51 protein-coding genes (1 of these 51 cut by a window edge) are annotated in these 57,671 nt (G+C 47.5%); 50 read left to right on the forward strand and 1 reads right to left on the reverse strand.

Features of this window, described 5'->3' with window-relative positions; all coding sequences use genetic code 11:
- The first annotated feature begins 30 nt into the window (after positions 1–30).
- From lepA to ABIE27_RS02435, 18 genes are all read left to right on the forward strand, one after another.
- Complete coding sequence (lepA, locus tag ABIE27_RS02350; protein ID WP_123062596.1) at positions 31–1,845, forward strand: translation elongation factor 4; 1,815 nt, start codon at positions 31–33, stop codon at positions 1,843–1,845.
- A gap of 162 nt (positions 1,846–2,007) precedes the next feature.
- The gene (gene hemW / locus ABIE27_RS02355) at positions 2,008–3,192 is read left to right on the forward strand and encodes a radical SAM family heme chaperone HemW (protein ID WP_123062595.1); all 1,185 of its coding nucleotides are present in this window, start codon (positions 2,008–2,010) and stop codon (positions 3,190–3,192) included.
- Between the two features lie 117 nt (positions 3,193–3,309).
- Positions 3,310–3,780 carry an N-acetyltransferase gene (locus ABIE27_RS02360; RefSeq protein ID WP_090914803.1) on the forward strand — a complete coding sequence of 157 codons (471 nt, stop codon included), beginning with the start codon at positions 3,310–3,312 and terminating at the stop codon, positions 3,778–3,780.
- A gap of 278 nt (positions 3,781–4,058) precedes the next feature.
- Complete coding sequence (locus tag ABIE27_RS02365; RefSeq protein WP_429349852.1) at positions 4,059–4,892, forward strand: hypothetical protein; 834 nt, start codon at positions 4,059–4,061, stop codon at positions 4,890–4,892.
- A gap of 265 nt (positions 4,893–5,157) precedes the next feature.
- Positions 5,158–5,886, forward strand: a complete 729-nt coding sequence (locus ABIE27_RS02370; protein ID WP_123062594.1) for a response regulator transcription factor — start codon at positions 5,158–5,160, stop codon at positions 5,884–5,886.
- On the forward strand, positions 5,883–7,235 hold the full coding sequence (locus tag ABIE27_RS02375) for a sensor histidine kinase (RefSeq protein ID WP_123062593.1): 1,353 nt from the start codon (positions 5,883–5,885) through the stop codon (positions 7,233–7,235). Before ABIE27_RS02370 ends, ABIE27_RS02375 begins: the two co-directional genes overlap by 4 nt.
- Positions 7,236–7,410: 175 nt before the next feature.
- On the forward strand, positions 7,411–8,442 hold the full coding sequence (gene hrcA, locus ABIE27_RS02380; RefSeq protein ID WP_123062592.1) for a heat-inducible transcriptional repressor HrcA: 1,032 nt from the start codon (positions 7,411–7,413) through the stop codon (positions 8,440–8,442).
- Positions 8,443–8,483: 41 nt separating this feature from the next.
- Positions 8,484–9,044, forward strand: coding sequence for a nucleotide exchange factor GrpE (gene grpE / locus ABIE27_RS02385; RefSeq protein WP_123062591.1), 561 nt, complete (start codon positions 8,484–8,486; stop codon positions 9,042–9,044).
- Positions 9,045–9,170: 126 nt separating this feature from the next.
- Complete coding sequence (dnaK, locus tag ABIE27_RS02390) at positions 9,171–11,009, forward strand: molecular chaperone DnaK (protein WP_090914791.1); 1,839 nt, start codon at positions 9,171–9,173, stop codon at positions 11,007–11,009.
- A gap of 133 nt (positions 11,010–11,142) precedes the next feature.
- Complete coding sequence (gene dnaJ / locus ABIE27_RS02395) at positions 11,143–12,261, forward strand: molecular chaperone DnaJ (RefSeq protein ID WP_123062590.1); 1,119 nt, start codon at positions 11,143–11,145, stop codon at positions 12,259–12,261.
- Between the two features lie 214 nt (positions 12,262–12,475).
- Positions 12,476–12,844, forward strand: coding sequence for a hypothetical protein (locus tag ABIE27_RS02400; RefSeq protein WP_123062589.1), 369 nt, complete (start codon positions 12,476–12,478; stop codon positions 12,842–12,844).
- Positions 12,845–13,071: 227 nt separating this feature from the next.
- Complete coding sequence (locus tag ABIE27_RS02405) at positions 13,072–13,251, forward strand: YfhD family protein (protein WP_123062588.1); 180 nt, start codon at positions 13,072–13,074, stop codon at positions 13,249–13,251.
- Entirely contained in the window at positions 13,244–13,636 is a 393-nt protein-coding gene (locus ABIE27_RS02410; RefSeq protein ID WP_123062587.1) for a hypothetical protein, read from the forward strand. The genes ABIE27_RS02405 and ABIE27_RS02410 overlap by 8 nt, the downstream gene beginning before the upstream one ends.
- Before the next feature lie 197 nt (positions 13,637–13,833).
- Complete coding sequence (prmA, locus tag ABIE27_RS02415) at positions 13,834–14,799, forward strand: 50S ribosomal protein L11 methyltransferase (protein ID WP_429349853.1); 966 nt, start codon at positions 13,834–13,836, stop codon at positions 14,797–14,799.
- 3 nt (positions 14,800–14,802) lie between these two features.
- Positions 14,803–15,483: a site-2 protease family protein gene (locus ABIE27_RS02420; RefSeq protein ID WP_090914779.1), complete on the forward strand. Its 681-nt coding sequence runs from the start codon at positions 14,803–14,805 to the stop codon at positions 15,481–15,483.
- Between the two features lie 147 nt (positions 15,484–15,630).
- Entirely contained in the window at positions 15,631–16,395 is a 765-nt protein-coding gene (locus ABIE27_RS02425) for an RsmE family RNA methyltransferase (RefSeq protein WP_123062585.1), read from the forward strand.
- Positions 16,396–16,397: 2 nt separating this feature from the next.
- Positions 16,398–17,744: a tRNA (N(6)-L-threonylcarbamoyladenosine(37)-C(2))-methylthiotransferase MtaB gene (gene mtaB / locus ABIE27_RS02430; protein WP_123062584.1), complete on the forward strand. Its 1,347-nt coding sequence runs from the start codon at positions 16,398–16,400 to the stop codon at positions 17,742–17,744.
- 103 nt (positions 17,745–17,847) lie between these two features.
- Positions 17,848–18,285, forward strand: a complete 438-nt coding sequence (locus tag ABIE27_RS02435) for an NUDIX hydrolase (RefSeq protein ID WP_123062866.1) — start codon at positions 17,848–17,850, stop codon at positions 18,283–18,285.
- Positions 18,286–18,365: 80 nt separating this feature from the next.
- Here the strand turns inward: ABIE27_RS02435 and ABIE27_RS02440 are convergent, their stop codons facing one another.
- Entirely contained in the window at positions 18,366–19,367 is a 1,002-nt protein-coding gene (locus tag ABIE27_RS02440) for a Na/Pi cotransporter family protein (protein ID WP_429349854.1), read from the reverse strand.
- Positions 19,368–19,721: 354 nt separating this feature from the next.
- Between ABIE27_RS02440 and ABIE27_RS02445 the strand changes: the two genes are divergently transcribed.
- From ABIE27_RS02445 to ABIE27_RS02600, 32 genes are all read left to right on the forward strand, one after another.
- The gene (locus tag ABIE27_RS02445) at positions 19,722–21,098 is read left to right on the forward strand and encodes a class I SAM-dependent rRNA methyltransferase (RefSeq protein WP_429349855.1); all 1,377 of its coding nucleotides are present in this window, start codon (positions 19,722–19,724) and stop codon (positions 21,096–21,098) included.
- A gap of 162 nt (positions 21,099–21,260) precedes the next feature.
- Entirely contained in the window at positions 21,261–21,389 is a 129-nt protein-coding gene (locus ABIE27_RS02450; protein ID WP_429349856.1) for a hypothetical protein, read from the forward strand.
- A complete protein-coding gene (locus tag ABIE27_RS02455) occupies positions 21,377–21,661 on the forward strand; it encodes a hypothetical protein (protein WP_429349857.1) in 285 nt (94 codons plus the stop codon). The genes ABIE27_RS02450 and ABIE27_RS02455 overlap by 13 nt, the downstream gene beginning before the upstream one ends.
- Positions 21,662–21,904: 243 nt before the next feature.
- Positions 21,905–25,408 carry a helicase-exonuclease AddAB subunit AddB gene (gene addB / locus ABIE27_RS02460; protein ID WP_123062579.1) on the forward strand — a complete coding sequence of 1,168 codons (3,504 nt, stop codon included), beginning with the start codon at positions 21,905–21,907 and terminating at the stop codon, positions 25,406–25,408.
- Complete coding sequence (addA, locus tag ABIE27_RS02465; RefSeq protein ID WP_123062578.1) at positions 25,405–29,769, forward strand: helicase-exonuclease AddAB subunit AddA; 4,365 nt, start codon at positions 25,405–25,407, stop codon at positions 29,767–29,769. Before addB ends, addA begins: the two co-directional genes overlap by 4 nt.
- 101 nt (positions 29,770–29,870) lie before the next feature.
- On the forward strand, positions 29,871–31,055 hold the full coding sequence (locus ABIE27_RS02470) for an exonuclease SbcCD subunit D (protein WP_123062577.1): 1,185 nt from the start codon (positions 29,871–29,873) through the stop codon (positions 31,053–31,055).
- Positions 31,052–34,471 carry an SbcC/MukB-like Walker B domain-containing protein gene (locus tag ABIE27_RS02475; protein ID WP_429349858.1) on the forward strand — a complete coding sequence of 1,140 codons (3,420 nt, stop codon included), beginning with the start codon at positions 31,052–31,054 and terminating at the stop codon, positions 34,469–34,471. Before ABIE27_RS02470 ends, ABIE27_RS02475 begins: the two co-directional genes overlap by 4 nt.
- 323 nt (positions 34,472–34,794) lie before the next feature.
- Complete coding sequence (locus tag ABIE27_RS02480; RefSeq protein WP_123062575.1) at positions 34,795–35,139, forward strand: hypothetical protein; 345 nt, start codon at positions 34,795–34,797, stop codon at positions 35,137–35,139.
- Positions 35,140–35,371: 232 nt separating this feature from the next.
- A complete protein-coding gene (locus ABIE27_RS02485; protein WP_123062574.1) occupies positions 35,372–35,731 on the forward strand; it encodes a histidine triad nucleotide-binding protein in 360 nt (119 codons plus the stop codon).
- A gap of 180 nt (positions 35,732–35,911) precedes the next feature.
- Positions 35,912–36,085, forward strand: coding sequence for a 30S ribosomal protein S21 (gene rpsU / locus ABIE27_RS02490; protein WP_005547957.1), 174 nt, complete (start codon positions 35,912–35,914; stop codon positions 36,083–36,085).
- 15 nt (positions 36,086–36,100) lie between these two features.
- Complete coding sequence (locus tag ABIE27_RS02495; protein ID WP_090914751.1) at positions 36,101–36,544, forward strand: GatB/YqeY domain-containing protein; 444 nt, start codon at positions 36,101–36,103, stop codon at positions 36,542–36,544.
- A 417-nt stretch (positions 36,545–36,961) separates the two neighbouring features.
- On the forward strand, positions 36,962–38,287 hold the full coding sequence (locus tag ABIE27_RS02500; RefSeq protein ID WP_429349983.1) for an NfeD family protein: 1,326 nt from the start codon (positions 36,962–36,964) through the stop codon (positions 38,285–38,287).
- A gap of 163 nt (positions 38,288–38,450) precedes the next feature.
- A complete protein-coding gene (floA, locus tag ABIE27_RS02505; RefSeq protein WP_123062573.1) occupies positions 38,451–39,458 on the forward strand; it encodes a flotillin-like protein FloA in 1,008 nt (335 codons plus the stop codon).
- A gap of 13 nt (positions 39,459–39,471) precedes the next feature.
- A complete protein-coding gene (locus tag ABIE27_RS02510) occupies positions 39,472–40,077 on the forward strand; it encodes a hypothetical protein (RefSeq protein WP_429349859.1) in 606 nt (201 codons plus the stop codon).
- Between the two features lie 196 nt (positions 40,078–40,273).
- Entirely contained in the window at positions 40,274–40,567 is a 294-nt protein-coding gene (gene yqfC, locus ABIE27_RS02515; protein WP_123062571.1) for a sporulation protein YqfC, read from the forward strand.
- Positions 40,564–41,757: a sporulation protein YqfD gene (yqfD, locus tag ABIE27_RS02520; RefSeq protein ID WP_123062570.1), complete on the forward strand. Its 1,194-nt coding sequence runs from the start codon at positions 40,564–40,566 to the stop codon at positions 41,755–41,757. The genes yqfC and yqfD overlap by 4 nt, the downstream gene beginning before the upstream one ends.
- Before the next feature lie 6 nt (positions 41,758–41,763).
- Positions 41,764–42,735, forward strand: a complete 972-nt coding sequence (locus tag ABIE27_RS02525; RefSeq protein ID WP_090914740.1) for a PhoH family protein — start codon at positions 41,764–41,766, stop codon at positions 42,733–42,735.
- A gap of 16 nt (positions 42,736–42,751) precedes the next feature.
- Entirely contained in the window at positions 42,752–45,001 is a 2,250-nt protein-coding gene (locus ABIE27_RS02530) for an HD family phosphohydrolase (protein ID WP_123062568.1), read from the forward strand.
- Positions 45,002–45,034: 33 nt separating this feature from the next.
- Positions 45,035–45,532, forward strand: a complete 498-nt coding sequence (ybeY, locus tag ABIE27_RS02535) for an rRNA maturation RNase YbeY (protein WP_123062567.1) — start codon at positions 45,035–45,037, stop codon at positions 45,530–45,532.
- The gene (locus tag ABIE27_RS02540) at positions 45,532–45,909 is read left to right on the forward strand and encodes a diacylglycerol kinase family protein (RefSeq protein ID WP_429349860.1); all 378 of its coding nucleotides are present in this window, start codon (positions 45,532–45,534) and stop codon (positions 45,907–45,909) included. The genes ybeY and ABIE27_RS02540 overlap by 1 nt, the downstream gene beginning before the upstream one ends.
- A gap of 343 nt (positions 45,910–46,252) precedes the next feature.
- Positions 46,253–46,666, forward strand: coding sequence for a cytidine deaminase (locus ABIE27_RS02545; protein WP_123062565.1), 414 nt, complete (start codon positions 46,253–46,255; stop codon positions 46,664–46,666).
- 32 nt (positions 46,667–46,698) lie between these two features.
- Positions 46,699–47,598, forward strand: coding sequence for a GTPase Era (gene era / locus ABIE27_RS02550; protein ID WP_123062564.1), 900 nt, complete (start codon positions 46,699–46,701; stop codon positions 47,596–47,598).
- 122 nt (positions 47,599–47,720) lie between these two features.
- Positions 47,721–47,861: a YqzL family protein gene (locus ABIE27_RS02555; protein WP_123062563.1), complete on the forward strand. Its 141-nt coding sequence runs from the start codon at positions 47,721–47,723 to the stop codon at positions 47,859–47,861.
- A gap of 33 nt (positions 47,862–47,894) precedes the next feature.
- Complete coding sequence (gene recO / locus ABIE27_RS02560; RefSeq protein ID WP_123062562.1) at positions 47,895–48,647, forward strand: DNA repair protein RecO; 753 nt, start codon at positions 47,895–47,897, stop codon at positions 48,645–48,647.
- 233 nt (positions 48,648–48,880) lie between these two features.
- On the forward strand, positions 48,881–49,117 hold the full coding sequence (locus ABIE27_RS02565; RefSeq protein WP_205127904.1) for a hypothetical protein: 237 nt from the start codon (positions 48,881–48,883) through the stop codon (positions 49,115–49,117).
- Entirely contained in the window at positions 49,065–49,952 is an 888-nt protein-coding gene (glyQ, locus tag ABIE27_RS02570; protein ID WP_123062561.1) for a glycine--tRNA ligase subunit alpha, read from the forward strand. The genes ABIE27_RS02565 and glyQ overlap by 53 nt, the downstream gene beginning before the upstream one ends.
- A complete protein-coding gene (glyS, locus tag ABIE27_RS02575; protein ID WP_429349861.1) occupies positions 49,945–52,020 on the forward strand; it encodes a glycine--tRNA ligase subunit beta in 2,076 nt (691 codons plus the stop codon). Before glyQ ends, glyS begins: the two co-directional genes overlap by 8 nt.
- Before the next feature lie 205 nt (positions 52,021–52,225).
- Positions 52,226–52,714, forward strand: coding sequence for a YaiI/YqxD family protein (locus tag ABIE27_RS02580; RefSeq protein WP_192895042.1), 489 nt, complete (start codon positions 52,226–52,228; stop codon positions 52,712–52,714).
- Between the two features lie 47 nt (positions 52,715–52,761).
- Positions 52,762–54,582: a DNA primase gene (dnaG, locus tag ABIE27_RS02585; RefSeq protein ID WP_123062863.1), complete on the forward strand. Its 1,821-nt coding sequence runs from the start codon at positions 52,762–52,764 to the stop codon at positions 54,580–54,582.
- A gap of 45 nt (positions 54,583–54,627) precedes the next feature.
- Positions 54,628–55,767: an RNA polymerase sigma factor RpoD gene (gene rpoD, locus ABIE27_RS02590; RefSeq protein ID WP_110897979.1), complete on the forward strand. Its 1,140-nt coding sequence runs from the start codon at positions 54,628–54,630 to the stop codon at positions 55,765–55,767.
- 184 nt (positions 55,768–55,951) lie between these two features.
- Positions 55,952–56,710 (forward strand): tRNA (adenine(22)-N(1))-methyltransferase, encoded by a 759-nt coding sequence (locus tag ABIE27_RS02595; RefSeq protein ID WP_429349862.1) that lies wholly within the window; start codon positions 55,952–55,954, stop codon positions 56,708–56,710.
- Positions 56,686–57,671, forward strand: partial view of a Nif3-like dinuclear metal center hexameric protein gene (locus ABIE27_RS02600; RefSeq protein ID WP_429349863.1) — the 5' portion only. It continues 130 nt past the right edge of the window; the window shows 986 of its 1,116 coding nt (coding positions 1–986); it begins with the start codon at positions 56,686–56,688; its stop codon lies off the right edge, out of view. Before ABIE27_RS02595 ends, ABIE27_RS02600 begins: the two co-directional genes overlap by 25 nt.

Here is a 57,671-nt window from a genome sequence, read left to right on the forward strand (position 1 = left end):
TTGACACTAGGCTGTTTCTGGGGGTAAGGAATGACTGACATTCGGGAAAGACAACGTAAAATTCGTAACTTTTCAATTATTGCACATATAGATCACGGTAAATCAACACTTGCGGACCGGATCTTGGAGTACACAGGTGCGCTGACATCACGTGAAATGCAGGAACAAGTACTGGATCAGATGGATCTGGAACGCGAACGCGGAATCACGATTAAACTGCAAGCGGTTGCCCTGAATTACAAGGCAGATGACGGTGAAGAGTATCTACTGAACCTCATTGATACACCAGGACACGTAGACTTTACGTACGAGGTATCACGTAGTCTTGCTGCATGTGAAGGGGCGTTGCTTGTCGTTGACGCGGCTCAAGGGATCGAAGCGCAAACACTGGCTAACGTATATCTTGCGCTGGACAACAATTTGGAGATTTTGCCGGTTATCAACAAAATCGACTTGCCAAGTGCCGATCCGGAACGGGTGAAGCAGGAAGTTGAAGATGTTATCGGACTGGATACCAGCAATGCTGTATTGGCTTCGGCCAAAGCGGGCATCGGGATCAAAGAGATTTTGGAGCAAGTGGTACAGAGTGTGCCCGCACCTGTGGGTGATCCGGATCAACCGCTTAAAGCGCTGATTTTTGACTCGCATTACGACCCTTACAAAGGGGTTATCGTGTATGTGCGTGTTATTGACGGTAAAATCAAGGCGGGTTCCAAAATCAAAATGATGGCCACAAACAAATCGTTTGAAGTGATCGAAGTGGGAGCGTTCAAGCCGCGCATGACCATTGTGGACGAGCTGAACGTCGGGGATGTAGGATTCATCGTTGCGGGTATCCGTCACGTCGGCGATACACAAGTCGGGGATACGGTTACTGACGCGAAAAATCCGACGCTTGAACCACTACCTGGATATCGTAAAATCAATCCAATGGTATATTGCGGTCTGTATCCGATCGAAACATCGGACTATGTGGATCTGCGTGAAGCATTGGAAAAGCTGCAGCTGAACGATGCATCACTCAGCTTTGAGCCGGAGACTTCCAGTGCACTGGGCTTTGGATTCCGTTGCGGATTCCTGGGACTGTTGCATATGGACGTTATTCAGGAGCGGATTGAGCGTGAGTTCAACATTCCGCTGATCACAACGGCTCCAAGCGTAATTTACCATGTAACGCTAACTAACGGCGAGCAGATTCAAATCGATAACCCATCCAACTATCCAGAGGTAGGACGGATTGATTACGTTGAAGAGCCTTATGTGAAGGCTTCAATCATCGTGCCTAATGATTACGTGGGAACCGTTATGGAACTGTGCCAAAATAAACGCGGCGAATTTATCAATATGGAATATATGGACACAACACGGGTTACGATTACATATCAGATCCCGTTGTCTGAGATCGTATATGACTTCTTCGACCAGTTGAAATCAAGCACTAAAGGTTATGCTTCGTTTGACTATGAGTTGTCCGGTTACCGCCAGTCGAATCTGGTGAAAATGGATATCCTGCTTAACGGCGAACAAGTCGATGCCTTGTCCTTCATCGTTCACAGAGATCGTGCATACAATCGCGGCCGTATCATCTGTGAGAAACTGCGCGAACTGATTCCGCGGCAAATGTTTGAAGTACCGATTCAAGCATCCGTTGGAACCAAGGTTGTGGCTCGTGAAACGGTCAAAGCGATGCGCAAAAACGTACTTGCCAAGTGTTACGGCGGTGACATCTCGCGGAAACGGAAACTGCTTGAGAAGCAGAAGGAAGGTAAGAAGCGGATGAAACAGGTGGGTAACGTTGAGGTGCCACAAGAGGCATTTATGGCGGTACTAAAAATTGATGATTAAAAATGCATTTTTAGGTACAGCACAGATTGTGTGTATTAAAAATGCATTCTAATAATTTAATTTTGGGTACAGCACAGAGTGTGCGTATCGAAATTGAATTAACATTTTAGCTGAAAGGGAAGCCAACTGGCTTTCCTTTTTTCAAATCAAGGGGGACTTACCGTGACACTTGCAGCACACAACCAGAAAACAGGTGCGCCCCAAGCGGTGTACCTTCACATTCCATTTTGTACCAATAAATGTTTTTACTGTGACTTTAACTCTTATGTTTTGAAGGATCAGCCCGTTATGCAATACTTGGAGGCGCTGGAACGGGAGATGGAACATACCGTCAAGGCGAATCCGCCAGGTGAAATTAAAACGATCTTTGTCGGCGGCGGAACACCAACCGCGTTGAAACCGGACGAGATGGCATATTTCCTGCGGTCGGTCAAAACCTATTTCCCGAATTGGGCAGAGGATATTGAATTTTCGATGGAAGCCAACCCGGGAACGACGGATGCCGAAAAGCTGGCCGCGATGAAAGAGGGCGGTGTTAACCGGGTCAGCTTTGGCGTTCAGGCTTTTCAGAATGATCTGCTGACAGGCATTGGTCGGATTCATAATACAGATGATGTATACCGAAGCTTGGAAAATGCACGCAAGGCGGGACTGGATAACCTGTCGATTGATCTGATGTTTGGACTGCCAAACCAGACGGTGGAGATGTTGAACGAGAGCATCGACAAGGCGCTGGAGCTGGATCTGAAGCATTATTCGATCTACAGCCTGAAGGTAGAAGAGAACACCCTTTTCCATACCCTGTATCAAAAAAATCAACTGCCTCTTCCGCATGAGGATGATGAGTTGCAAATGTATCTTCTATTAATGAAGCGCATGAAAGAAGCAGGTTATGAACAGTATGAGATCAGTAACTTTGCCAAGCCTGGCTTCGAGAGCCGTCATAATATCACTTATTGGCGTAATGAGGATTATTACGGACTCGGTGCGGGTGCACACGGATACGTAGGCCGTGAACGCCATATGAACATTAAGGGAATTAATCCTTATGTGGAAGCCTCACGTGCGGGACTGCCTCGTTTGGATCATTTTGAGATTGGCCGTGCGGAAGCGATGGAGGATTATCTAATGGTAGGACTCCGTATGCTGGAGGGCGCTTCATCTTCCAGATTCCATGATCAGTTCGGGGAATCCATGGAGGATGTATTTGCGAAGCCGCTGGGCAAAATGTTGCATGCAGGATTGCTTGAGCGGACAGCAGACGGCTTTAAACTGAGTGAACAAGGTATTCTGTTCGGCAATGACGTTTTTGCCGAGTTTATCGGCTCTATATCGCTAAATTCGTAGCTTGAAATTCTATACGCTCTGTTGTATATTTATTCATATTGTTTTACAGGGCGTGTCAATTTAAACAACTACGAAGCTAGCTTTCCTCGGAAAGCGTCGTTATAGGAGGAGAGCTGGATGTCGGTTATATGCAGGAAAGCTGTACCGGAAGATGTTGAACCACTGTTTGAAATGATTAAGGGATATGCAGAGCGTGGGATCATGCTTCCGCGTTCACGGGAAGTACTGCATCGGCAGCTGGAGCATTTTATTGTGGCTGAGGTGGATGGAGTGGTCGTAGGCTGCGGTTCGTTATGTCGTCTGGGCAATGATCTGGTGGAAGTAAGATCGCTGGGCATTTCAGAGGGGTATAAAGGGCTGGGCATCGGATCCCGTCTACTTGACCGGCTTGTAGAAGAGGCGGAGAGACAACAGATTCCAAAGGTGATGGCTCTCACGTATGAAGTTTCCTTTTTTCTGAAAAATGGCTTTGCTGTTGTGGAAAAAGAAATCTTCCCTGAGAAAGTATGGACGGACTGCGTTCATTGCAGCAAGCAGGATTGCTGTGACGAGATTGCGGTTCTGAAAGAACTGAATGTGTCAGCGTAGTTATACGCTTATATGAATAAAAATATAAAGATCACAACCCAGAAAACCTATGGTTTTCAAAGGGCTTGTGGTCTTTTTTTGTGCATCGTTTTTTTCATATACTTTTCACACACTTATTCCATTATTCTCACACATCCTCTTGTTAAGATGAACTTACATAAGCGATCTGCAAAAACTTCACAGTGGAACAGTTGAAGAGCAAGGATAAAGACAAGGTTTTCAACGTACCCAGCAGGAAATATGCAGATAGCTCAATCTTAAGAATGAGGTGACCGATGATGAAAAAATGGACAAAACATGTAGCAGCTTTGGTAACAGCGATGAGTGTAATTGGTGGAGCCGGCAGTGCTTTTGCCGCAACGCCTGTTGTAAATTCCGTAAAACCGTCTGAAACACAAAAGGCTGGAGCGTCCGCTAACTCAACGAGCAAACCTACGACAAAATCAACAACGACTCCAGCAACGAAATCCACTGTAGCGCCTACAAAAACGACAGGAGCTAAAACTACTCCTTCCAAAACAACAGCTACAACGAAGAAGGAAACAACAACTCACAAAGCTAACACAGTAACGCATAAAGCCAAAAAGACTGCGCATAAAGCAAAAGTGACGAAGCATAAAGCAAAAAAGGCTGTACACAAATCAAAAGTAACTCACAAAGCAAAAAGAGCTTCTCATAAAACAACAGCAATGCATCACAAGGGCAGAAAAACGGCTCATAAAGCGAAACAGGCAGCACACAAAGCTTCCGCAACAGCAAAGGCTACTGCACATCAAGCAAAACAAACAGCACACAAAGGGAAAAAAAACGCTCACAAAATCGCAGCACACAAAGCAACAGCTAAAAAAGCAGTGGGAACCAAAACGCCAGTAGCTAAAACGACTGTAAACAAGACAACTACAACAAAAACAGGAGTGAAAAAAACAACAACTGCAACAACTGCAACAACTCCAAAAACAACAGCCGTAACTACGCACAAAACACCAGCTGCAACAGCACACAAAACAACAACGGCTACAACACACAAAGCAACATCTGCTACGAAAGCGCCGGCTACAACCAAAGTGACAAACAAAAACGAGGCAGCAAAATCAAGCTCATCCCATAAATAAGTATAAAGCCGTTGATGCATCTTCGCTCTACCTGTTCAGAACAACGATTTATTGTATCAGTGAGATGTGAATGACAAAGGCTTACAGACGGAGTTCTCTATAGGGAATCTCCGTCTTTGCTATCTTAAGCAGGAGTTGGGAAGCGCGTATTGGGTGTGTTCATGGGAAGTTTTGAAATTCGTGCACAGACTCTGTTACATTAATAGTGACATATCTAATAACAAACATATCAGAAGTGATATATTCATGAATGAGGTGAATGCCAATGCCGCATATTTTTGTAGTGGATGATGATCCATATATTCTACAACTCATTACAGGTTACTTGAAAAAGGAACAATATGAAGTGACCTCCTTTGCGCACGGCAGAGAGCTGGTCGGGGAAGTTCGCTCGAAAAAGCCAGATTGTTTGATTCTCGATATTATGATGCCCGGGGTTGATGGGCTTACGCTCTTGACAGAACTGAGAACGTTCACTGAAATTCCGATTATTATGGTATCGGCACGGGGGGAGGAAATCGATCGTTTAAATGGTTTGGAACTGGGGTGTAACGATTTTTTGAGCAAACCTTTCAATCCGCGTGAATTGGTTGCGAGAGTAAAAGGCATGCTTCGTTTGATACACAGCAGTCGCTTATCACAAGGCATTGAACTAAAAGAAACGGATCGGCATCAGCCGAAGGAAGGGTCCTATTTTAGTATAGGCGACGTGCAGATTTCAGAAGAATTCCGACGTGTCAATGTTAGAGGAGAAGAATTGGGGCTAACCGGAAGGGAATACGAGCTTTTGTTATTTCTTTCCCAACACCTGGATCGTCCTTTCAGCCGGGAACAGTTAATTCAGCAAGTCTGGAATTATGATTTTTACGGTGAAGTGCGTGTAGTGGATGATCTCGTGAAACGGATTCGTAAAAAGCTTGCGCAGGTTCAAGCAACACTGACCATTGATACCGTGTGGGGGTTCGGCTATAAAGCAGCTGTACATACACGATGAAGACGATACGCAGCAAAATGCTGCTCGCTTTGTTTGCAAGTATGTTGGTTACTGTGGCGTTTACGGTTCTGTTTTTTATCCATCTTTTTGATGATATTTTGCTCAATCAGGTCAAAGAGCAATTAAATGGCCAAACGAAGAAAGCTGTTAAAATCATTCGTGTAGATGACCTGGAGGATCTGGACAATGACAGTTTCCGCTTCTTTATTAAGGACATCCTTTTTTATGCCGACTATTTTGTAATTGATGGAGACGACAAGATCGTGGCTTCGAGTAGTGCAGGACGTGTGGGGATGAAGCTGCAAGGATTTCCAGGTACACACGAAGGGTATATGATTTTGAATGGAAAAAAGGTACTGTACAGTGAGGCGGAGCTGTCACATAAACAGTTTCGGGTAATTTTGTATTCTCCGCTATCATCACTTAGGGCGATGTATATTCCGTTGTTTCGGACAACCCTTCTGTCGATTGCTGCAAGTTTCGTCGTTATCCTGTTGATTGGTTTATTCGCCGTGTGGCGAACGGTACAGCCACTCAATCGCTTGAAAGAGGCTGTTAACAAATATGAACCAAACATGCCTGACAGAGATCAATTCCTACAGGCTGACCATACAGAAATCGGCGAATTGATTCAGACCTTTCAATTAATGAGTAACAGAATCGATGACCATCACCGCCATCAGCTGGAGTTTTTGCAAAATGTATCACATGAACTTAAGACACCATTGATGTCCATTCAGGGTTACGTGTATGCGATTCAGGATCAGGTCGTATCCACGGATCAGGGGCTTGAAATTATTGCTGCCCAGTCGCAGCGTCTCATTGATATGGTTGGAAAGCTGATTCAGCTCTCCAGACTGGAAACTGTGGATGAGGAATGGCCTGTGGCAGTTATTGACCTGAAAAACATGGCCGAAGAAGCAGTGTATCTGCTCATGCCAACTGCGTTTCAGCGAGGAATACATTTGACAGCGGAAGCAAATTCGTTCATGGTGGAAACAGCAGGGGAGCAATTGTTTCAGATTCTGCTGAATTTGCTGCAAAATGCTGTGCGCCATACCGAAACGCAAGTGAAATTGACATTGGAACTCTCTGCCGATGATCACGCAGACTGGATTTTTCATGTTGATGATGATGGGCCAGGCTTGAATGAGCATGACAGGCAGCATATTTTCCGTCGTTTTTATACGGGAAATAATGGGGTGACAGGACTGGGACTAACGATTAGCAAGCAACTGGCAGCACGTCTCCATGCAGATTTGGTGTATAGTGATTCACCGCTAGGTGGAGCACGTTTCAGTCTGAGACATTATCCTGCCGAGCGAGAAATCCAGCATCAAGGTTCATAATATACGTTATAAGGTAAGGTTATTGGCCTATACTATAAATAGATGATCCCATTCCGCAAACTCACTTGACAATGATCATGTCAGTTTGGTATTTTTGTATTACCGATTAGCACTCATCTAACTGGAGTGCTAACGACATGGGGCAGTACAGTGTCAGAAGGAGGGAATACTCACCATGTTAACAGAGCGTCAACGAATGATTCTGAACGCTATAGTGGATGACTATATCCGTTCAGCTGAGCCCGTAGGGTCCCGAAGCATTTCCAAAAGAGGAGATGTTGGATATAGTCCGGCAACGATTCGTAATGAAATGGCCGACCTCGAAGAGATGGGGTTTCTCGAACAGCCGCATACTTCAGCTGGACGCATCCCTTCTCATAAGGGTTATCGATATTATGTCGACCATTTGGTTCCCTGGAATCAGGTGGAGCCGCAGGAATTGGACGATTTAAAGTCATTTTTCGCGGAGAAGCTTAATGTGATGGAACAGGTTATTCAGCATGCTTCCAACATTTTGTCTCATATGACCAATTATACTTCGATTTTGCTTGGACCAGAGGTGTTTCATACATCACTGCGTCACTTCCAGTTGCTTCCGCTGAATGAGAATGAAGCTGTAGCTATTATAGTGACGAACACCGGTCAAGTGGAGAACAAGACGGTTCAGATTCCACCCGAAATCTCGGTTGCCGAGATGGAGAATGTCGTTCGTCTGTTAAATACCAAGTTGGTAGGCGTACCGATTTACAAGTTGAAATCACGTCTTTATACTGAGCTCGGTCAGGAAATGGAGCGTCATATCACGCGATATGAGGAAGTTATGCAGGTGCTCAACAACGCGTTTGACAATGAGCATGACAACCGTTTGTTCCTCAGCGGTGCTACCAATATGTTGACACAACCTGAGTTCAAAGATGTAGAGAAAGTTAAGGATATTCTCGATTTGTTAGATGAGACACCAACATTAATGAAATTGATGATGCCAGTGCCCGGCGGGCCCGGAATTCAGGTGCGAATTGGCACCGAGAATGATCATGAAGCCTTTGCGAACTGTAGCTTGATTACAGCGTCGTATTCCTTGGACGGCGAGGCACTTGGGTCCATAGGAATTTTAGGACCAACCCGCATGGATTATGCACGCGTCATCCATATTTTAAATACATTATCCCGTGACCTTACAACAATGCTGACGACTCGCTTCAAATAAGCAACGGGAATACGATTCATTCTTATAAGGAGGTGAACATCTTGAAAGAGGAGCAATCAATTACAGAAGAGCAAGAAGTAACAGCCGAGCAGGAGCCGGTCAATGAGGCTGCAGCAGCTGAAGCCCAAGCTGAGGAGATAACAGATCAGGAACAAAGTGAACTGGCACGTGTGAAAGCAGAGGCTGAGGAAACCCAGCAACGTTTTGTTCGTGCACAGGCTGACTTTGATAACTTCCGCCGTCGGACACAGAAGGAAAAAGAGGAACTTGCCAAATACGCTTCAATGAAGCTGGTCACCGAACTGGTACCGGTTATGGATAACTTTGAACGCGCTATGGCTACGGTACCGGAAGGTACGGAGACTGAATCTTTTGCCAAAGGATTTCAAATGATCTTGCGTCAATTGGAAACCGTGCTGACGAACGAAGGACTGACTGCGATGGAAACGGTTGGAAAACCGTTTAATCCTGAATTCCACCAAGCGATTATGCAAGTGGAGAGCGATGAGCATGAAGAAGGCATCGTTGTGGAAGAGGTTCAAAAAGGCTACATGCTGAAGGATAAAGTACTTCGTCCGGCAATGGTTAAAGTAAGTTCTTAATCCGAGGCTGAACAAAGGGACGAAGTTTAATATACAGCTTTTATACACATAGAGCAGATCACTTACTAACACAATAAGGCTGACAAGTGCCTATTCATTTTAAATTGTTGAGGAGGAAATTTTCCGATGAGCAAAGTAATCGGTATTGACTTAGGAACAACCAACTCATGCGTAGCCGTTATGGAAGGCGGCGAGGCTGTAGTTATTCCAAACCCGGAGGGTGCGCGTACTACTCCTTCTGTTGTAGGTTTCAAAAAAGATGGCGAGCGTGTCGTTGGTGAAACAGCAAAACGTCAAGCGATCACCAACCCGGATCGGACGATCATTTCCATTAAGCGTCACATGGGTACATCCCACAAAGAAACGATCGATAGCAAAGATTATTCTCCACAAGAGATCTCTGCAATCATCCTGCAAAAGCTGAAAGCTGATGCAGAAGCATACTTGGGCCAAACGGTAACTCAAGCGGTTATCACCGTTCCAGCTTATTTCAATGACAGTCAGCGTCAAGCGACGAAAGATGCGGGTAAAATCGCAGGTCTGGAAGTACTTCGTATCGTCAACGAGCCAACAGCAGCAGCTTTGGCATATGGTATGGAAAAATCCGAAGACCAAACCATTCTTGTATATGACCTGGGCGGCGGTACGTTCGACGTATCCATTCTGGAACTGGGTGATGGTTTCTTCGAAGTTAAAGCAACTAGTGGTGACAACCAACTGGGCGGCGATGACTTTGACCAAGTGATCATCGACTATCTCGTGAATGAATTCAAAAAAGATCAAGGCATTGATCTGAGCAAAGATAAAGCAGCGGTGCAACGTTTGAAAGATGCAGCTGAAAAAGCGAAAAAAGAGCTTTCCGGCGTATTGACTACAACGATTTCCCTGCCATTCATCACGGTTGCTGACGGCGTTCCTCAGCATTTGGAATTGAACCTCAGCCGTGCGAAATTTGAAGAACTTTCTGCTGGCCTGGTTGAGCGTACGCTCGAACCAACTCGCCGTGCGTTGAGTGATGCGGGCATGACACCTAACGATATCGACAAAATCGTATTGGTTGGTGGTTCTACACGTATTCCAGCGGTGCAAGAAGCCATCAAAAAACTGACAGGTAAAGAGCCTCACAAAGGCGTGAACCCGGACGAAGTTGTTGCACTTGGTGCAGCTGTACAAGCGGGCGTACTAACAGGTGACGTTAAAGACGTGGTATTGCTGGATGTAACTCCACTGTCCCTGGGTATTGAAACTGCAGGTGGCGTATTTACGAAAATGATCGAGCGTAATACGACGATTCCTACAAGTAAATCTCAAGTGTTCTCCACTTACGCAGACAATCAACCTAGCGTTGAGATTCACGTTCTGCAAGGTGAGCGCGAGATGGCTGCTGGCAACAAAACGCTTGGTCGCTTCATGCTGGGAGATATCCCGCCAGCCCCACGCGGTGTGCCGCAAATCGAAGTTAGCTTCGATATCGATGCCAACGGTATTGTTAACGTATCTGCAACAGACAAAGGTACAAACAAAACGCAAAAAATTACCATCACTTCTTCCAGCGGTCTGAGCGATGCTGAAGTTGAGCAAATGATGAAAGATGCTGAACTTCATGCTGAGGAAGACAGAAAACGTAAAGAACTTGTTGAAGCGAAAAACAGTGCAGACCAATTGATCTACTCTGTAGACAAAACAATTAAAGATCTTGGTGAAAAAGCAGATGCAGGCGAAGTAGAAAAAGCAAATGCTGCCAAAGAAAAATTGCAAGGCGTACTGGCTTCCGACAATCTGGAAGACATCAAAGCCGCTACAGAAGAACTGACTGAGATTGTTCAACAGTTGTCTGTTAAATTGTATGAGCAAGCTCAAGCTGATGCACAAGCGACTCAAGGTGCTGAAGAGCAACAAGGTTCTGCTAAACGTGACAACGTCGTAGACGCTGATTACGAAGTTGTAGACGAAGATAAAAAATAATTAATTCGCCATAGTCTGCGAGTTAAACATCGGTGACGTTCGGATTAAAGGGAAAGTCATAGCCGGGGCTCCCGTGCTTTGACTTTCCTTTTGTCACGATGTGCGATAAGGTGAATGTTATGGGGGTGGAAGAGTGGCTGAAAAACGTGATTATTATGAGGTGCTCGGCGTAAGCAAAAATGCAAGCGACGAGGAAATCAAAAAAGCTTACCGTAAGCTGGCCCGTCAGTATCACCCTGACGTGAACAAAGCAGCAGATGCGGAAGCCAAGTTTAAAGAAGTAAAAGAAGCTTATGATGTCGTAAGTGACAGCCAGAAGCGTGCTCAGTACGACCAATACGGTCACATCGATCCGAATCAAGGTGGATTTGGCGGTGGAGACTTTGGTGGCGGCGGCTTCGGCGACATCTTTGATATGTTCTTTGGTGGCGGTGGCGGGCGCCGTGACCCTAACGCTCCGCAGCGGGGGAACGATTTGCAGTACACCATGACGATTGAGTTCAAGGAAGCTGTATTTGGCAAGGAAACGGATATTACGATTCCGCGTACGGAAGGCTGTGACACTTGTCACGGTTCAGGTGCCAAACCAGGAACGAAACCGGAAACATGTACAGTCTGCAAAGGTAGTGGACAACAGGAAGTCGTTCAGAATACACCATTTGGTCGTATGGTCAATCGCCGCGCTTGTTCGAACTGTAGCGGTACTGGACAGATTATCAAAGAAAAATGTACAACGTGCAGCGGCAGCGGTAAAGTTCGCAAACAGCGCAAAATCAATGTTCGCATTCCAGCTGGTGTGGATGACGGTGCACAGTTGCGTATGACAGGTGAGGGTGAAGGCGGTCTGCGCGGTGGTCCTGCAGGCGACCTGTACATTGTTATTCGTGTGAAGTCTCATGACTTCTTTGAGCGCGAAGGCGATGACATTTATTGTGAAATTCCGTTGACGTTTGCCCAAGCCGCACTCGGAGACGAGATAGAAATCCCGACATTGACCGAAAAAGTGAAGCTGAAAATTCCGGCGGGTACACAAACCGGTACGTATTTCCGCCTCAAAGGCAAAGGCGTGCCACGCCTCCGCGGTATGGGACAAGGAGATCAACATGTGAAGGTTGTTGTGGTTACACCAAGTAAGCTGAATGACGAACAGAAAGATCTGCTTCGTCAAATTGCTGCACTGGATGGCGAACAAACCCATGAGCATGAGCAATCGTTCTTTGATCGAGTAAAACGCGCCTTTCGCGGCGACTGATTCATATATGAAGTAGTTATGAGAACACCTTCGATGATCTTTGATGATCGAAGGTGTTTTTCTTATGTAAATTAGGTTGCTTCGAAGTGTTCCCAAGTGTCCCCACATGTTAGAAATTCGGTATATTCTGGGCTCGGTTGCGGAAAGATAGCATGGCGGGACGATCTGTGAAATAGATACAGATTGACAGAATTACAGGAAGCAGGTGAAGCAAATGACGGAGAAAAATATTTTGGCCTATTTTCATAGCCCAGAGCAGGCACAGGGAGCGGTCAAAAAATTGGAGGCGCTGCGGGTGGAAGACGTGTCCATTAATCGTTTTAGCCGTTATGCGGGTGTTGGACCAAGTGGAGCCTCCTATAAACCAGGTATCTCCGGCAGTTACTCATCTTGGATACCTGATGCGATGCAAACCAATGCCAGCTCAGGCATTATGGCTGCGGCAGACCCTGCTGCAAGCGGAATGAGTGATGGCGGACAAGGCGGCCCTACAGGCAGGGATATTCTATTAACTGTCGTTGTGGATGAAGAGGTGCATCACCGAGCGATGTCGATCATTGAACAAGCCGGTGGAATGATCTGAATTTGAGCAATAAGATCATTTACACAGCAACGGAGAGGACAGAAAAGACCTGAAAAAGCGGAGCTAAAAGCTTTCTAAAAGAAAGCTACATCGGAAGCATAGGCTTCGCCTTTATCACCGGATTTTCCCCTTGAAAAAGGGAATCAAAAAATCTGGGGATAACAGCTACTCTCCAGGTTATTCTGTCATCGGAGTGTATGTGTAAATACAAAGGGAGGAAAAATGAAATGGCTAATCGACAACGACCAGGTGAAATTTTAACAAAAACGGAAAAGATGAAACGTCTTCAGTCTGCGAAAAATGAGGATGTGGAGTTCAGCGCAGAAGCGGCAGATCACGAGGATATCGAAGCTTTGCGCCGCAGTGAGGCAGCAGATCGTCGTCAAGGAAGAGAAATTCATGACTGAAGATCGCTCGGCGGTCACACTTGAGGCTGTATTTACGAGTTGGTCTGAAGCTGAATCTGCTCGCAGAGCTCTGGAGTTGCTGCATCCGAACCAGCTGCGCATCGAGAGTCTGCGTGAGCATGCAGGGACAGCTGGGTCAAATAATATTAAAGGAGAAGAGCATTTACCAACAGCTGTTGTTGGCGGCTTCAGCGGCGAGCTGAATGTACTTGCTCTAATCAGTGATGAGACCGAGATGTTATCGGGAGGACAGGTGTATGACCATTCACCAGAAGATGCAGCGCGAAGTGTAAAGCAGGGCATTTTACTGACGGTATCCGTTTCTCACGATTCTTTACCGCAAGCTGCAGAGATGATCACACAGAACGGCGGACGTTTTTATTAGTGGTGCTCACGAGAAAGATCGACAGGTACCGAAAAATGGGACAGGATATTCGAGCGGTTTGACTGCGGATATCCTGTTTTGTTTTCTTTTATGAGTATGCTTTGTGCTTCGGCTTGCATGTGTAGTACAATAGTTGGGATGTTTGAATTATTAGCAGGCAAAAGACGTTTTTAATTATTGAGGAGGCAAAACCACGTATGTTATGGCATGAACTAACAATACATACCACAGAAGAAGCTGTGGAGATGATTTCGAATTTTTTGCATGAAGCGGGTGCTGGAGGGGTGTCGATTGAAGAGTCCGGCACTTTAAATAAAAAACGGGATACGACGTATGGCGAGTTATATGACGTTCCTTTGAATGATATTCCCGAAGGTTTTGCGGTCATCAAAGGATATTTCTCCGAAGGTACAGATATGGTTGCCTTACAGGCAGAAGTAAACCCGAGAATTGAAGAATTGTCCGAGTTTGGTATTGATGCCGGGGAGATTCGTTACGAAACACGTACGGTGGATGAAAATGACTGGGCAACGGCTTGGAAACAATACTTCAAACCTGTGCGCATATCCGATCGTCTGACGATCAAGCCAACGTGGGAGGAATATACGCCGGAGAGCCCAGATGAGAAAATTATTGAGCTGGACCCTGGAATGGCTTTTGGTACGGGTACACATCCAACGACAACACTCTGTTTACGTACACTGGAAAAAGTGATTCAGGGTGGCGAGGAAATGATAGATGTGGGTACGGGTTCCGGTATTCTGTCTATCGGCGCGGTACATCTGGGTGCAAAGCATGTGCTCGCACTTGATCTTGATCCGGTTGCAGTAACAAGTGCGATAGAAAACGTGGAACTGAACAAGATGCAACAGCAGATTACGGTCAAAGAAAGTGACCTATTGTCTGTGCTTGGAAACCAAGATCCTGCTCTTGGTGTTAAGCTGCCAGTCAAAATTATTGTAGCCAACATCTTGGCTGAAATTATTTTGCTGTTCGTTGATGATGTGTATAAAGCACTGGAGTCTGGTGGCATCTATATCGTTTCGGGCATATGGAAGAACAAGGAGCAGGTTGTACATGATGCGCTGGTGGCATCAGGATTTGAAGTTCGTGCGATCGAGCGTGAAGAGGACTGGCTAGCCTTTGAAGCCAGAAAGAGGTAGTCTATGGACTTCTTAGATCGGATTTTCCGTCTGCCGCTGGATCAACTGCCGTTCTTCCTGGTGACCATTCTGATTGCATTTACGATTCATGAATTTTCGCATGCGTATTTTGCCAACAAATTCGGTGATCCAACAGCCAAGCTGCTGGGAAGGGTCACATTAAATCCGGTGGCGCACTTTGACCTGCTCGGGGTGCTTTTGCTTGTCATTGCAGGGTTTGGGTGGGCACGTCCTGTACCTGTAAACCGTGCAAACTTTGACAAACCGAGACTCATGGGAACGATTGTTTCTGTAGTAGGTCCACTGAGCAATCTGCTGTTGGCTATTATCGGGGCAGTGATCTATGGAATATTGTTTGGATCAGGTGTACTGGGGAACATTGAAAATGAGCGGGTCGTTACAGCTGTGATGACATTTTTGCCGATGTTCAGTGTCACGAACTTTTTCTTGTTTATGTTCAATCTCATCCCGCTTCCACCACTGGACGGTTACCGTATTCTGGAAGATGTGCTGCCGCCTTCAATCAGCCGCAAGCTGCAAGGTGTGGAACAATGGTCCATCATTGTCTTCCTATTGATCTTAATTATTCCGCCATTACAGGCAGTCACAATTCAACCACTATATCTGTTTGCCAATGACATGTACAGGGATTTAGTGGGTCTCGTTATTGAATTATATCTTTAAATATAAGCTCATAAATGGTCAGTAATCGAACCGTAGTGCTGGTCATAAGCACATAAAAGTTGTATGATCATCTGTGGCGATTGGATTCTTGCCTGCTTCCAGCAGGAAGAATTCCAGTCATAACAGGAAAGAATGGGTGGACAACATATGCAGCGATATTTTGTATCTGCAGAGCAGTTCAGTGAACATGCAGTGGTGATAACAGGCGACGATGCCCGTCATATCGGCAAAGTCATGCGTGGCAAACCCGGGGACAAGCTGATTGTCAGCGACGGAAGCTCTAAAGAAGCACTGGTCGCCATCGATAGTATTGAAGCAGGGGAAGTAAAAGCGACAATCCTGGAACCGCTGGTTATGGATCGCGAAGCAAGGTTGAATGTAACGGTAGCACAAAGCTTGCCCAAAGGGGACAAGATGGAGACGGTCATTCAGAGATGTACGGAGATCGGGGCCGTATCTTTTGTACCTTTTCTATCAGAACGTACGATTGTGCAATACGACGCCAAGAAGGAAGGCAAACGTCTGGAGCGTTGGCGGAAAATCGCCAAGGAAGCTGCTGAACAGAGCCATCGTAACCGCATTCCAACCGTTGAGCAGCCGCTTTCCTGGAAAGGGCTGTTATCTTCTTTTGGGGACTACGACCTGGTATGTTATTGTTATGAAAAAGAAGACGGTAAACATCTTAGAGATGTTCTGAAGCCGTTTGTGGAGCAGCTTGCTGCTGATGCTGGGGCGAATGTGTTGATTGTTGTTGGACCTGAGGGCGGATTTTCCGAGAAGGAAACGGCTCAGGCCGATGAGGCAGGTGCGATATCGGTTGGACTGGGCAAGCGTATTTTGCGAGCTGAGACGGCTGGTATGGCTGCGCTGACTTGTGTTTTATATGAATCTGGAGAAATGGGGGGAATGTAATTATGCCATCCGTGGCGTTTTACACCTTGGGCTGCAAAGTTAACTTTTATGATACAGAAGCGATCTGGCAACTATTCAAAAACGAAGGCTACGAACAGGTAGATTTCGACGAACAGACAGCCGATGTTTATTTGATTAATACGTGTACCGTAACTAACACAGGTGACAAGAAGAGTCGTCAAATTATCCGCCGTGCTATTCGACGCAATCCGGATGCCATTGTAGCAGTAACCGGATGTTATGCACAGACATCTCCTGCCGAGATTTTGGATATTCCTGGCGTAGATTTGGTCATCGGAACCCAGGATCGGGATAAAATTTTGCCATATGTCAATGAAATTCAGGAATCGCGTCAGCCGGTAAACGCGGTGCGTAACATTATGAAAACACGTGTATTTGAGGAAATGGATGTACCGGATTTCGCGGATCGCACGCGTGCGTTCCTCAAAATTCAGGATGGTTGCAACAACTTCTGTACCTTCTGCATCATTCCGTGGTCCCGTGGTCTGTCGCGTAGCCGTGAGGCAAACAGCATTGTTCAGCAGGCACACCAGCTCGTACAAGCGGGTTACAAGGAGATTGTCCTGACAGGTATTCATACAGGCGGGTACGGAGATGACATGGAAAACTATGATCTGACCGACCTGCTGTGGGACTTGGACAAAGTGGAAGGTCTGGAGCGTATTCGCATCAGCTCGATTGAAGCAAGTCAGATTGATGATCGGATGCTGGATGTGATCAAACGTTCAGACAAACTGGTTCGTCATTTCCATATTCCGTTGCAAGCAGGAGATGACACTGTTCTGAAACGTATGCGCCGCAAATATACGACTGAAGAGTTCTATAACAAAATGTTGCGTATACGTGAGGCGATGCCAGATGTTGCGATCACAACCGATGTTATCGTTGGTTTCCCAGGCGAAACAGATGAGATGTATCGTAACGGTTACGAATTGATGCGCAAAATCGGTTTCTCGGAAATGCACGTATTCCCATACTCCAAACGTACGGGTACTCCGGCAGCACGCATGGAGGATCAAGTGGATGAGGAAATCAAAAATGCACGGGTGCATGAATTGATTGAACTGTCTGAGCAGATGCAACTGGAGTATGCTGAGAAATTCGTTGGACAAGTGCTCGAGGTTATTCCTGAAGGTGAAGCAAAAGGCCGCGAAGGCAGTGGCAAGCTGCACGGATACAGTGATAACTACATTCAACTGGTGTTTGATGGAACGCCGGATATGGTAGGCAAGGTGTGCCGCGTGAAGTTGACCGAAGCCGGTGCGAATGAAAGCCAAGGTACGTTGGTTCGTGTACTGGAAGAGAATGTGAAACCTGCCGCGATGTAATTCAGGCGTTATGAACAAGGATTTCATTTCCTTGGGGAAAATACCCGAGGAGATGAGGTCCTTCTTTGCCAAGAAAAGAAATTGAAGTCAGATGGGGGAGAACATCATGAACAAAAAAGAAATTTCAGCAGGCGGCGTTGTTTACAGAACAGGTGAGGATGGCCAGATTCAAATCCAGCTTATCGTAGACCGTTATGGTAAAACGACACTTGCCAAGGGCAAGATGGAAGATGGAGAAACGATCGAACAGACGGCGCTCCGTGAGATTTTGGAAGAAACAGGCATGGTGGGACGCATTGTGGAGCCGATCAATATCATTGCTTATACGTATCAGCATGCCGAGTTTGGTCCAGTGGACAAGGAAGTGCACTATTATCTCGTTGAAGCACAAAGCGGTGATCTCCAGCCTCAGATGGAAGAGATTAAAGGTGTGGATTGGTACTCTCCCGAAGAAGCATGGTCCAAACAACAGCAGAGTGGATACGATAATAACGATGACATTTTGCGCATTGGCTTGAATAAACTGGGCATCAACGTTTAAAATCTTACGACGTTACGCTTCAATGATGGCTACTTACCTACCCATTCTGTCGTCAATAACGCCGATATTGTGGCAACTTATTAAGCGACAGGTCTCTTTGCCGACGGGGTAAGCACAGGTGTTTTTTTGTGCCAAATCGGTAGGTAACAGAACGGTAAAGCTAGCAATGAACTGATGATGTTAAAAAGGGTCTGGGCATGCGCTATCTGTGCCCCGTGGTCCGCTGACAGCCAGGCTGACGCTGCATGCAGCTGGCTGATCAGCGGCATAAACAGCAGTGCTCCCGCAATGTTGAGCACAACATGGGAGGCTGCTACAAATTTGCCTGCGGAAGCCCCGCCTGCGGCTGCAATAACAGCAGTGATACAGGTTCCTACGTTAGATCCGATCACAATGGCGATGCCGATCTCTACAGGCAGCACGCCTGTCGCTGCAAGTGTAATCGCCATGCTGATAACCGCGGCGCTGCTGTGAATCAGCGCGGTCAGGCACGCACCGGCAAGAAAGCCCCACCATAGGCTGTCGGTCGACCGCTCCAGAAACCATTGAAATACGCCCATGCTCCGAAGTGGAACGGCGATGGACTGCATGACTTGAATGCCTGTCATGACAAGAGCAAATCCTGCTGCCGCAAGGAAACTGAATTGGATATTGGTCAAAGTACGGCGAGTCCGTTCATGGGCAGTTTGGTTGCGTTCACCAAGGACAACAAAAACAGCCCAGCCTGTTAGAGATAGAAGCAACAACGGCAGTGCGGCACGTCCAATCTCAAGACCGACAAGCTCTGTAGTTAAGCAGGTTCCAATATTGGTCCCCAAGATAATGCCGAGAGTGCGTCCATAGGTAATTAAGCGCGCGTTAGCTAATCCTATGGTGAGTACCGTTACCGCAGTGCTGCTCTGCAGCACTGCGGTTGCGCCTGCACTGAATGCCATGCCCTTCCATGGGGCAGAAGTGGCACGGTTTAACCAGTCTGCCAGCATCGGCCCCGCCATGCGTTGCAGCGCTGTCTCCATCAGCTTCATACCGCCAAAAAAGATAATCAGCCCATATAACAGAGGCAGAATTACTTCTCTGAACATCCGAATCATTCCTCCCGTCCCATTCCTTATCACTTATCCTATGAGGAAGCAGAGACAAGCATGACAAGCACAAGAGGAATTGAGACTGCTAGCCCCCATGTAAAAGATACGGTGATTCGGCAAACGCAGCGGAGGGGACGGAATCGAATCCAAGGAAGCAAAGGGCTCGCCTGAAAGCTTTCTGAAAGAAAGCTACATCGGAAGCATAGGCTTGTCGTCGGATTTTTACCTTTGGAGAAGGGAATCCAAAAAATCTGAGGACAACAGCGATCATAGGATCGATTCGTCCCCGGAGCGTCTCGTTGCCGCCCAAACCTATCTTTTCAACTAAAATAAGAAAGAAGTGGATCAATCTTGTCATCCGTTACACTGGAACGAAGCCGCAAAAAGCGGTTGGAACATGCACATCCCTGGATTTTCAAAAATGAAATTGCATCCGTAGACGGCAACCCGGAACCGGGTGATATCGTTAATGTACTGAATCATCAAGGTCGTTACTTGGCAACGGGATATTATAATCCGGCTTCCCAGATTACCGTTCGTGTAGTCTCATACCAGCCTATGGAGTTTGAACAGATGGATACCGCCTTTTTTGCTGCTCGTTTCCATGATTGTCTGCGTCACCGGGAACGCTTCATTCAGGATGGCGAAGCCTACCGTCTTGTTTATGGTGAAGCTGATTTCCTGCCTGGATTGATCGTTGATCGGTTCGGTAGCATTTTAGTTGTGCAGATCCTTACACTGGGTATGGACCGTTGCCGTGAAGCGATTGTCCAGGCTCTCATTGAAGTGATGCAGCCGGAAGGTATCTATGAGCGCAGTGATGTATCGATCCGTGAACTGGAAGGTCTGGAGCAGATCAAAGGACCGCTCTACGGGGAATGCCCGCGTCATGTGACTGTGACCGAAAATGGGCTGCTCATCAAGGTGGACATCGTAGAAGGACAGAAGACAGGGTACTTCTTCGACCAGCGTGAAAACCGGGCTGCCATTGAACCGTTGATGAAAGGCTGGGGATACAAAAGCGGCATCACCGTGCAACAGGTCGAGCATGAAGGAACAGAGCAGCTGTTGCCTGTGAATAAGGGTGGCAAAGTGGTTACTTTCCCATATTGGGACGGTGCCACCGTGCTGGAATGTTTCTCTCATACCGGCAGCTTTACCCTGAATGCTTGCAAATTTGGAGCGAAAAAGGTAACCTGCCTCGATATTTCCGAACATGCGATCGAGAGCGCACGAACCAATGTGGAGCTAAATGGTTTCACGGATCGGGTTGAGTTCGTTGTAGCCGATGCTTTTCAATATCTGCGTGAGCAAGTCAAAGGACTTGATGAGCGCAATGCACGAGCACGAGCAGCGGAGCAAAAGGTAGATACCTCCAAAGCATTGTCCAGTGCTGGAAAAACGTTTGATGTCGTTATCCTTGATCCACCTGCCTTCGCTAAAACAAAATCAGCAGTCAAAGGGGCATGCCGCGGCTACAAGGACATCAACTTGCAGGGCATGAAACTGGTCAATGAGGGTGGATACTTGGTAACCGCAAGCTGCTCCTACCACATGCGTCCTGACCTCTTCTTGGAAACGATTGCGGATGCCGCTGAAGATGCAGGTAAAGTACTGCGTTTAATTGACTGGAAGGCCGCCGGTAAGGATCACCCGCAAATTTTGGGTGTAGATGAAGGGCATTACCTGAAGTTCGCTATTTTTGAAGTGAGAAGCAAAAAAAATTAAGAATACTCTGTTTATAGAATGACACAGGTACCCTGTGAGATAGACACTTTAAAAAGTCCATCTTATAGGGTATTTTATTTATGAGAAGAAGCTTGATCTTGGCGAACAGCTTATATTATTGGTCGAAAAGGAACAGTGTTCAGTCTTCGTCTTGACTCGATTATGTCCAGGTTAACAACCGAAGGATTTAATTTCGAAAAAGGAGGAGGTCTGCTCGCTATGGTTACGGATATGCTGGTTGAAACGCGTAATTATAGACGTAGCAGGCGTACATTGACTTGCGAAATCTAAAAGAGGGTATTCGAAAACAATTTTATACTGAATTGGGGAAATTCATTGCACCGGAGGGGTATGTGGAACATAGAGAAGCTGATTCCAGCCCGACGGATTATACGTTCAAGAAAAATGTCAAACCGGGTGTGGTTTGGAGCTTACATAGCCATCTTGGTCATTCAAAACCGCCATATGCTGTATTTACAGTCATCTCATGCCGCTACGAGGATGCAAGCCGGGATATAGCCAGAGAAACCGGGATTTTTTCGAGGCCTTGCAGAAGGCTGTAGAGCATGAATTCATTTAACGAAATTGTAAACTTGAAAACAACTACTAGGCGTATCTGTCACCGAGTTTGGTAATAAACGTAAATCCATAAGAAGCTGCTGGCTGTATTGTACAGGCGGCGGCTTTTTTTCAATAGCCATATTGTGTTCTTATTTGGTGGATCATGGCAAACGTATGTTCCGAAGTGAAGAAGGTATGGTATACTGGAAATTAAAATCTTGTACGTGCAGTTTGGAGGATGACACATGTCCGTACGCTTTGTTATTGGCCGGGCAGGCAGTGGTAAAAGCACACTGATTACCCGAGAAATCACATCTCTGCTTAGGCAGGAGCCCCAAGGAAAACCGTTGATTCTACTCGTTCCCGAACAAAGCTCATTCCGGACAGAGCAGGCCCTGATATCTTCCGGAGATATTAAAGGTACGATGCGTGCCGAAGTTCTTGGATTTCGCCGTCTGGCTTATCGCGTCATGCAGGAGGCTGGCGGTTCTGCTCGCGTTCCGATTGGAGCCGAGGGCAAGAAGATGCTTTTATATAAAGTCATTCAGCGTAGGAAAGAAGAACTGAGACTGTTTGCTGCTTCGGGCAGCCAGCTTGGCTTTATCGGGGAATTGACTAATTTATATAGTGAGTTTAAACGATATGAAGTTCATGCTTCGGCACTCGAAGAAGGGCTTGCAACATGGAGCATTGCATCGGCTTCACCTATTTTGGAAGACAAGCTTCATGATTTGAATCTGATCTACCATGATTATGAGAAGGAATTGGCTGATTTATATATAGATGATGAAGATACACTGAATGAACTGACAGGTCGTTTGCCAGAAAGTACATGGTTGCAGGGGGCCGAGGTTTGGATTGACGGATTCCATGGATTCACCCCGCAGGAGATGAGTGTAATAGGACAGCTCATGTTACAAGCCTCGTCTGTAACGATTTCCCTAACACTCGATGGTTCTTACGAGCAAGGTATCCTGCCAGGAGAGCTGGAATTATTTTATCCAACTGCCAATGCCTATGCGCGCCTCAAAGGCATGGCCGAACATTTGGGTGTAACCAGCGATACCACGCTACTTCATGACGAGGTGCTTCCGAGATTTAAGGACCGGCCGGGACTTGCCCATCTGGAGGCCGGTTTTGATCGGCGTGTTCGCTGGAGAAGTCAAGGCGAGGACTCGGGGATTCGATTGATGGCTGCGGAGAATCGCAGGGCAGAGCTGGAGGGTGCACTACGTGAAATGCGTCGCCTTGCGCAAGAGGATGGAGCGAGATATCGGGACATGGCGGTGCTGGTTCGCGGATTGGAGACTTATGCTGATATTGCAGAGCCTTTATTCAGGGACTATGATGTTCCGGTCTTCCTGGACCGAAGACGAAGTGAGTTGCATCATCCATTATCCGAATTTATTCGTTCAGCGCTAGATATCGTTCGGCGCAACTGGCGGTATGAGGATGTTTTTCGCTGTGTCAAAACGGATCTGCTGCTTCCGCTGGATGGTTCAATTACTCGTGAGGATATGGATCAGCTGGAGAACTATGTGCTTGCTTGCGGTATCCATGGATATCGCTGGACGGATGGTAAGCCGTGGAAGTATGTGCCGAGTCTGTCTTTGGAGGATCAGGGACAGGAAGGAAGCAGCCGAGGACGCGATGCAGTGTTATCGCTGATGGAGAGTTGCAGAGCCTTGATTACATCGGCACTCGGTACGTTTGAGAAACGAATGAAAAAAGCAAAAACGGCTGCCGCTCAGTGCGAGGCATTATTTAGACTGTTAGAGGATGCAGATATTGCACATAAGCTGGATCAGATGTCTGCTGAGGCCAAGGCTCAGGGAGACCCGGAGCGTTCGAGAGAGCATCGTCAAATGTGGGGAGCCGTGCTGGATCTTCTTGACCAGATGGTTGATATGATGGGCAATGAACGTCTGGACATCACTTTGTTTGCGGGCATGATGGAGACAGGACTGACTGAGCTCAAGCTGGGGCTTGTTCCCCCGGCCCTTGACCAGGTGCTGTTTGGTTCGATGGATCGTACACGTCTGCGTGATATGAAATATGTATTTATTCTTGGGGCGGTTGATGGGGAATTGCCAGCGATCCCTCAGGACAACGGAGTACTAACGGAGCAGGAAAGGTTATTGCTGACAGAGAGAGGCATGGGGCTGGGACCTGGTGCAACGAGACTCATGTTGGATGAACGTTTTCTCATCTATACCGCTCTGACCGCTGCCAGCAAGCAGTTATGGCTGAGCTATCCTGTCGCAGATGATGAAGGTAAATCACTACTCCCTTCCGAGATTGTGCGCCATGTACGCAAAATGTTTGGATTGCAGGAGCAGCCTTTGCTTGCTCAGCCGCCCGTCTCGGATCTGGAAGCCGTGCACCTCTCTTACGCGATTCATCCAGAACAAAGCCTCTCCATGCTGATTGGACAATTGCGCAGATGGCGTAGGGGAGAAGACATTCCTGAAATATGGTGGGCAGTCTACAATTGGCATGTAAACCGGGAAGAGAGCCGCCCTGGGCTGGAGCGGTTGCTGAGTTCTGTCTTTTATCGTAACCGTGCGCGGAGACTGGAAACGGCAACCAGCCGCAGGCTGTACGGTACGGAGGTAAGAACGAGTGTATCACGGATGGAACGTTTTGTAGCCTGTCCATTCTCTCATTTTGCTTCACATGGGCTGAAGCTTAAGGAACGGCAATTATATCGTCTTCAAGCTCCGGATATCGGCCAACTGTTCCATGCTGCACTGAGTCAACTGGCGATGCGCCTGCGTGAGGAAAATCGTAGCTGGGGCAGCCTGACACCCGAACAATGTCGCCAGGAAGCCGAGCAGACGGTGGAGCAGATCGCTCCGCAGCTCCAAGGGGAAATTTTGCTTAGCACAAAGCGCTATGGCTATATTTTTCGCAAATTAAAAGATATCGTCAGCCGGGCATCCGTTATTTTGGGTGAGCAGTCCAGACGTGGTAGTTTTGAACCGATTGGATTGGAACTGGATTTTGGTCCAGGGAAACCTTTGCCGCCGTTGCGTTTTGAACTGGAGAATGGGTGTGTACTGGAGATTGTCGGCCGGATCGACCGCGTGGATGTCGCTGAAGGAGAGAACGGTCTGTTGTTAAGAGTAATTGACTACAAATCCAGTCAGACCGATCTCAAGCTTCATGAAGTTTACTACGGGCTATCGCTGCAAATGCTCACCTATCTGGAGGTGTTGCTTAGCGCTGCTGAGGAATGGTTAGGGGAAACGGCAATGCCAGGAGGTACACTCTATTTCCATGTGCATAACCCACTACTGCAATCGGCAAACGGCATGACATCCGAACAGGCAGGACAGGAACTTCTGAAACGCTTTAAAATGAAGGGTCTGTTGCTCGCTGACCGTGATGCCGTTGCTCAAATGGATAACACGCTTGATAAAGGACATTCCGCGATTATTCCAGTGGCATTAAAAGCAGATGGCAGCTTTTACAGCAGTGCTGCTGTAGCGACGCCAGAACAATGGGATACGCTGCTTGCTGCTGTTCGCGGTAATATCCGCGAGATTGGAACTCGCATTACAGATGGAGATACAGCCATTGAACCGTACCGGATACAGCAGGAGATTGCATGTACGTTCTGTTCATATAAATCGGTCTGTCAGTTTGATGAAAATATTGAGGGGAACGACTATAAACTGCTGTCCAAACCGGGCAAACAGCAAGTTTGGGATATGCTGTCTCACAGCAGGGAAGGGGAAACGTTATGATGCATATGCCTAAACCGGAAGGCAGCTTCTGGAGTGATGATCAGTGGAGCGCCATTTCCGAGGGTGGGGAAGATATTCTGGTCGCCGCAGCTGCAGGATCGGGAAAAACAGCTGTTCTGGTGGAGCGGATTATTCGCAAAATTGCAGACCCTTCCCAAGGATTCAGCGTGGACCGCTTGCTGGTAGCCACGTTTACGAAGGCGGCGGCGGCCGAGATGAAACAGCGTATTCGGGAAGCGCTGGAACGTGCGCTCGAGGAGCAACCGGAGGAGGAGCATTTGCGCAGGCAGTTGTCATTGCTCGGACGAGCATCCATTACAACGCTGCACTCCTTCTGTATGGAGGTCATTCGCAGGTATTATCAGCAGATTCCGCTAAATCCGGCTTTTCGTATTCTGAATGAAAATGAGGCTGAGATGCTTCGTCAGGAATTGCTGGAGGAGTTGTTCGAGGAAAAGTATGGCGAAGAAGACGAGGGGAGCACGTTCCGCGAACTGGTGGACTGGTTCAGTGGAGAGCGAAATGATGATGCGATGCACCGGCTAGTGCAGCGTTTATACGATTTCTCGCGAAGTCATTCCTGGCCTGATCACTGGCTGATGGAGATGGCTGAAGCTTTTCAGGTGGAAAGTGTAGAGGCACTGGGGCAATCTGCATGGGTGCAGAGCATTTTACGGGATGCGGCTCTCGCATTGAGCGGGGCGGCGGGTTTGCTGCGACAAGGGATTCAGATTTCGTTGCAGCCTGAGGGTCCTGCACCTTATGCGGAGACACTCAAAGAGGATTTGGCGATGGTTGAAGAGCTTTTATCCGCCGTCGAAGTCATGCCTTGGGAAAGGTTGCCTGAGGTATTCCAGCCAGCTGCATTTGGCAAATTGAAGCCTTGTAAAAAAGATCAGACCGACCCTGGGCTGCAAGAACAGGTGAAGGAGTTGCGAGAAACGGCAAAAAAAGCTGTTGCTGATCTAAAAGGTTCACTTTTTGGAAGGAGTGCATTCTCTTTTTGGCAGGAGCTGGAACAGGCTGCACCGTTGATGCAGGAGCTTTCCCGTCTAGTCAGCACCTTTGGTGAACGGTATCTTCAGGCGAAGCAGGAACGCGGACAAGTCGATTTTAACGATCTGGAGCACTATTGTCTGCACATTTTGCGTCATGAGGATTCCACACCTGAACATTCGATGCCTTCGGATGCGGCGATGGAATACCGTGCACGTTTTGATGAAGTGCTGCTGGATGAATACCAGGATACGAACACGGTTCAGGAGGATATCGTTAGGCTAATCTCCCGAGAGAATCCAGGTAACCGATTTATGGTTGGTGATGTTAAACAGAGCATTTACCGTTTCCGCTTGGCTGAACCCGGCCTGTTCATGAACAAATATCGCAACTACACTCCGAGTGTTCATGTGGATACAGAGATCAACGAAGAGAATGGTACAAGAACGGGTATAGCAACGGTAACGGGGAAACGAATCGACCTTGCGCGCAATTTCCGTAGTCGTGCCGAAGTGGTGCATTCCGTCAACGTCATATTCAGACAGTTGATGAATGAAGGGGTCGCTGAGATTGCTTATGATGAGCGGGCTCAGCTGGCTTACGGGGCTTCTTTTCCATCAGAGACACTTGGAAACGAAGCCTACACACCTGAACTTATGTTGATTGATCGCCAAGGTAGCGGAACCGAAATACCGGAAGGTACGGAAGACGGTGTAGATGCAACCGCAGCTGCAGAACTGGAGAGTGCCGAACTTGAAACGGCTCAATTGGAAGCGCGCGCCATCGCCGGGCGTATCCGAGAGATGGTCGGGGAGACAGACAAGCCTGCACTGAGTGTGTATGACAAGGCTTTGCAAACGATGCGTCCGGCACGTTATGGAGACATTGTTATTTTGTTGCGTTCCACGCTGATGTGGGCACCGCTGATGATTGAGGAATTCAGACAGCAGGGCATACCCGCAGGTGGAGAGCAGAGCAAGGGATATTTTCAAGCTACGGAAGTGGAAGTGATGTTATCTCTGTTGCAGCTTGTGGACAATCCAAGACAGGATATTCCTCTAGCCTCCGTACTTCGTTCTCCCATGGTTGGATTAAATGAAGAAGAGCTTGCTCACATTCGTCTGGGGGATAAGAGACAGTCCTTCTATGATGCCGTTGTTTCTGCTGCAGGAGAGTGGAGGAATGCATCCGATGGGACTGGTCAACGTTCTGAGTTGGGACGGGATTCGTATGTCGACGGGATGGTTCAGATGCAGTGGCCAGAAGGCTGGTCAGAAATCGAACAGGCTCAACGCCAATCAGCCGTTACTGCGGAGATGGAAGTTGATTCGGGAGCTGATCTGCAAATTGAAACGGGTGAGCAAGATGCAGGCTTTATGGGTGGAAAAGAACTCGCGCGCTCGCGGTTGCAACAGAAACTCATTCATTTCATGCGTCAGCTGGAGCAGTGGAGACTTGAGGCAAGACAAGGCAGTTTAAGTGAGCTGATCTGGCGGATTTATCGGGAGACCGGATATTTGGATTGGGTTGGCGGACTTCCTGGCGGTCAGCAACGCCAAAGTAATCTGAAGGCTCTGTATGATCGGGCGCGTCAATATGAGGAAGCAACTGCAAACCGCGGGTTGTTCCGGTTCCTGACATATGTCTCACGACTACGGGAAAATGGTGGAGACCTTGGCACCGTAGCCAGCGGTTCAGGGGAACAGGATAATGCTGTACGAATTATGACAATTCATCGAAGCAAAGGGTTGGAGTTCCCGATTGTGTTTGTTGGCGGTATCTCCAAAATGTTTAATCAGCAAGATCTGCATGCACCGTTTCTGATGCACAAGGAACTTGGCTTTGGCCCGAGGTTTGTGGATCGTGACAACAGGGTGGCCTATCCTACATTAGCCAATCTGGCTATACGTCGCCGGGCTCAGTTTGAACTGCTGGCGGAAGAAATGCGTGTGCTGTATGTGGCTTTAACCCGGCCAAAAGAAAAAATGGTGCTGATAGGCACGGTGAAGGACGCTGCCAAAAAAGCACAAACCTGGTCACAGGTTAAAGACAGTCCAGAGCTTGCGCTACCTGATTATCTGCTTGCTGCCGGACGAAATTATCTGGATTGGATCGGGCCAGCTTTGATTAGACACCGGGACGCCGCGGTGCTACGTGAGCTTGCAGGTGATCGTGATTCTTATGCGGCTTGCCTTGCGAGTGATGAATCACGCTGGAGCATATCCGTGGTTGCTGCGGATAGGGTATCTCTCCAGCAACACGCCGACCTTGTGGAGCGTGAAGAAGATGAATTAACTGGATTGCGGAGAGAACGATTGGCTGCTCTGCATGCGGCGAAACCCGTCAGATTAAACCCATCGACAGAAGTGATCGATCATACCGAGGGCGTACAGGCCAATCCGGTTTCAGAGATTGAATCGGTAACGGCAGATCAGAAGACGGATGAACGGACAGAACTAAAGGCGGACAGTGAAGAGGTTCTGGAAGTTAATGTTCAAAATGCACTTGTGCGTGAGATAGATAAGCGGCTTTCCTGGACCTATCCATATGAATCAGCTTCACAAGTGGCGGCGAGCACTTCAGTAACCGAAATCAAGAGTCTGTTATCGACGCAGGAGGATACTTCATACCCCGTTATGGAAGAGCTGCAGGAGCAAGCTTGGACTGGAGGCAGTGATAGTAAGTGGAATGGAAGCAATGATAGTAAGACGAGTCCAGCGACACAAGCTTCGTTCAAACTACACTTGCGTCGTCCCAAATTCATGGGAGAGCGGCAACTGACAGGAACAGAACGGGGAACGGTGTACCACACGCTCATGCAGCATCTCCCTGTAGACGGATCTGTTGTGGATGAAGCGATTGTTGATGAGACGATTTCGCGCCTGCTGGCGATTCAAATATTGCTTCCTTATCAAGCAGAGGCGATTGAACGAAGTGAATTGATTGCTTTTTTTGATACACAACCAGGAATGGAGATGTTGCGTGCGGCGTGGATTCGAAGGGAAATCCCGTTCACGTATGGTCTCCCGGCAGATCAATCTCCTGAGGAATGGATTCGTGGGTTACGGCCAAACGAGGAGCAGGAGATACACAGTGAAAACGATAGAGTACAGGCTGTGCTGCAGGATGAAACGGTGCTCGTCAGGGGGATTATTGACTGTCTCTATGAGGTTGATGGTGAACTTGTTCTGCTAGATTACAAGACGGATCGAGTGCTTGAACATCGCGGAGGAGTGGAACCTCTGGTTGAAAACTATCGTTTCCAGCTACGGCTGTATAAACGGGCAATTGAAGATATATTGGGTCGCCAAGTCGACCACATGTGGCTTTATTTTTTCGATGGCGGTCATGCGGTTAAATTATAAAAGGTTTAGAGAGTTTTTGTGTTTTGAATACCTCTTGTTCAATGAGCGACGGGCGAGAGATGGAATGATAGAAGATGTAGTGGAAAGAGGTGGAGCGGACGATGCGTATCTTGCATACGGGAGACTGGCATCTGGGGAAAACGCTGGAGGGACGAAGCCGGCTTCGTGAACAGGAGGATTTCGTCGATGAACTCGTCAAACTAGCCGACGATCAGCAGGCCGATGCCATTTTGATGGCTGGAGATGTGTACGATTCGGTAAATCCGCCTGCGTCGGCGGAACAGCTGTTTTATGAGGCGGCAGCACGTTTGACTGAAAACGGCAGGCCACTTGTTGTCATTGCAGGCAACCACGATCAACCCGAACGTGTAGCCTCGGTAACTCCGCTTGTGAACAGACAAGGAATTACGTTAGTAGGTACACCAGTGTCAGAGGCTGTGACTATTCATACTCGTCGAACCGGGGAGACAGCACATATTGCGGCTTTGCCCTATCCATCAGAAGCGAGATTAAATGAGCTGTTAACTACAGATGGTGACGAAAATGTACTACGTCAAGCATACAGCCGCAGAGTAGGGATGTTAATGCAACGTTTGGCTTCTTCCTTTCGTCCGGATACAGTGAATCTCGCTATGAGTCATATATATGTACTAGGCGGAGTAGAGAGCGATTCTGAACGGCCTATCCAGGTGGGGGGAGCGTACACCGTAGACCCTTCTTCCCTGTCTACTGGTGCTCAATACACGGCTCTGGGACATCTCCATCGTGCGCAAGCCGTCAAAGGAGACGGTGTGATTCGGTATAGTGGTTCTCCCCTGGCGTACAGCTTCTCGGAAGCAGGGCAGAGCAAATCCGTTACAATGGTTGATCTTACGCCAGGCGGAGTTGCACAAGTAGAAGAAGTATTGCTTACCTCAGGCAACCCACTTGTTCGTTGGAAGGCGAGAGGTGGTCTGGCAGAAGTGTACCGTTGGCTGGATGAGGGGCGTGACTCACAGGCATACATTGATATGGAGGTCTGGTTGGAGGATGCAATGTCTCTAAAAGAGATTCAGCAGTTGCGTAAAGCTCATGAGGGCATTATCCATATTCGTCCAGTATATCCGGAGATGGAGGCCGCAGGGTTCATAGAACAGCGTTCAGAACTGCCTGTGCATGAACTTTTTCGCAAGTTTTACCAGCGCCAAACGGGTGGAGCCCTACCAGAAGATAGTCTGGTACAGCTTTTCCTGGAGCTGGTCGATGAAGATGAGCCAGGCGTACGTGAGGAGGTCGAAGGCCGATGAGACCGATTTTATTGAAAGTCGCCGGGCTACAAAGTTATCGTGAGATGCAGGAGATTGATTTTACGGTACTGACCGAAACAGGTTTGTTTGGTATTTTCGGGCCTACCGGTAGCGGAAAATCTTCTTTGCTTGATGCGATCACCCTTGCCATGTATGGCAAGGTGGAACGGGCAGTCAATGGTACACAAGGCATTATGAACCATGCTGAAGATTCGCTATCGGTTGCTTTTACATTTGAGCTTGCTTCGGCAGCGGGAACTCGTAGATTTCGGGTCGAACGGCGTTTTAAGCGTAACAATGAAGTGTCCGTTAGCAATACGGTCAGCAAGTTTATTGAAACGATTGATGGGGAAGATCAAGTGCTTGCTGATAAGCTGGCAGAAGTCAATCGGTGCGTTGAAGACGTCATTGGTCTGAAAATGGATGATTTTACGAGAGCCGTAGTATTACCGCAAGGGAAATTTGCCGAGTTCCTTTCCCTGAAAGGCAGTGAGCGGAGGCAGATGCTGCAACGTCTCTTTCATCTGGAGAAGTATGGGGATCAACTCGCCATTAAATTAAGTCGGCGGGTCAAAGATAATGATATGGCTCATCAATCCCTTGCTGCGGAGCAGCAGGGACTTGGCAATGCCAGTAAAGAAATACTTGAAGAAACAAAACATTTGCTTAAGGCAGCGGTTCAGCACGCCGAATCCTCACGGAAAGAGCTGGATTCGGCGGTGAAGGAAGCAGAACAATTCGGCCGAATTCGTGAGCTGAGTAAGGAACAACAAGTGCGATTGCAAGAACAGCAACAACTCCATGCCAAGGCGGAACAGATTGAAGCCGATGAGGAGCGTTTGAAACGGTCGGGAGCAGCCGAGAAGATGCTACCTGCGCTTCAGTCAGCTCGGGACGCGTCAGAAGCCCACCAGCAGCGACAGTTGGAGGCAGAAACTGCTGGGAAACAGGCAGCGGAGCATGAACGTTTGGCTGTGCAGGAAGCTGAAAAGGCAGAAGAGGCAAGGCAACAGCTTGGAGCAGAAGAGCCCAAACTGCTCCTGCGTCTGGATCAATTGGAACAGGCCAAAGAGCTGCAACGGGAACGTGATGTTTTGCAGGCGGATTGTTCACGGCTTGCGCAGTTGATGGAGAAAGGGCAGGCCGAACAGGCAACGCTGAGACAACAGCTGGATAAAGAGCAGGAACTGCAAATGCGTGGACGCAAACGTCGTGAGGAATTGCAGGAAAGTCTCAAACCGAATGAAGTGAAGTCTGATGAGCGCAGACGGCTACAAACATCACTTGAGCTGAAACATCGGATCGATACAGCATTCGAGCAGGTGAAACAGCATAAAGCGGACATGCAGACCTATCAACAGTCTGCAGAACAAGGGGCTGCCAAACTGGAGGCGGCGGCTGCGGAAGAGGGACGCCTGACCGAACAGCGCCAGCAATTGGTGGAACAGGCGTCAGCAGGTCTTGAGGCATTGCTTGCCTGTGAGCAGGATATTAACAGCGAACAGCGCTTGCTGGCCCGTGCGGAGGAGCAGCTACGCCGTTCGATGCGTGAGCAGGAGATGCACCGGCTGTCCGCTGCCTTGCGCGCCGAACTGCGGGACGGCGAGCCATGCCCGGTGTGCGGCTCCGCACACCACCCGCTCCCGGGTGCCCCGCCGGGAGATGGTCCGCACGCAGACGATGCGGACCTGGAACTGCTGCGCAGCCTGCACGCGGAGCTGCAGGAGCTGCGCTTTGGGCTGCGCCAGCAGCTGCACGAACGTCGCAGCCTGCTGACGCAGCTTGGCGCCGCGGCCGGCGATGCCACGGCCGCAGCCGAGGCCGCGCCTGCGGCAGCGGAGCCCGAGCCTGCCGGATCGCCCGAGGATGGGCGATCTCCGGCGGGCTGGGCGGCGCGTGCCGCTGCGCTGCGCGAAGCCGCGCAGGCGCTGGCTGCCGCAGCAGCGCCGCTGCAGGGAGAAGCCGCAGCGTTGCAGCAGGCGGCTTCAGGCGCGCAGCAGCGCCGCATGGAAGCGGCAGCTGCGCAAGAGGCCGGCCGTGCCGGGCTCGTCCAGGCGGAGCGCAAGCTGGCCGAGAGCGAAGCCGCTGCGGCTGCGTTGCAGGGCCGCTGGGCCGCGGAACTGCCTGACATCGCACAGGAGGAGGCCGCTGGCCTCTATCAAGCGATGCAGGAGCGCGATGCACGCGCCGAAGACATCAAGGAACGTCTGGCCAAAAGCGTGACGTTCCTTGAGGAGAAAGAGCAGCTTGTCCAGTCATTGCAGCAGAAGCTGGTGGAATTGGACAAGCAGCTTATTCAGTGGCAGACCGAATGGCAAGGCGGCAGCAAACAACTGGCCGAGAAAGAAGAACGTTTGCGCCAGTGGGTAGGTGAGCAGCGGGTAGAAGATCTAATCCGCGAGACACAGGCTCGCCTGGATGGACTGCGCAAGACTGCTGAGCTAGCTGCAGAGCGATTCAAACAAGCGGATGCACAGAAGCAGGAATCGGTGAAACGTGACGTAATGGCTGGGCAGGCCGCCGCATCAGCAGCAGAACATCTGGAGCTGGCACAGGGGCGCTGGCGGCTGCTCTTGGAGTCATCCGCGTTCGAGACAGATGTCGCTGTCACACAGGCAGCGCTGGCTGCCGAGGAAGCGGAACGGTTGCAGAAAGAAATTCAGCATCATCGTGAACGAGAGCGTGAACTTGCTTCTCAGCTACGTGAACTGGAGCAAAAACTAGATGGTGCGGTTGTGACCGAGGAACAGTGGATCGCTTGCACAGAACGTTTGAAACAGGCCAGATATGAGGATGAAACTGCCTTGCAGGTGAAAGCACGTGCCGAACGGGATCTGGAGGATGTGCAGCAACGTCATGTTCGCTGGACGGAGCTGGAGACGAAACGACTGGAGATCAGTCACCAGGGTGAGTTGCTCAGCAAGTTGCAGACCGCGTTCCGGGGGAATACATTTGTGGAGTACATTGCCGAAGAGCAGCTGATGCAGGTAAGTCATGCGGCTTCCCAGCGGCTGCGTTTTCTCACCAAGCAGAGGTATTCCCTTGAGGTGGATTCGGGCGGAGGCTTTGTGATCTGTGACGATGCCAACGGCGGTGTGAAACGTCCGGTATCAACCCTGTCTGGTGGAGAAACCTTCTTGACTTCTTTGTCGCTGGCGCTGGCGCTATCCGCACAGATTCAGCTGCGCGGGCAGTATCCGCTTCAATTTTTCTTCCTGGATGAAGGGTTTGGCACATTGGACCCGGAACTGCTGGATACGGTCATTACTTCACTGGAAAAATTGCATGACGATCGACTGGCTGTGGGCATCATCAGTCACGTCCCTGAACTGCGTGCGCGTTTGCAACGCAAATTGGTCGTGATTCCGGCTGGTGATGCGGGTACAGGTTCCAGGGTTGTGATGGAAAGCTTATAAGTCCAGTCTGTTCAAAAATGATGTATTTGTAAAAATATTTCTTTTTTTATATCACGCGATAACAAGTGAGTTTCATCACAGATACAGGTTCAACACGCTGTTATACTACAGCTAAGCCGACAAACTTGTTTTAAGCCCCCCGTCGGACATCTGTTCAGGAAGCTTCCTGTATAGATGTCCGGGTAGCCGGACTTCTTCGGAAGGCCGCTCACGAGGGGCTTCTTTTTTCATTCTTTTTCAAAACGTCTTTAACACAGTGTCAATCCGCCCAGAGTTGAATAGGATGAAGGGTGAAGAAGAGCTGAACTGGGAGGCGATTAGGCATGGATAAAGGTACGGCAAAGAAACTGTGTAAGGATCATATCCATCGTTATGTATGTATTCAGATGAATGATGGTTCGTATTATGATGGCATTGTAGAGAATGTGGATGATGAGATGATTTATTTGGCTGTTCCAGTTGGTAATGAAGTTATGGCAGGCCATGCAAATGCAGCTCCAAATATGATGCCTATGGTTCATTATCCGGCCACACCTGCTCGTGGATTTTATCCTGGATACGGGTACCCTGCTCCTTACCCTTATTATGGATATGGCCGCAGACGCTTTAACAGACTGGTTCTGCCTTTATTTGCCCTGACGGCATTAACCTTATTGCCGTACTATTAAAATGGTTTAAATCCTCTTTCATTCGTATCAAAGAAATCATAATTCAATCACGGTCATACCTCGGCAAGGGGATCATGGGATACCCTGCCTTCAGGTGTGACTTTTTCTTTTACAGATGAACACACAGGGGGAAGGAGTTATTTGCCATGTCAAGCATTGGACGTACGATTTTACTTTTAGTATGATATAGGGGTATACATAATTCGAACTCAAAGGAAGGAGGGATTGTACGATGGATTGCTTATTTTGCAAAATTGTAGAGGGCACCATTCCCTCCAACAAAGTACTGGAAAACGATCATGTAATCGTATTTCACGATATTCAGCCTGCGGCGCCAACACATGTGCTGGTCGTGCCGAAGAAACATATCGCTTCCATGAATGATGTAACCGCTGAAGATTTACCCTTGATCGGGGAGATCCATGCGGCTGCACAAGAAGCGGCCAAGCGGCTCGGTGTGCAGGATTCAGGATACCGCTTGATTAACAATTGTGGTAGGGATGGCGAGCAAACCGTGCACCATTTGCATTACCATGTGCTGGGCGGAACCAGGTTGGGTGCGCTCACGAGTCTGTCTGATTCACACCGATAAGAGGGCCGTATAACGTTACTCAAGTTGTAAATTTGTTTTTGCACTTGAAAAAATGCTGCAGCTCAGCTAATATTAAGGGATCACGTTAAGGTTGACACTTTTATTGCCTTTCGCCTATAATGAAAGATGATGAACCGTGTTATTGCTCTTGGACGGTCTGGTCGGAGGGAGGGAAAACTGGTGTCTGAAACTAAAGTTCGCAAAAACGAGACTATTGATGCTGCACTTCGTCGCTTTAAACGTTCCATCGCTAAAGATGGCGTATTGGCTGAGGTGAAGAAACGTAAGCATTATGAGAAGCCAAGCGTAAAGCGCAAGAAAAAGTCCGAGGCTGCTCGTAAGAGAAAGTTTTAGGAGGATTTTAACTACATGAATCTTAGCGAACGATTGAACGAAGATATGAAGCAAGCGATGAAGAGTAAGGACAAGTTCAGACTCTCCACCATTCGGTTGATTCGTTCGACGATCAAGAATCTTGAAATAGATTTGAAAAGAGATTTGGATGACAACGAAGTGCTTGATATCCTGAGTCGTGAAATCAAACAGCGCAAAGATGCCCTCCAAGAATTTGGCAAAGCAGGTCGCGAAGAACTCGCGGCAAATGCCGAAGCGGAAATTGAAATACTTATCCAGTATCTTCCTGCACAGCTTACCGAAGAAGAAATTAAAGTAATTGTACAGCAGACCATCCAGGAAACCGGTGCTTCTTCGAAAGCCGAGATGGGGAAAGTGATGGCGGCCCTTATGCCGAAAGTTAAAGGCAAAGCGGACGGCAAACTGGTTAATCAAGCAGTTCAACAATTTCTGCAATAAAGCAAATTCAATAAACACCCCCTGACTTGTCAGGGGGTGTTTTTTCATGATTTATTCGATACTCTACTCCGATCCATACCTCATCTCCATATGAGAATGCGGAAAAGCTTCTTTGAGCGCACTGTTTGCAAACAAGCTGGCATATAAAAGATCACATAAGCTTGATTAGCAGCACTTATTATGGCGTGTCTTACTCTCTACTCAGCGAAAACACTTGAAACTTATAAAAAATGGATTATAAACTTGATTATGGATATATATTTCTTGCATTTGCCGGAATATTCAAATATAATTTTAAGTTTTTGAAACGTAATGTTGCATTGTACGTAATAAATACCATAAGCTGGACAGTATAACATTATTGGAAAAGGGGGGACTAATGTGAGGGGAAAGCGCCGGAAGAAGCTTACGGGGTCAATGATGCTCTTGATGCTGCTGACGCTTTTACTTCCTGTCTGGATTGGAATACCTTCAGCGCATGCAGCTGAGAAAAGCGGCGCCGTATACGTTATTCCGGTGGATAAACCAATCGAGCAGGGATTAGGCAAATTCATGGAGCGCGGGTTCAAGGAAGCAGAGAAAATGAATGCTGGCTTGATCATTCTTGATATCAATACGCCGGGAGGCCGTGTGGATACTGCAGATGCGCTGGGCACGATGATTAAAGACAGCCCTATTGAAACGTTGGCATTTGTTCGTGGCGATGCTGCATCGGCAGGGAGTTTTCTTGCGCTGAATGCAGATAAGATCGTAATGTCACCAGGAAGCATGATTGGTGCTGCAGCTATGGTGGACAGCACAGGCAAACATGTTGACGATCCCAAGCTGGTTGCATACTGGACGAGTAAAATGGAGGGCGCTGCCCAAAAGAGCGGCCGGGATGGTGATATTGCGGCAGGCATGGCCGACGTCAATATGGTGGTAGAAATGCCAGAGATCAATAAAACCAAACAAAAAGGTGAAATTATCGCTCTTTCCGCGGAGGATGCGCTGAAAGTGGGTTATGCGGACCACATCAGCAACACACCTGAGGAAGCAGCGGAATGGCTTGGTTACAGTCAAGAAAATGTGTTCAAGCTAGAACGCACTGCAGCAGAGAATATTTCTACCTTCTTGACCAATCCAATTGTGATGACCATACTGTTGTTTCTTGGTATTGCCGGTGTCATTATTGAACTGATTGTGCCTGGATTTGGCGTTCCGGGAATTGTCGGAATTATATGTTTTGTGCTTTATTTCTCTGGAAACTACATTGCGGGGTTTGCAGGGGCGGAGACATGGGTATTATTTACGGTCGGGCTTGTCATGATGATACTGGAGATGTTTATCCCGAGCTTTGGTATTCTGGGCATTTTGGGATCCATTGCGCTGGTGGCCGGGGTTGTCAGGGCGGCTTACGACACAAGTGATGCGTTTGTGTCCCTGGGTATTGCCTTTGGAGCTGCGCTGGTCGTAATCGCGATTATCGCTGTGGTCTTCAAGGATCGAGGAATATGGAATCGATTCATATTAAGCGATAAGTTATCAGCTGATCGTGGATACTCCTCGGCGGCAGAGCGTAAAGAGCTGATCGGCTTGCAAGGCATCAGTCTGACACCGCTTCGTCCAGCAGGAACGGCGATGTTTGATGGTGAACGCGTCGATGTGGTCACAGATGGTGCATTCATTCCTGTGGATACACCCATAATTGTCATCAAAGCGGAAGGTTCCCGGATTGTAGTACAACAGGCTTTGCCGGTGTAATTCTGCGTTTGCCGGAGTGATGAATATCACTTCGGCGAAGTACATAACCTTTGCCAACCTGCGGGCAATGGGGTGGAGTGATGTTTCAGCAGCGGATTAATCAGCGTCAGTTCTGATGCTCTCTTTTACCAAAAAACATATTGCAAACGGAGGAATTAAATCTATGGATCCAATGATTACGATTTTGCTCATCGCGGTACTGGCTATTATCGTACTGAGCGTATTTTTCAGCTTTTTCCCGGTTATGCTCTGGATCTCGGCTATTGCATCCGGCGTGCGTGTAGGTATCATTACGCTGGTAGCGATGAGATTGAGACGTGTAACACCAAGCCGAATCGTTAACCCGTTGATCAAAGCAACGAAAGCAGGCCTTGGCTTGAATATTAACCAACTGGAAAGTCACTTCCTGGCTGGTGGTAACGTTGACCGTGTTGTTAATGCCCTGATTGCTGCGCAGCGTGCAAACATTCCACTCGAATTCGAACGTGCTGCTGCGATTGATCTCGCAGGCCGTGACGTATTGCAAGCCGTACAAATGAGTGTAAACCCGCGTGTTATTGAAACACCAATCGTATCTGCCGTTGCCAAAGACGGTATCGAAGTTAAAGTTAGAGCACGAGTTACGGTTCGTGCCAACATTGATCGCCTCGTCGGTGGTGCTGGTGAAGAAACCATCATTGCCCGTGTCGGCGAAGGTATTGTAAGTACGAACGGTTCTTCGAACTCTCACAAAGATGTCTTGGAAAATCCGGATTTGATCTCTCGTACTGTATTGTCCAAAGGTTTGGATGCAGGTACTGCGTTCGAAATCCTGTCGATCGATATCGCGGACGTAGACGTAGGTAAAAACATCGGTGCCTTCTTGCAAACCGAGCAGGCTGAAGCGGATAAACGCATCGCGCAAGCAAAAGCTGAAGAACGTCGTGCAATGGCCGTAGCTCAAGAACAAGAGATGAAAGCCCGCGTTGTTGAGATGAGAGCGCGTGTCGTTGAGTCCGAGTCCCAAGTACCACTGGCTATGTCCGAAGCGCTTCGTAGTGGTAAAATTGGCGTGATGGATTATATGAACCTGAAAAACATTGAAGCGGATACTCAGATGCGTAACACTTTGGGAAAACCTGCTGAAGGTTCGAATTCCAGCGATCAAGGTGATTCCAAAAACGGAAGATAGGCGGTGAGTGCATATGAGCCTATTCGAATGGATATTTAACAACCTGTATGTGGTAGCGGTTATTGCCTTTGCCCTCTTTTCAGTCCTTGGAAAGCTTGGGAAGTCTGCAAACCCGAATCAGAAGCGTCCCGGTAACGGAATGCCAACATTTGGGGGCGGAGAAGATGCGAATCGTCGCTCAGGAAATGACTCTTCGCAGCAACAGTCATCCAGACCGGATGACCGCCGTTATGAGGAGCAATATGATGAGCGTTATGACGATGAACGTTATGATGAGTGTTACGACGAGCGGTATGATCAGCCTTACTCTGAACAAGTACCCTCTTCTTATCCAGAAGTTGATTTTAGAGGTGACCAGTCACCGGACAGCATGCGGAGTTCGGTGGATGAACAGATGAGATTGATGGAAGAGCAACAACGTATGATACAGGACAGACTGAATCGCATTTCTTCAGCAAGTTCTCCATCTGTATCGAATTCAAGTACGGAAGAGGGAGATACAACGGATTCAATGCCTTCTCGTCTTCGTCAAGAGGACATCCGTACGGGGGTGCTTTGGGCAGAGGTACTGGGTTCTCCTCGTTCGAAGCAACCTTTTGGAACGAGAGGGAAGTTGTAAAAGTAAAAGACGATCAGTGAATCGTCCGTTTCAAGATAGAACGAAGCCTTTTCTGGGGAGCACAACGCCTCCAGAGAAGGCTTTTTTCGTACGCCTGTATTTTCAGCAAAATATGTACGTAACTGCTCACCAATTCTTCATAATTCCCTGAATTTGCGCATAAGTTGAACTGTAGAGGAAGGGGGAAGACCTTCGAATGACCCGGATCAGCCGCAAGCTGCGCAGATGGACCAGTGAGGTGCTGGATCTGCCGCAGGATGTGCTTTATGATATGCCACGGTTAACCCTGATCGGCAGTAAGCAACTGTATATAGAGAATCATCGCGGTGTCATCCATTTCACGCCGGATCGCATCGTACTGGCTCTGTCACAAGGTCAATTGGAGATCAAAGGCAGCGCCTTGGTCATACGTAACATTTTGCCGGATGAAGTAGCCATCGAAGGTACGATTCTGGATATTCATATGAATGGAGTGGAGGGGAACGGATGAAGCAGCCTAGTCTGTATAAATTGCGTGGAGCCGTGCGGATCAAAGTTACAGGCGGAGATATCGAGACATTAATTAATACGATAACAGAGCAGAGACTGAGTGTATGGGATCTACGTGCACAGGATGGACGCCAGGCGGAGATGAGCATTTTGCTTCCGCATTTTTTCAGACTGCGTCCTGTTGTAAAAGGGACAGGCTGCAGAGTGAAAATCATGCACCGCAGTGGTTTTCCATTTTTTCTGGCTCGTCTGTTTCGCAGAAAGTTTTTTGTAGGGGGCATGCTGTTCTTTGTAGCGGCACTATTTGCGCTATCGTCCATGGTCTGGAATGTAGAAGTGAAAGGAAATGTAACGATTCCGACAGATGAAGTGTTGGCCGCAGCTAAAAAAGAAGGCATCTACCCCTTTCAATGGGGGTTCCGAATGAAAAGTCAGGACAAGCTCTCCAGACAGCTCGCGCTGGCACTGCCTGATGTGACCTGGATTGGCGTAACGAAAGAGGGGACAAGGGTTACGATTCAGGTCGTTGAGTCAGCACAGCCTAAGCGCGAGCCTCTACTGAATCCAAGACATCTCATCAGTAAATCCGACGCGGTGGTCACTCAGATCTATGCTGAACAGGGACGCCCCGTAGTACAGAAGAACACACGTGTGAAGAAAGGACAAGTGCTGATCTCGGGCATCCTGGGTGATGAGGAAAATACAAAAACGATTGTTGCCAAAGGTGAAGTCCGGGGGATGGTTTGGCGGGAATATGATATACAGGTTCCCCTGATTCAGAAATATCAGACGATGACCGGGGAAAGTAAAGAGCGATTTTACGTGGTGCTTGGAGATTGGGCGATTCAACTATGGGGGTACGGAAAAACTCCCTTCAGTTCTTATGACACGGATACGTATCACAAACCTCTGACCTGGCGTTCATTCACCTTGCCGATGGGATGGATGACGGAGAAGGATATGGAAACGAATTTCCATCAGGAAGAGCAAGGTGTGGATTGGGCCAAAACGAAAGGATTAGAAGGGGCAAGAAATGATATTTTAGCCAAAAACGGTAAAGGTACAAAAATTTTAAGTGAAAAAATTTTGCATGAGAAGAAAGAGAATGGTAAAGTTTATATGAAAGTATTATTTGAAGTGGAAGAAAGCATCGCGGAAGAACTTCCGTTAGTCCATAGTCAAGGAGAATGAGGATATTTGTCAGAGCAAACACGCAGTATACAAATCTCGCTCCAAAGTGCGGGAGAGGGGCAATCTCTGTTTGGACCCCAAGATATTTTTCTGAAACTGATTGAATCCGAGATTCCAGCCCAGATCGCTTCACGCGAAGCAGAGATTAATATCTTTGGTACTGTGCAACAGGTGGAATCACTTGAACAACTGTTTGATGTATTACTGCAATTGATCCGCAATGGATATGTGTTAACTGAAAGAGATGTCCAATATGCGATTGAGCTTGCTAAAGATTTGCGTGCAGATCAGCTGCTGGATCTGTTTAAAGGTGAAATTACGACAACATACCGTGGTAAGCCGATTCGTGTAAAAACGATTGGACAGAAACATTACGTAACCACGATTAAAAAACGGGATATTGTATTCGGGATTGGTCCTGCCGGAACCGGTAAAACGTATCTGGCTGTTGTGCTGGCTGTAGCCGCACTTAAAGAGGGCAGTGCCAAACGCATCGTGCTTACACGGCCTGCGGTCGAAGCGGGCGAAAGTCTGGGTTTCCTGCCAGGTGATCTGCAGGAGAAAGTAGATCCGTACCTAAGACCGCTGTATGACGCTCTATACGACGTTATGGGACAAGAACAGACGGCCAAGGCTCTAGAACGAGGATTAATTGAAATCGCTCCCTTGGCCTATATGCGTGGTCGTACGTTGGATGATTCCTTTATCATTCTGGATGAGGCACAGAACACAACGCCTGAACAGATGAAAATGTTTTTAACCCGTCTTGGATTTGGTTCCAAAATGGTCATTACCGGAGACGTGACACAGATTGATTTACCGCGCGGCAAAAAATCAGGACTTGTGGAAGCGAGTACGATCTTGGGTGAAGTTCAGGAAATTGGATTCGTGCATTTCGCCGAGCAGGATGTCGTTCGTCACTCCCTCGTCCAGAAAATCATTGTGGCTTATAACCACGCCGCAGAAAATCAAGCATAGAAAGGGATTGTCTAAAGTGACCTCGAAAGAAATGTCAAAAGGCAAATCTTTTCAAAATAGAGCGACAGGATGGAAGTATAGCGTGTGGGCGCGCTATCTTCTCTTTTTGTTTTTAGTGATCCTCTTTTACGTGAGTCTTTCTTCCAAACTGTTACCTGAGCGCTACGACATTCAGGAAGGTACTCGCAGTGAGGTGGACATTGTTGCGCCAATGCAGATTCCGAATAACAAGGCTACACTGAAAGCGCAGGAAGAAGCGGCCGAACGTGTGCAGCCGATATATCAGATCGTGCAGATGCGTAATGAGAACCTGATGACAACGCTACTGGATCGCATCGACCGTTTGAATCAGGATGATCAGATCTCAAGTCAGGATAAGATTGATATTTATCGGGATGAGATTCCGCAGCGTCAGAAAGACTTTGTGTCTAACTATATCAATAACAATCGGAAAACTGGTACATACTCCGACACGTTGCTGGAAGAGATTCGAAACGTCGTGCAGGAACAAAGTTACCGTATTCCTGAAGAAACGTATATCAAAATCTCACGTCTGACTTCGGATGATATTCAGGAAATGAAACCTGTCGCAAGAGACATTGTAGCGAGATTGATGACAGACCAGGTTAGTGAGGCTACCACTGCGCGGGCGAAAGTGGCAGAGATGGTCAGTGCAAGTTCGCTTAGCAAACGTACGCAGCGTGAAGTGGTACAGGAGCTTACACGATTGGTGGTAACGGCTAACCGTTTCTATGATGAAGAGGGTACCAAGGAAGCAAAGGTCCAAGCTCGTGAAAATACACCGACGGTGTTTATCAAGCAAGGCGACCCCCTTGTATCTAAAGGGGAGATCATTACCCCGGAAATGTATGCACTGCTTAATGAGAATGATTTGCTGAAAAATGAAGTCAACTACTGGCCGCAGCTGGGATTACTTTTGTTCTCCTGCATGCTGTCGGCTGCGATTTTAATGTTTATTCAGCAAGGCAGTGGAACACATTTCAAATATAATAATGCCCAACTGCTTATGCTTGTTCTCATCTTTATTATTTCAATTGTTGTAATGTATGTGACAGCCTTGATTCAGACCAATGAACGTCCATTTATCGGTTTTCTAGCACCGGTGGCTGTTGGAGCGATGCTGATCGCGCTGCTACTGGATACATCGCTTGCATTTGTGTGCTCGATTCTTATCGGCATACTGTCCAGTATTATTTTGAATACACACCAGGGTCAGCTTTTTGACTTTGAACTTGGCTTCTTTGCAGTTGTCGTTTCGTTTGTAGCGATTTTTGCAACGCACCGAGCGAGTCAGCGATCAACCATCTTAAAAGGAGCTATCATGGTCTGTCTGTTCGGATCTCTAGCTGTCTTTACACTGGCTCTAATTGACACAGGCGATTGGAACAGAACAACAACGCTGTATGGCATTGGATACGCCTTTGCAGGCGGGGTACTCACAGCTATTCTGGTTATCGGGCTGATGCCGTTTTTTGAAACGTCGTTTGGCATTCTATCCGCGCTTAAACTGGTTGAGCTTTCGAATCCAAATCATCCATTACTTCGCAAGTTGCTTACAGAGACACCGGGTACGTATCATCATAGCGTTATGGTTGGCAATCTGTCTGAAGCGGCCGCTGAGGCTATCGGTGCTAATGGATTGTTATGTCGCGTAGGGTCGTATTATCATGATATCGGGAAGACCAAGCGGCCTATCTATTTTATTGAGAACCAAAACAACATGGAGAATCCGCATGATTCGATTGATCCCAAACTAAGTAAGTCCATTATCGTTGCGCATGCGCGGGATGGTGTTGAGATGCAGAAAGACTATAAGTTGCCGAAGCCGATACGGGATATTGCCGAACAACATCACGGTACAACATTCCTCCATTACTTCTACCACAAGGCGCTGCGTCAAGCGGAAGAAGCGGGGATTGAACCGGATTTCACGGAAGAAGATTTTCGTTATCCTGGGCCGAAGGCTCAATCCAAGGAATCTGCTATAGTGGGAATTGCGGATAGTGTAGAAGCGGCTGTGCGCTCACTGCGCAAGCCGACCGTAGAGCAGGTAGAGTCCATGATTGAAAAAATTATCAAAGGTCGCCTGGACGATCATCAGTTTAACGATTGTGACCTTACGATGCGTGAACTAGATATCGTGGCCAAAACATTAAAGGAAACGGTGATGGGCATTTTCCACTCCAGAATCGAGTATCCGGAAGAGATCAAGAAACCAAAACCGACGTCACCTGAAGCCGGTTAATCAATATTACGAGCAGACAGGAGTTATGAAAGAATGAGTCTTAACCTCGCATGGAATAATGAACAACAGGATAAAGAAATTACAGAACCGATGATCGCGATGCTGGAGCAATTGTTGACTCTCGCAGGTGAAGCTGAGGGAATCACGGAAGGAGAAGTCGCGCTCACGTTTGTGGATGATGAGCAGATTCACGAACTGAACCGTGATTATCGTGGTATCGACCGTCCTACAGACGTATTGTCTTTTGCGATGAACGAAACGGTGGATGAAGAGCTCGACATTATCTACGAGCTTGATGAGGACGAGGAAATGGAAGAAATGCCAGATATCCTTGGAGACATCATTATTTCTGTTCCGCGGACGATATTGCAGAGTGAGGAGTATGGACACTCATTTGAGCGTGAGCTTGGATTCCTGTTTGTTCATGGTTTCTTGCACCTGCTTGGTTATGACCATCAGGATGAAGCAAGTGAGGCAGAGATGATGGGGAAACAGGAAGCTGTTCTTGCTCAAGCCGGGTTGACACGATAATGAAAAGGCGCTCCTGGGGTCAGGTATTTCTCAACGCTCTGGAAGGAATTGCTTACGGCTTGCGTACGCAGCGGAATGTTAGAGTTCACACAGGAGTAGCCATTTTGATGTGTGCAGCCGGATTTTTTTTCCACATCTCCAGAACGGACTGGATGTTTGTGTTGACAGCTGTATTTATGGTGCTGGTCACTGAATTGATGAACACAGCCGTAGAAGCCGCTGTTGATTTGGCCCAGCCTGATATTCATCCGCTCGCAAAAGCGGCAAAAGACACCGCGGCTGGAGCGGTTTTACTGGCTGCGGTGTTCGCTGTCATCATAGGATGTATTGTTTTCCTCAAACCGGTTCTTGCCTGGTTAAAGCTGGTGTTTGGATAACAGCGATCGAAAGGTTATTCTGTCATCGGAGTGACTCAGTGTAATCAAAGGTTCTAAGGTTTTATTGTTCTAATTGCATACCACCAATAAAGTGTGCTTCTGCTTTTAAGTTGATTTTCCAGAGATTACACGATAACGGAGAGGACAGAAATAACCAGGAGAAGCGAAGCGCTCGCCTTTATCCTCGGATTTTCACTTTGGGAAAAGTGACCGAAAAAATCCGAGGATAACAGCGATCGAAAGGTTATTCTGTCATCGGAGTGACTCAGTGTAATCAAATGGTTTTAAGCAACTTAACTCAAAGAGCACACCTTTATACACACCCTAAGGGAGAGAAAAATCAATGGATAATGGCTTGTTAATGCAGGAAGCGATAAAGGCACGTACAAAGGCGTATACGCCATATTCCCATTTTGGGGTAGGCGCAGCATTGCTCGATAGCGAAGGACATGTGCATCATGGATGCAACATTGAAAATGCGGCATACACACCGGGCAACTGTGCTGAGCGTACCGCTATGTTCAGTGCTATTGCCGGAGGACATAAGCCGCGCAGTTTCAAAGCGATGGCTATCGTTGGAGATACCGAAGGGCCGATTGCTCCATGTGGCGTATGTCGCCAAGTGATGTTTGAACTGTGTGAGCCGGATATGAAAGTCATTCTGGGTAATTTGAAAGGCGACTTGTTAGAAACGACAGTGGCTGAATTGTTGCCATGGGCGTTTGGCCCCACAGACTTAAACTCTGCCAAAAAATAAAATTCCAGGCCTAGGCGCCTGAGGAGGAACATATGAAAAAACAAGCATTTAAATCCGGATTCGTTGCAATTATCGGACGTCCTAACGTAGGTAAGTCTACTTTGATGAATCAGGTGATTGGTCAGAAAATTGCAATTATGTCGGACAAGCCGCAAACAACGCGTAACAAAATTCACGGGGTTTATACATCCGAAGAACAACAAATCGTTTTCCTGGACACGCCGGGTATTCACAAACGTCAATCCAAGCTCGGGGATTACATGAATGAAACCGCATTGAACACACTTGGCGAGGTTGAAGCTGCTTTGTTTTTGATTGATGCTTCCGAAGGTATGGGGGGCGGGGATCGATACATTGCTGAACAATTGAAAAGCGTGCGGACACCTGTCATTTTGGTCATGAATAAAATTGATAAAATTGCGCCAGAGGCGTTGCTTCCACTGATTGAGGAATATCGCAAACTGCATGATTTTGCCGAGATTGTGCCTGTGTCTGCTATGCTGGGCAGCAATGTGAGCACGCTGCTGGAGCAAATTGGCAAGTATATGCCGGAGGGTCCTCAGTACTATCCGGACGATCAAATAACGGATCACCCTGAGCAGTTTGTCTGCGCAGAGCTTATTCGTGAGAAAATTTTACAAATGACACGCGAAGAAGTACCCCACTCCATCGCTGTGACGATTGAAGATATGAAAGTTCAGGATAACGGTGTCGTATATATATCCGCGGTCATCTTTGTAGAACGTGATTCACAAAAGGGGATCATTATCGGCAAGCAAGGGGCGTTACTTAAAGAGGTAGGTAAGCGCGCTCGTCAAGATATCCAAAATCTGCTTGGTTCCAGAATTTTTATGGATCTGTGGGTTAAAGTGAAAAAAGACTGGAGAAATCAGGATCGCGTTCTGCGTGACCTTGGTTTTGGACGAGAGTAATCGTTACGTAATGTGATATCAGCAAAATGTTTATCCATTAATTGCAACACATAGTTTTCCTTGCAGGACTCCATCCTATCGGGTATAACAGACGTCATTTCCGAAGAGAGGATGAATTTCCGATGCGGGATTTTTCATGGAAGGTATTTTCAATGACAGGGGACGTGGAATCCTATTTGTTATATACCGAGACGTGTAACTCGTCATTACAGGAGTCAGAGACTGCAAGGGAAGTGAGTGAAGATGAAGAAGCTAAAGAATAAAGGGCTGATTCAGGAATGGTTAGGTGACGAGGCATGTTATATAGGGTGGAAGGCATTGTCATCCGCAGCATGGACTACGGTGAGGGAAATAAAATTGTAACGCTTTGCACCGAAAGTGGTGGAAAAGCAGGAGTACTCGTTCGGGGTGCCAAAAAGCCCAAAAGTCGGCATGCTGCACTAGTGCAGCCCTTTACTTATGGACAATATGTTTATTTTCGCAACACAGGCCTTGGTACACTGAATGCTGGAGAAATTATCGAATCCAATCATGAACTCAGGGAAGATTTGGTGAAGGCTGCTTATGCTTCTTATGCATGTGAACTGCTCGATCGAGTACTTCAGGATGAAGAGACGGGAGTGTTTTGGTTCAAGCAATTAAAAGCTTGTTTGCAGGCTTTGAAGGAAGATAAAGATCCTTTAGTCATTATAAGTCTGTATGAGATGAAAATATTACAGGCGGCTGGTTACGGACCACAGTTGGGTGAGTGTATATCGTGCAACCAAGAGCGGCCGGATGAGCAATTATTTATTAGTCCCAGACTTGGCGGTGTCTTATGCAGGGCGTGTAAACATTTTGACCCGCCAGCGACGTCCGTTAGTCCAAAGACTTTGAAGTTGTTGCGCCTGTTTGTGCAACTGGATCTGCAACGCTTGGGAAATATCTCTGTAAGTGAATCTACGCGTAATGAAATTAAAAAGGTCATGCGAGCTTTCATGGATCACCAGCTAGGTTTGAATCTCAAGTCCCGTTCTTTCCTGGATCAAATGGAAAAGTACGGGATTTGAACTGCGTTCATACTTGAAAATAGTTATTGACTTCATCTTTCAATTTATATATTATGAAATATAAATTCTCTTTTTAGAGACATGCATTGAACGAGAAAGTAGGAAACTGGATTCAGAGTATGATTGATACACGTATGAGTTGAGAGAATTAGCTTGTGTATCAATGATAAGCGAGTCAGGGACGGTGAGAGCCTGATTGAATCGGTTTGTGAACAAGGCACTCGGGAGCATGAATGGACACGGAAAAGTGGGCCGGATTAGACAAGGATTTGTTTGATTCAGGCCAAGTAGGGTGGAACCGCGGGAATAGCTCTCGTCCCTACGTCTGTACATCAGGCGTAGTGGGACGAGGGCTATTTATTATTGCCTGTACACCTCCTATGCTTGCTAACAAACTACCCGAAAAGGAGCATGATTATGAATTTTCAGCAGATGATCTTGACGCTGCAACAATTCTGGGCCGAGCATAACTGTATTATCGTTCAGCCATATGACACGGAAAAAGGGGCAGGCACGATGAACCCGATGACCTTTTTACGTTCACTTGGACCAGAGCCTTGGAAAGTGGCTTATGTTGAACCTTCCCGCCGTCCATCCGACGGACGCTATGGTGAGAACCCTAACAGGTTGTATCAGCACCACCAGTTCCAGGTCATTATCAAGCCTTCTCCGGATAATATCCAGGAAATCTACCTGGAAAGTTTGAATCGTCTGGGAATTGATCCGCTCAAGCACGATATCCGGTTTGTTGAAGACAACTGGGAGAATCCTTCGCTTGGTTGCGCAGGTCTTGGCTGGGAAGTATGGCTGGACGGGATGGAAATCACGCAATTTACGTATTTCCAGCAAGTCGGTGGAATCGAAACGAATCCAGTAGCAGTGGAAATTACGTATGGTATGGAGCGTCTTGCTTCTTACATACAGGAAAAAGAAAATGTATTTGATCTTGAATGGGTTGAAGGGATTGCCTATGGCGACGTATTCCGTCAACCTGAATATGAGCATTCCAAGTATACATTTGAAATCTCTGACGTAAAAATGCTATTTACCCTTTTTAATATGTATGAAGATGAAGCGAACAAAGCGATGGCACAGCACTTGGTATTCCCGGCATATGACTATGTGTTGAAGTGTTCCCATACGTTCAACTTGCTCGATGCGCGTGGCGCGATCAGTGTTACAGAACGCACAGGATACATTACCCGTGTCCGCAACCTCGCTCGTCAAGTGGCAGCAACATATGTGGAAGAGCGTGAGAAGCTGGGCTTCCCGCTGATCAAGAAAGGGGGAGCCGAGAATGTCTAAGGATCTGTTGTTTGAGATTGGTCTGGAAGAAGTGCCTGCACGTTTTATGCGCGCAGCTATTGCACAACTTCAGGAACGCATTGTGAAATGGCTTGATTCATCCCGTATTGCTTATGGTGAAGTGCAAGCTTACGCGACACCTCGCCGTCTAGCCATTTTGATTCAGAACGTAGCCGACAAACAGGAAGATGTGGAGGAAGAGGTAAAAGGGCCTTCCCGCAAAATAGCGCTGGATGACAGTGGCAACTGGAGCAAAGCCGCACTTGGATTTGCACGCAGTCAAGGTGTAGAACCTGATCAATTTACCTTCAAAGAACTGAATGGTGTTGAATACATTTATGCAACGAAAAGCAGCAAAGGTGTAGATACAGCATCCGTTATTGGCGAAGGTTTATTATCCGTATTACACGCCATGACTTTCCCTAAATTTATGCGCTGGGCATCCTATGATTTCAAATTTGTTCGCCCTATTCGCTGGATTGTTGCATTGTTTGGCACCGAAGTGATTGATCTTGAAGTAACGGGTGTAAAAGCGGGTAATGTAACGCGTGGGCATCGTTTCCTAGGCAATGAAGCTGTGGTATCTGAGCCTTCGGCGTACATCGATGTGCTTCGTGCTCAGCATGTCATTGCAGATATTTCTGAACGTGAGCAGATGATTGTATCCCAGATCGAGGCACTTGCTGCCGAGAAAAACTGGAATATTGCAATCAAAGAAGATTTGCTTGAAGAGGTACTTTTCCTTGTCGAAGCGCCAACCGTATTATTTGGTACATTTGATTCCTCATTCTTGAACATTCCGCAGGAAGTTTTGATTACCTCCATGCGTGAGCATCAACGTTATTTCCCTGTATTGGACCAGGAAGGTCAGTTGTTGCCGTATTTTGTTACGGTTCGCAATGGTGGCAGTGATTCGCTTGATGTTATCGCTAAAGGTAACGAGAAGGTACTGCGTGCCCGTCTGTCGGATGCAAAATTCTTCTACGAGGAAGACCAGAAGCTGGAGATTAAGGACGCATTGTCCAAGCTCGAAAGCATCGTCTTCCAAGAAGAACTTGGCACGGTGGGAGATAAGGTTCGCCGCATTCGCAAAATTGCTGACATCCTGGCTACGAAATTGCAAGTATCTGGTGATGTGGCTGAATCGGTTAGCCGATCCGCAGATATCTGCAAATTTGATCTGGTTACGCTGATGGTTGGTGAATTCCCTGAATTGCAAGGTGTAATGGGTGAGGATTACGCTCGCAAAGCTGGTGAAAAAGAAGAAGTTGCTAAGGCTGTATTCGAGCATTATCAACCTCGTTTCGCTGGCGATCAATCTCCTGCATCTCTTGTAGGTGCAATTGTTAGTGCAGCGGACAAAATGGATACAATTGTAGGATGTTTCTCTATTAATATTATTCCTACAGGTTCTCAAGATCCGTATGCACTTCGCCGCCAAGCAGCAGGTATTGTACAAATCTTGCTGGATCATCAACTTCCGCTGACCTTATCCGATGTGTTCGGCGCAGCACTTGAAGTTCACGCTCAGATGAATCTGTTGAAACGTGCAGATGCAGAAGTGCGTAAAGATTTGCAGGACTTCTTCGCATTGCGTGTGAAAAAATTGCTATCGGAAACGGTACGTTATGACGTTGTTGATGCAGTGATTGCTTCCGGTTTCGATGATATCAGTGCAATTGTTCCAAAAGGTGAAGCGTTGATGAAAGCCGTACTGGCGGCGGAAGAATTCAAAACAACGCTGGAATCGTTCAACCGTGTAGGAAACCTGGCAAGTAAAGCATCAAACGCTTCGGTACATCCTGAACTGTTTGTAGAAGATGGGGAGCGTCAGCTGTTTGATGCCTGGAATCAAACGAACGAAACTTATCGCGATGCATTGTCTAAGCATAATGCTTCAGAAGCTTTGGCTATCGCTTCAGCATGGAAGGGTGCTATCACGCTGTTCTTTGATTCGGTTATGGTTATGGCGGAAGATGATGCGGTGCGTGCGAATCGACTGGCCCTTCTTGCTGCCATAGATCAAGATTTGAAAGGTTTTGCTGATTTCTCCAAACTGGTTGGATAAGCTCTGCAGTTCAATGATTATCTTTGTACTTTTCAGCAAAACATAAGTACAGTATTAAAGAACGAAATATGAGGGTATAAATATACGGAACGGGTTGTTTAATGTTTTAAATAACCGCTCCGTATTTTAGCCTCTGTTTTTTCTCCATTAGACACAGAAGGATTTTCAGTGACTGGGGTCGTATATTACAATATGCAGATATTTTATGAAGCCGGGTGGTATAGGTTTGAGTGAATTGAATATACGTCACATCGTTGTTGATGGAGATGCTTGCCCGGTTAAGACCGAGATTGCCAATACTGCACGTCTCTTTCAGGTTCCTGTTTTGCTTGTCTCTTCCTTTGACCATTTGCTACAAGGGGGAGAGGGGGTGCGGACCGTGCAAGTAGACCGCAGTGATCAAAGCGCAGATCTGTACATTGCGAATCATATTAAGCCGTATGATGTGGTTATTACGCAAGATTATGGCCTAGCGGCGCTGGCTCTTGGCAAACGTTGTTATGTTTTATCGTTTAGAGGTCGAGAATTTAAAGATCAAGATATTGATTTTATGCTCGATTCCCGTCATACTGCGGCCAAAGCTAGACGCAGGGGGCATTATGGGAAAGGCCCAAAACCCTTTACAGAGCAGGATCGAGAAATTTTTCAACATAAACTGACAAAACTTTTGAAAGATTTGCAGGAGAATGTGTAAGTTTATCGAATTATATTTACGTGTTAGAAGAGATGAAGGTGGCCGAGATGAGTACCGGACAAGGCGGTATACCCGAAAGTATTATTGAATCGGTATTGCAACAGCATGATATCGTCGATACGGTAAGCCGATTTGTGCATCTGACCAAGCAGGGGAAGTACATGAAAGGCCTCTGCCCTTTTCATTCCGAGAAGACGCCTTCGTTCACCGTTACACCTGAGAAACAGATTTTCTATTGCTACGGTTGCGGCACGGGCGGAAATGCCATCAAATTTAGGATGGAAATCGAAGGGTTATCCTTTCCCGAGGCTGTCAAAACGATGGCAGAAGAAAGTCATATCTCCATGGGTGACTGGCAGGGGCGTGAATCCGCTCATGTAAATCCGGAGACGGCACGTCTGCTGGAAGCTTATGAGCTTACCTCGAAGCTGTATCATTTTCTGTTGAAAAATACAGAGCATGGCAAAGTAGCCATGGAATATTTACGCTCACGAGGTATTGGTGACAAATTGATTGATCAGTTCCAGATTGGTTATGCACCAAATCGTTGGGACACGCTCGTGCAATTTCTGGAAAAGCGCAACTATCCGCTAGAAGAGATGGAACGAGGCGGACTTCTGTCAGAGCGAAGTGAAGGTCAAGGATATGTGGACAAATTCAGAGATCGAATCATGTTTCCAATCCATGGTAGAAGCGGCAAACCGATTGCATTTGCAGGCCGGATTCTGGGAGAGGGACAGCCGAAATATTTGAACTCACCAGAAACCAGGTTGTTCAACAAAGGCCGTGTTCTCTACAATCTGCACCAAGCTAAAAATGCAATACGCAAACAGAGACAGGTCATTTTGTTTGAAGGCTACGGCGATGTTATCTCTGCGTGGGATCAGGACGTTCAGAATGGTGTCGCAGCCATGGGGACGGCGCTTACGGAAAATCAGGCTCTGATGATCAAAGGCATGTGTGATGAGGTTATCCTCTGTTATGATGGCGACCGAGCCGGACAGGCTGCGGCAATGAAAAACTTCCCCATTTTGGAGGAGGCTGGGTTGCAGGTTAAGGTGGCGCTCATTCCTGAAGGGCTTGATCCAGATGATTTTATCCGAAAGCACGGCGGTGAACGATTCCGTAACCAGATTGTAGATGGTGCCGTAACAACTACAAAATTTAAGCTTATAAACCTCAAGAAAAACCATATACTGCTAGAAGGCGGCGGACAAATCGCTTATTCCAAAGAAGCAGTGAAATTGATTGCTCCCTTGTCCTCACCAACAGAGCGTGAAGTGTATCTTCGTGAACTTGCTGCTGAAGTCGACGTATCCTTCGAAACATTGAAGCAAGAATGTAACGAGGAACGGGAAGCGATGAAAAATAACGAGGATTATGGGGATAATAACCCGAAAAGGTGGAATAATGGTAGGCAACAAAATAGGCAGGTACCTACACCCAATCTGTTGCCGGCATACCATGCTGCTGAGCGCAAGCTGATTGCCTGGATGTTACAGGATGATGAAGCGGCTCAGTATGTAAATGAACATCTTGGCGAAGCTTTTAACTTAGATGATCATGCAGCAATTGCTGCTTATCTATATGCCTATTATGCACAGGGCAAACCGCCGGATACAAGTCGTTTTATGTCTTCGCTACATGATGATCGTCTGGAGAAGACGGTCAGCTCAATCTCGATGATGGATGGCCCAGGTGAATGGAGCGTCCAAGTGCTCGATGATTGCATCAGGGAAGTGTTGAAGTATCCGCGCAAAAAACAGTACGATTTAAAAAAGGAAGAAATGATTGCTGCAGAGCGGGCAGGGGATTCTGTACGCGCGGCACAAATTGCACTTGAGATGATTGCCCTAGAGAGACAGTGAACGTCTGGATGACTTGGATGTTTCTAGGGAGGAGGGAGTCGAGTTATGGCGAATGATCAGCATACTGAACTAGAAACAGAATTGACACTGGATCAGGTTAAAGATCAATTGATTGAATCAGGTAAGAAAAGAGCTTCACTCAACTATAAGGAAATTATTGAGAAACTTTCTCCATTTGAGCAGGATGCAGAGCAAATGGATGAGTTTTACGAACAACTCAGCGACCTCGGTATTGATGTTGTTAACGAAAATGATGAAGAGGTGACTCTTCGTCCCAACGATGATTCCGAAAATGGCGGCAGAGATGGAGACGATGAGTTCCACTTTGATGATGATCTGAGCTTGCCACCTGGTATCAAAATTAATGACCCTGTACGGATGTACCTGAAGGAGATCGGACGTGTACCTTTGTTGTCCGCTGATGACGAGGTGCAACTCGCAAAACGGATCGAAAACGGGGATGAAGAAGCGAAACGCCGTTTGGCTGAAGCCAACCTTCGTCTCGTTGTAAGTATTGCCAAACGTTATGTAGGACGCGGAATGCTGTTCCTTGATCTGATTCAGGAAGGTAACATGGGTCTGATTAAAGCGGTAGAGAAGTTTGACCATAAAAAGGGTTACAAGTTCAGTACGTATGCGACATGGTGGATTCGTCAGGCGATTACACGTGCGATTGCTGACCAAGCGCGTACCATCCGTATCCCTGTGCACATGGTAGAAACCATTAATAAGCTGATTCGGGTATCCCGTCAACTATTGCAGGAACTTGGACGCGAACCGACTCCTGAAGAAATCGCTGCGGAGATGGATCTAAGCGTAGAAAAAGTGCGTGAGATTACAAAGATTGCTCAGGAACCGGTTTCCTTGGAAACACCAATCGGTGAAGAAGACGATTCCCATCTGGGTGATTTCATCGAAGATCAGGAAGCACTGGCTCCTGCAGATGCTGCTGCCTATGAGCTTTTGAAAGAGCAACTTGAAGATGTTCTGGACACATTGACGGAGCGTGAAGAAAATGTTCTTCGTCTGCGTTTTGGTCTGGATGATGGACGTACGAGAACACTCGAAGAAGTTGGTAAAGTGTTTGGTGTTACGCGTGAGCGTATTCGTCAGATTGAAGCCAAGGCTCTTCGTAAATTGCGTCACCCGAGTCGAAGCAAACGACTTAAGGATTTCCTCGAATAATTGAACTGTAGGAGACTTTCTGCGAGACGCTTTGGCGGCGGCGGGGTCTCCTTTCGTTTTAATTTGAACGGTTAGATTTCTTTCTTTTGGAAATTCATCCTTGAAATGTTTGATTGGATTTTATTTTATCGCTTTTCTTTACGCAATGCAAATCAATAAATTAAAAGAATGGTGTAGGTGCTCCATGAAACTTTCGAATCGATTACAACAAATACTTGATCAAATTCCTGAAGGCAGCCGGATGGCGGATATTGGATCAGACCACGCTTTACTACCTGTCGCTGCAATCCGTAGCGGAAAAGCGGTGAGTGCAATAGCTGGGGAAGTCAATCCTGGTCCTTATGATGCCGCTTCTAAACAAGTCAGTGATGCCGGACTTAAAACGCAAATTACGGTACGTCGTGGAGATGGTCTCGATGTCATTACTGCTGGAGAAGTCGATGTAATTACCATTGCTGGCATGGGCGGCGCACTGATCGCTTCCATTTTAGACCGGGGAATCTCCAAACTGGAAGGTGTACAGTTATTGATTCTGCAGCCCAATGTAGGCGAGGATATCTTGCGACGCTGGCTACTCCAGCATCACTGGGTTGTTGTGGCTGAGAAACTTCTTGAAGAAGATGGCAAGATTTATGAAATTATTACCGCAATGCCGGAGGATGGTAGCCCAATCACGAATGAAGAGGTATACCGTGCTCGTCCCCTGCAGGGTGAGGTGGAGTTGACGGAAGATTTGCTGTTACGTATGGGGCCATACTTGGTAGACCGTGCAACGGACGTATTTTTTTCCAAATGGGAAAGTGAGATACTCAAATTAGAGAGCGTGGTGCAATCCATCTCCAAGTCCGATCAAGATGCTTCCAGGGACAAAGCAGCAGAGGTGGAACAGCTTATCACGAGTTTGAAGGAGGTACTGGCATGTTTGCCAAAGGTCAAACCGTAATTCAATTGATGGAGCAACTTGCTCCCAAACATCTGGCTGTACCCGACGACCGTATTGGTCTGCAACTGGGAAGTTTGCAAAAGGACATTACTCATGTGCTTGTAGCGCTGGACGTCACAAACGAGGTTGTGGATGAAGCGATTCGGATCGGAGCCAATCTGATTATTGCCCATCATGCTATTATTTTCCGTCCCGTAAAATCACTCAGCACGGATACGCCTATGGGCAAATTGTACGAAAAGTTGATCAAGCATGATATCGCGGTTTACATCAGTCATACGAATCTCGACGTTGCTGAGGGTGGTATCAATGACTGGATGGCTGAGGCGCTTGGCATTGAGAGCAAGGAATCGCTCGAGGATGTGCACACAGATCAGTTGTACAAGCTGGCGGTATTTGTGCCTAGAACGCATCATGAGCAGGTACTACAGGCGATTTTGGAAGCGGGAGCAGGCAGCATCGGTCAATATAATAAATGCAGTTTTAGCACGGAAGGAACAGGTACATTTGTACCTGGTGAAGGGACGCAGCCGTTTATCGGATCACAGGGACAGATGGAACGTGTGGAAGAGATACGCATTGAAACGGTCGTACCTCAAAGTTTGCGGGGCAAGGTCATACAGGCGATGTTAAAGGCGCATCCGTACGAAGAAGTGGCATATGATCTTTATGCAATGGATTTAAAAGGGCGCACACTTGGCCTAGGACGTCTTGGTCCTCTTCAGGAGCCTAAAACACTTGGCGAACTGGTAGAGGTCGTGAAAGCCCAATTAAATGTGCCTCATGTACGCGTTGTCGGTGATTTGAGCAAAAGGATCAAGAAAGCGGCTGTGCTCGGCGGCTCGGGTAGTCGTTATGCGCTTACTGCACGCTTCAAGGGTGCGGATGTCATTGTAACCGGAGATATTGATTACCACACGGCACATGACGCGCTGATGGCTGGGATGTGCATTATTGATCC

The organism is Paenibacillus sp. 4624, assembly GCF_050435065.1.
GTDB lineage: Bacteria > Bacillota > Bacilli > Paenibacillales > Paenibacillaceae > Paenibacillus > Paenibacillus amylolyticus_D.

Bases quoted from the DNA above. Each gene is read 5' to 3' on its own strand.
- ABIE27_RS02540 (WP_429349860.1), top strand. From the start codon at position 45,532: ATGAAAAGGCGCTCCTGGGGTCAGGTATTTCTCAACGCTCTGGAAGGA.
- rpoD (WP_110897979.1), top strand. From the start codon at position 54,628: ATGGCGAATGATCAGCATACTGAACTAGAAACAGAATTGACACTGGAT.
- glyQ (WP_123062561.1), top strand. From the start codon at position 49,065: ATGAATTTTCAGCAGATGATCTTGACGCTGCAACAATTCTGGGCCGAG.
- hrcA (WP_123062592.1), top strand. From the start codon at position 7,411: ATGTTAACAGAGCGTCAACGAATGATTCTGAACGCTATAGTGGATGAC.
- ABIE27_RS02480 (WP_123062575.1), top strand. From the start codon at position 34,795: ATGGATAAAGGTACGGCAAAGAAACTGTGTAAGGATCATATCCATCGT.
- ABIE27_RS02555 (WP_123062563.1), top strand. From the start codon at position 47,721: ATGCGGGATTTTTCATGGAAGGTATTTTCAATGACAGGGGACGTGGAA.
- era (WP_123062564.1), top strand. From the start codon at position 46,699: ATGAAAAAACAAGCATTTAAATCCGGATTCGTTGCAATTATCGGACGT.
- ABIE27_RS02420 (WP_090914779.1), top strand. From the start codon at position 14,803: ATGGACTTCTTAGATCGGATTTTCCGTCTGCCGCTGGATCAACTGCCG.
- ABIE27_RS02440 (WP_429349854.1), bottom strand. From the start codon at position 19,367: ATGTTCAGAGAAGTAATTCTGCCTCTGTTATATGGGCTGATTATCTTT.
- ABIE27_RS02400 (WP_123062589.1), top strand. From the start codon at position 12,476: ATGACGGAGAAAAATATTTTGGCCTATTTTCATAGCCCAGAGCAGGCA.
- floA (WP_123062573.1), top strand. From the start codon at position 38,451: ATGGATCCAATGATTACGATTTTGCTCATCGCGGTACTGGCTATTATC.
- ABIE27_RS02375 (WP_123062593.1), top strand. From the start codon at position 5,883: ATGAAGACGATACGCAGCAAAATGCTGCTCGCTTTGTTTGCAAGTATG.
- ABIE27_RS02475 (WP_429349858.1), top strand. From the start codon at position 31,052: ATGAGACCGATTTTATTGAAAGTCGCCGGGCTACAAAGTTATCGTGAG.
- prmA (WP_429349853.1), top strand. From the start codon at position 13,834: ATGTTATGGCATGAACTAACAATACATACCACAGAAGAAGCTGTGGAG.
- ABIE27_RS02410 (WP_123062587.1), top strand. From the start codon at position 13,244: ATGACTGAAGATCGCTCGGCGGTCACACTTGAGGCTGTATTTACGAGT.
- mtaB (WP_123062584.1), top strand. From the start codon at position 16,398: ATGCCATCCGTGGCGTTTTACACCTTGGGCTGCAAAGTTAACTTTTAT.
- ABIE27_RS02495 (WP_090914751.1), top strand. From the start codon at position 36,101: ATGAATCTTAGCGAACGATTGAACGAAGATATGAAGCAAGCGATGAAG.
- recO (WP_123062562.1), top strand. From the start codon at position 47,895: ATGTTATATAGGGTGGAAGGCATTGTCATCCGCAGCATGGACTACGGT.
- addB (WP_123062579.1), top strand. From the start codon at position 21,905: ATGTCCGTACGCTTTGTTATTGGCCGGGCAGGCAGTGGTAAAAGCACA.
- ABIE27_RS02510 (WP_429349859.1), top strand. From the start codon at position 39,472: ATGAGCCTATTCGAATGGATATTTAACAACCTGTATGTGGTAGCGGTT.
- ABIE27_RS02450 (WP_429349856.1), top strand. From the start codon at position 21,261: ATGTCCAGGTTAACAACCGAAGGATTTAATTTCGAAAAAGGAGGAGGT.
- ABIE27_RS02545 (WP_123062565.1), top strand. From the start codon at position 46,253: ATGGATAATGGCTTGTTAATGCAGGAAGCGATAAAGGCACGTACAAAG.
- ABIE27_RS02370 (WP_123062594.1), top strand. From the start codon at position 5,158: ATGCCGCATATTTTTGTAGTGGATGATGATCCATATATTCTACAACTC.
- ABIE27_RS02485 (WP_123062574.1), top strand. From the start codon at position 35,372: ATGGATTGCTTATTTTGCAAAATTGTAGAGGGCACCATTCCCTCCAAC.
- dnaG (WP_123062863.1), top strand. From the start codon at position 52,762: ATGAGTACCGGACAAGGCGGTATACCCGAAAGTATTATTGAATCGGTA.
- lepA (WP_123062596.1), top strand. From the start codon at position 31: ATGACTGACATTCGGGAAAGACAACGTAAAATTCGTAACTTTTCAATT.
- ABIE27_RS02595 (WP_429349862.1), top strand. From the start codon at position 55,952: ATGAAACTTTCGAATCGATTACAACAAATACTTGATCAAATTCCTGAA.
- ABIE27_RS02565 (WP_205127904.1), top strand. From the start codon at position 48,881: ATGGACACGGAAAAGTGGGCCGGATTAGACAAGGATTTGTTTGATTCA.
- ABIE27_RS02470 (WP_123062577.1), top strand. From the start codon at position 29,871: ATGCGTATCTTGCATACGGGAGACTGGCATCTGGGGAAAACGCTGGAG.
- ABIE27_RS02500 (WP_429349983.1), top strand. From the start codon at position 36,962: ATGATGCTCTTGATGCTGCTGACGCTTTTACTTCCTGTCTGGATTGGA.
- ybeY (WP_123062567.1), top strand. From the start codon at position 45,035: ATGAGTCTTAACCTCGCATGGAATAATGAACAACAGGATAAAGAAATT.
- ABIE27_RS02365 (WP_429349852.1), top strand. From the start codon at position 4,059: ATGAAAAAATGGACAAAACATGTAGCAGCTTTGGTAACAGCGATGAGT.
- addA (WP_123062578.1), top strand. From the start codon at position 25,405: ATGATGCATATGCCTAAACCGGAAGGCAGCTTCTGGAGTGATGATCAG.
- ABIE27_RS02360 (WP_090914803.1), top strand. From the start codon at position 3,310: ATGTCGGTTATATGCAGGAAAGCTGTACCGGAAGATGTTGAACCACTG.
- yqfD (WP_123062570.1), top strand. From the start codon at position 40,564: ATGAAGCAGCCTAGTCTGTATAAATTGCGTGGAGCCGTGCGGATCAAA.
- yqfC (WP_123062571.1), top strand. From the start codon at position 40,274: ATGACCCGGATCAGCCGCAAGCTGCGCAGATGGACCAGTGAGGTGCTG.
- dnaK (WP_090914791.1), top strand. From the start codon at position 9,171: ATGAGCAAAGTAATCGGTATTGACTTAGGAACAACCAACTCATGCGTA.
- ABIE27_RS02425 (WP_123062585.1), top strand. From the start codon at position 15,631: ATGCAGCGATATTTTGTATCTGCAGAGCAGTTCAGTGAACATGCAGTG.
- ABIE27_RS02580 (WP_192895042.1), top strand. From the start codon at position 52,226: ATGAAGCCGGGTGGTATAGGTTTGAGTGAATTGAATATACGTCACATC.
- glyS (WP_429349861.1), top strand. From the start codon at position 49,945: ATGTCTAAGGATCTGTTGTTTGAGATTGGTCTGGAAGAAGTGCCTGCA.
- ABIE27_RS02405 (WP_123062588.1), top strand. From the start codon at position 13,072: ATGGCTAATCGACAACGACCAGGTGAAATTTTAACAAAAACGGAAAAG.